General features: G+C 62.1%; 42 protein-coding genes (1 of these 42 cut by a window edge). 29 read left to right on the top strand and 13 right to left on the bottom strand.

The window, feature by feature from the left end; genetic code table 11:
• The coding region (locus BLT65_RS27180; protein ID WP_143036564.1) for an IS30 family transposase at positions 1 to 242 on the top strand (242 nt) is incomplete at its 5' end.
• Positions 243 to 621: 379 nt separating this feature from the next.
• Here BLT65_RS27180 and BLT65_RS27175 read toward each other — a convergent pair.
• A complete protein-coding gene (locus BLT65_RS27175) occupies positions 622 to 1,632 on the bottom strand; it encodes a TIGR03571 family LLM class oxidoreductase (RefSeq protein WP_091783181.1) in 1,011 nt (336 codons plus the stop codon).
• Between the two features lie 264 nt (positions 1,633 to 1,896).
• On the opposite strand from BLT65_RS27175, the gene BLT65_RS27170 reads away from it, so the two are divergent.
• The 9 genes from BLT65_RS27170 (at position 1,897) to BLT65_RS27130 (ending at position 12,927) form a co-directional block, all read left to right on the top strand.
• Positions 1,897 to 2,211, top strand: coding sequence for a DUF485 domain-containing protein (locus BLT65_RS27170; protein WP_007584137.1), 315 nt, complete (start codon positions 1,897 to 1,899; stop codon positions 2,209 to 2,211).
• The gene (locus tag BLT65_RS27165) at positions 2,208 to 3,881 is read left to right on the top strand and encodes a cation acetate symporter (protein ID WP_091783178.1); all 1,674 of its coding nucleotides are present in this window, start codon (positions 2,208 to 2,210) and stop codon (positions 3,879 to 3,881) included. Before BLT65_RS27170 ends, BLT65_RS27165 begins: the two co-directional genes overlap by 4 nt.
• Before the next feature lie 44 nt (positions 3,882 to 3,925).
• The gene (locus BLT65_RS27160; protein ID WP_091783175.1) at positions 3,926 to 4,513 is read left to right on the top strand and encodes a cytochrome b; all 588 of its coding nucleotides are present in this window, start codon (positions 3,926 to 3,928) and stop codon (positions 4,511 to 4,513) included.
• 3 nt (positions 4,514 to 4,516) lie between these two features.
• Positions 4,517 to 5,503 carry an NAD(P)H-dependent flavin oxidoreductase gene (locus BLT65_RS27155; protein ID WP_091783172.1) on the top strand — a complete coding sequence of 329 codons (987 nt, stop codon included), beginning with the start codon at positions 4,517 to 4,519 and terminating at the stop codon, positions 5,501 to 5,503.
• Between the two features lie 478 nt (positions 5,504 to 5,981).
• Positions 5,982 to 7,301 (top strand): MFS transporter, encoded by a 1,320-nt coding sequence (locus BLT65_RS27150; protein ID WP_091783225.1) that lies wholly within the window; start codon positions 5,982 to 5,984, stop codon positions 7,299 to 7,301.
• Between the two features lie 46 nt (positions 7,302 to 7,347).
• Positions 7,348 to 8,307, top strand: coding sequence for a dihydrodipicolinate synthase family protein (locus BLT65_RS27145; RefSeq protein WP_091783169.1), 960 nt, complete (start codon positions 7,348 to 7,350; stop codon positions 8,305 to 8,307).
• A 93-nt stretch (positions 8,308 to 8,400) separates the two neighbouring features.
• Positions 8,401 to 9,513, top strand: a complete 1,113-nt coding sequence (locus BLT65_RS27140; protein WP_208545807.1) for a LacI family DNA-binding transcriptional regulator — start codon at positions 8,401 to 8,403, stop codon at positions 9,511 to 9,513.
• A gap of 209 nt (positions 9,514 to 9,722) precedes the next feature.
• Positions 9,723 to 12,308 carry a bifunctional aconitate hydratase 2/2-methylisocitrate dehydratase gene (gene acnB, locus BLT65_RS27135; protein ID WP_091783166.1) on the top strand — a complete coding sequence of 862 codons (2,586 nt, stop codon included), beginning with the start codon at positions 9,723 to 9,725 and terminating at the stop codon, positions 12,306 to 12,308.
• Between the two features lie 190 nt (positions 12,309 to 12,498).
• Entirely contained in the window at positions 12,499 to 12,927 is a 429-nt protein-coding gene (locus tag BLT65_RS27130; RefSeq protein ID WP_244186633.1) for a LysR substrate-binding domain-containing protein, read from the top strand.
• Between the two features lie 92 nt (positions 12,928 to 13,019).
• Here the strand turns inward: BLT65_RS27130 and BLT65_RS27125 are convergent, their stop codons facing one another.
• Positions 13,020 to 13,340, bottom strand: a complete 321-nt coding sequence (locus BLT65_RS27125) for a hypothetical protein (RefSeq protein ID WP_091783163.1) — start codon at positions 13,338 to 13,340, stop codon at positions 13,020 to 13,022.
• Between the two features lie 194 nt (positions 13,341 to 13,534).
• Here BLT65_RS27125 and BLT65_RS48475 point away from each other — a divergent pair, with 194 nt between their 5' ends.
• Both BLT65_RS48475 and trxA read left to right on the top strand, forming a co-directional pair.
• Complete coding sequence (locus tag BLT65_RS48475) at positions 13,535 to 13,669, top strand: hypothetical protein (RefSeq protein WP_279634485.1); 135 nt, start codon at positions 13,535 to 13,537, stop codon at positions 13,667 to 13,669.
• Positions 13,670 to 13,771: 102 nt separating this feature from the next.
• Positions 13,772 to 14,143 (top strand): thioredoxin, encoded by a 372-nt coding sequence (gene trxA, locus BLT65_RS27120; RefSeq protein WP_091783160.1) that lies wholly within the window; start codon positions 13,772 to 13,774, stop codon positions 14,141 to 14,143.
• Positions 14,144 to 14,212: 69 nt separating this feature from the next.
• Here the strand turns inward: trxA and BLT65_RS27115 are convergent, their stop codons facing one another.
• Positions 14,213 to 15,214: a GlxA family transcriptional regulator gene (locus BLT65_RS27115; RefSeq protein ID WP_091783219.1), complete on the bottom strand. Its 1,002-nt coding sequence runs from the start codon at positions 15,212 to 15,214 to the stop codon at positions 14,213 to 14,215.
• A gap of 269 nt (positions 15,215 to 15,483) precedes the next feature.
• Here BLT65_RS27115 and BLT65_RS27110 point away from each other — a divergent pair, with 269 nt between their 5' ends.
• Together BLT65_RS27110 and BLT65_RS46600 are read left to right on the top strand one after the other, a co-directional pair.
• A complete protein-coding gene (locus BLT65_RS27110) occupies positions 15,484 to 15,807 on the top strand; it encodes a DMT family transporter (RefSeq protein ID WP_341865841.1) in 324 nt (107 codons plus the stop codon).
• Between the two features lie 68 nt (positions 15,808 to 15,875).
• A complete protein-coding gene (locus BLT65_RS46600; protein ID WP_143036563.1) occupies positions 15,876 to 16,139 on the top strand; it encodes a DUF7884 domain-containing protein in 264 nt (87 codons plus the stop codon).
• A 111-nt stretch (positions 16,140 to 16,250) separates the two neighbouring features.
• Here BLT65_RS46600 and BLT65_RS27105 read toward each other — a convergent pair whose 3' ends face one another.
• The 3 genes from BLT65_RS27105 to BLT65_RS27095 all read right to left on the bottom strand — a co-directional run bounded on the left by BLT65_RS27105 (position 16,251) and on the right by BLT65_RS27095 (position 18,599).
• Entirely contained in the window at positions 16,251 to 16,547 is a 297-nt protein-coding gene (locus BLT65_RS27105) for a hypothetical protein (protein WP_143036562.1), read from the bottom strand.
• 16 nt (positions 16,548 to 16,563) lie between these two features.
• Complete coding sequence (locus BLT65_RS27100) at positions 16,564 to 17,553, bottom strand: SLAC1 anion channel family protein (RefSeq protein ID WP_091783154.1); 990 nt, start codon at positions 17,551 to 17,553, stop codon at positions 16,564 to 16,566.
• Between the two features lie 179 nt (positions 17,554 to 17,732).
• Entirely contained in the window at positions 17,733 to 18,599 is an 867-nt protein-coding gene (locus tag BLT65_RS27095; protein WP_167306543.1) for a GlxA family transcriptional regulator, read from the bottom strand.
• 343 nt (positions 18,600 to 18,942) lie between these two features.
• On the opposite strand from BLT65_RS27095, the gene BLT65_RS27090 reads away from it, so the two are divergent.
• The 6 genes from BLT65_RS27090 to BLT65_RS27065 all read left to right on the top strand — a co-directional run bounded on the left by BLT65_RS27090 (position 18,943) and on the right by BLT65_RS27065 (position 24,291).
• Positions 18,943 to 19,215 carry a hypothetical protein gene (locus BLT65_RS27090; RefSeq protein WP_143036561.1) on the top strand — a complete coding sequence of 91 codons (273 nt, stop codon included), beginning with the start codon at positions 18,943 to 18,945 and terminating at the stop codon, positions 19,213 to 19,215.
• A 62-nt stretch (positions 19,216 to 19,277) separates the two neighbouring features.
• Positions 19,278 to 20,216, top strand: a complete 939-nt coding sequence (locus tag BLT65_RS27085; protein WP_143036560.1) for an alpha/beta hydrolase — start codon at positions 19,278 to 19,280, stop codon at positions 20,214 to 20,216.
• Between the two features lie 15 nt (positions 20,217 to 20,231).
• Positions 20,232 to 21,014, top strand: coding sequence for an alpha/beta fold hydrolase (locus BLT65_RS27080; RefSeq protein WP_091783142.1), 783 nt, complete (start codon positions 20,232 to 20,234; stop codon positions 21,012 to 21,014).
• A 48-nt stretch (positions 21,015 to 21,062) separates the two neighbouring features.
• Complete coding sequence (locus tag BLT65_RS27075; protein WP_091783138.1) at positions 21,063 to 21,749, top strand: M24 family metallopeptidase; 687 nt, start codon at positions 21,063 to 21,065, stop codon at positions 21,747 to 21,749.
• Between the two features lie 121 nt (positions 21,750 to 21,870).
• Complete coding sequence (locus tag BLT65_RS27070) at positions 21,871 to 22,683, top strand: gamma-glutamylcyclotransferase family protein (protein ID WP_091783216.1); 813 nt, start codon at positions 21,871 to 21,873, stop codon at positions 22,681 to 22,683.
• Between the two features lie 450 nt (positions 22,684 to 23,133).
• Entirely contained in the window at positions 23,134 to 24,291 is a 1,158-nt protein-coding gene (locus BLT65_RS27065) for an NHL repeat-containing protein (RefSeq protein WP_091783135.1), read from the top strand.
• 117 nt (positions 24,292 to 24,408) lie between these two features.
• Here the strand turns inward: BLT65_RS27065 and BLT65_RS27060 are convergent, their stop codons facing one another.
• The 6 genes from BLT65_RS27060 to BLT65_RS27035 all read right to left on the bottom strand — a co-directional run bounded on the left by BLT65_RS27060 (position 24,409) and on the right by BLT65_RS27035 (position 32,650).
• Positions 24,409 to 26,181 (bottom strand): FAD-dependent oxidoreductase, encoded by a 1,773-nt coding sequence (locus BLT65_RS27060; RefSeq protein WP_091783132.1) that lies wholly within the window; start codon positions 26,179 to 26,181, stop codon positions 24,409 to 24,411.
• Positions 26,182 to 26,245: 64 nt separating this feature from the next.
• A complete protein-coding gene (locus tag BLT65_RS27055) occupies positions 26,246 to 26,995 on the bottom strand; it encodes an SDR family oxidoreductase (protein WP_091783213.1) in 750 nt (249 codons plus the stop codon).
• Between the two features lie 5 nt (positions 26,996 to 27,000).
• Positions 27,001 to 27,843, bottom strand: a complete 843-nt coding sequence (locus tag BLT65_RS27050; RefSeq protein ID WP_091783128.1) for a shikimate dehydrogenase family protein — start codon at positions 27,841 to 27,843, stop codon at positions 27,001 to 27,003.
• Positions 27,840 to 30,392, bottom strand: coding sequence for a branched-chain amino acid ABC transporter ATP-binding protein/permease (locus BLT65_RS27045; RefSeq protein ID WP_091783125.1), 2,553 nt, complete (start codon positions 30,390 to 30,392; stop codon positions 27,840 to 27,842). The genes BLT65_RS27050 and BLT65_RS27045 overlap by 4 nt, the downstream gene beginning before the upstream one ends.
• Positions 30,389 to 31,258 carry a branched-chain amino acid ABC transporter permease gene (locus BLT65_RS27040; RefSeq protein ID WP_007584162.1) on the bottom strand — a complete coding sequence of 290 codons (870 nt, stop codon included), beginning with the start codon at positions 31,256 to 31,258 and terminating at the stop codon, positions 30,389 to 30,391. The genes BLT65_RS27045 and BLT65_RS27040 overlap by 4 nt, the downstream gene beginning before the upstream one ends.
• Positions 31,259 to 31,369: 111 nt before the next feature.
• Positions 31,370 to 32,650 (bottom strand): ABC transporter substrate-binding protein, encoded by a 1,281-nt coding sequence (locus BLT65_RS27035; protein ID WP_091783121.1) that lies wholly within the window; start codon positions 32,648 to 32,650, stop codon positions 31,370 to 31,372.
• A 172-nt stretch (positions 32,651 to 32,822) separates the two neighbouring features.
• On the opposite strand from BLT65_RS27035, the gene BLT65_RS27030 reads away from it, so the two are divergent.
• On the top strand, positions 32,823 to 33,860 hold the full coding sequence (locus tag BLT65_RS27030; RefSeq protein WP_091783118.1) for a Gfo/Idh/MocA family protein: 1,038 nt from the start codon (positions 32,823 to 32,825) through the stop codon (positions 33,858 to 33,860).
• 13 nt (positions 33,861 to 33,873) lie between these two features.
• On the opposite strand, the gene BLT65_RS27025 is transcribed toward BLT65_RS27030, so the two are convergent.
• Positions 33,874 to 34,782, bottom strand: coding sequence for an NAD-dependent epimerase/dehydratase family protein (locus tag BLT65_RS27025; RefSeq protein ID WP_091783115.1), 909 nt, complete (start codon positions 34,780 to 34,782; stop codon positions 33,874 to 33,876).
• Between the two features lie 105 nt (positions 34,783 to 34,887).
• Here BLT65_RS27025 and BLT65_RS27020 point away from each other — a divergent pair, with 105 nt between their 5' ends.
• The 8 genes from BLT65_RS27020 to BLT65_RS48470 all read left to right on the top strand — a co-directional run.
• Positions 34,888 to 36,633 (top strand): FAD-dependent oxidoreductase, encoded by a 1,746-nt coding sequence (locus tag BLT65_RS27020; protein ID WP_091783112.1) that lies wholly within the window; start codon positions 34,888 to 34,890, stop codon positions 36,631 to 36,633.
• Positions 36,630 to 37,241 (top strand): NIPSNAP family protein, encoded by a 612-nt coding sequence (locus tag BLT65_RS27015; protein ID WP_091783110.1) that lies wholly within the window; start codon positions 36,630 to 36,632, stop codon positions 37,239 to 37,241. Before BLT65_RS27020 ends, BLT65_RS27015 begins: the two co-directional genes overlap by 4 nt.
• Positions 37,242 to 37,284: 43 nt before the next feature.
• Positions 37,285 to 38,121 carry a sugar phosphate isomerase/epimerase family protein gene (locus BLT65_RS27010; protein ID WP_091783107.1) on the top strand — a complete coding sequence of 279 codons (837 nt, stop codon included), beginning with the start codon at positions 37,285 to 37,287 and terminating at the stop codon, positions 38,119 to 38,121.
• A gap of 111 nt (positions 38,122 to 38,232) precedes the next feature.
• Positions 38,233 to 39,087 carry an IclR family transcriptional regulator gene (locus BLT65_RS27005; RefSeq protein ID WP_091783104.1) on the top strand — a complete coding sequence of 285 codons (855 nt, stop codon included), beginning with the start codon at positions 38,233 to 38,235 and terminating at the stop codon, positions 39,085 to 39,087.
• A 128-nt stretch (positions 39,088 to 39,215) separates the two neighbouring features.
• Complete coding sequence (locus BLT65_RS27000) at positions 39,216 to 39,941, top strand: helix-turn-helix transcriptional regulator (RefSeq protein ID WP_244186631.1); 726 nt, start codon at positions 39,216 to 39,218, stop codon at positions 39,939 to 39,941.
• Between the two features lie 284 nt (positions 39,942 to 40,225).
• Positions 40,226 to 41,521 (top strand): acyl-CoA dehydrogenase family protein, encoded by a 1,296-nt coding sequence (locus BLT65_RS26995; protein ID WP_091783097.1) that lies wholly within the window; start codon positions 40,226 to 40,228, stop codon positions 41,519 to 41,521.
• A gap of 134 nt (positions 41,522 to 41,655) precedes the next feature.
• Entirely contained in the window at positions 41,656 to 42,996 is a 1,341-nt protein-coding gene (locus tag BLT65_RS26990; RefSeq protein ID WP_042309526.1) for an acyl-CoA dehydrogenase family protein, read from the top strand.
• Positions 42,997 to 43,386: 390 nt separating this feature from the next.
• Positions 43,387 to 43,749: the beginning of a methyl-accepting chemotaxis protein gene (locus BLT65_RS48470; protein ID WP_091783094.1), read on the top strand. Its footprint extends 1,194 nt past the window's final position; the window shows 363 of its 1,557 coding nt (coding positions 1-363); it begins with the start codon at positions 43,387 to 43,389; its stop codon lies beyond the right edge, outside the window.

Below are 43,749 nucleotides of genomic sequence, written 5' to 3'. Positions count from 1 at the left end.
AGGTCTACTTCTGTGACCCTCATAGCCCCTGGCAACGTGGCACGTGCGAGAACACCAATGGTCTGCTACGCCAGTATCTGCCCAAGGGCACCAATCTCTCGGTCTACAGTCAGGATGACCTTGACGCCATTGCCGATAGCCTCAACGCTCGCCCTCGTGCCACACACGCATTTCATTCGCCGTTCGAAGTCTTCTCCACCATGCTTGCACTTGCTTCCAGCCCCGATACTTCTGTCCACTAAGCCTTGTGTTGCACTTCACGTTTGAAACCGCCCCTACTTTTCTTTGCGGCGGCAAAGAAAAGTAGGTGCCGCCCCGCACAGGGGCGACGCCTGAAGCACGCTAACGAATCGCGGATGCCACCGCAAACACAAGCAAACCAAACCGTCCGCGCCGCGAAGCCTCCCCCCGCGGACCGCCAGCGAAGCAGGCGAAAGAAATCCACGCACGCTGCTTGTGGTACTGCACACCAGATGAAACAAACCATTTCACGCATGACCAAACATGCCGACGGCAGTCAAAAAAGCGCGACGCTCACGCCAAAAAAGCCGCGCCGGGGCAACCCGAACACGGCGTCACACGCGAACGATCAGCCCATCAAACCAGGGCCAGCAACCCGCACTACTCGTTAGGCGAAAACTCCTCAAGCACGTCCTCATGCAACTCATCAAGTATCTGCCGATAATCCCGCGGCGTCACACGAGGGTTCAACGCGACATGCGACACCCCCTGCTCCCGCGCCAGATCAAGATAATCACGCAACGCGCGACTACCAATCGCAAAACCGCCACCGATCCGCTTGAACGGATAGTCCCGCCGCGGATGCAAGTACAAAAACCCGCCAAACGCGAGCGGCTTCGCATCGCCATCGGGGTTCGTCTGACGATTCGTTTCTCTCCACTCATCGGCGAATGATTGCAACCGCGCAGGTTCCGGCACGAACCCAAGATACCCGTCCATATTGCCCGCGATCCAACCAAGCGTCTGCTGCGAGCGCCCGACCGCGATAGTCGGCACTCTCCCGAACACAGGCTTCGGCAGCATCGTCAGCGAGCCATCTCCTCGACCAAAACGCTCCGATTCGAAGCGCGGAAAGTTCTGCTCGCTCACGCTGCGATAAACCCCATACGCATCGCGGAAACGCTCCCCGCGACTCTCGAAGTCGATACCAAACACGGGATATTCAGAAGGCCGATCACCCGACGACATCCCTATCACGATGCGTCCGCCCGTCAACCTGTCGAGCGAATTGACCTGCTTGGCGAGCATGAGCGGCTCGCGCATCGGCAGCACGATGCCTGTCGTGCCGAGCGTGATCCGCTCAGTCGCGGTGGCGAGATGCCCAATGTAGATCAGCGGCTCGAAGATCTGCCCAGAATCGCCGTATTGCGGATCGTAGAACGGGATATCGCGCGCCCATAACGCGGCGACGCCGGCCTGTTCGGCACGTTGCGCCATCTGCAGATGGTCGGCCATCGACGGATGAGGCGACGCGGCGTGCGTTTCGAGCGGCAGGATCAGCCCGACAGTGAGCGCGTCGCGCCGGAAGACGCGGTCGTAACCGCGATGACCTTGCAAAGGGAACGGAGTGCGCTCGACTTGCGGTTCGGGAAAAGCGATTGGCATGTCCATGATGTTTTCCTCCAGTGACGTCAGCTTACGGACATGCGTCGACGGGAAAAACACAGCGCCGCTAACAACACTTGATACACGGCGTCAATAGAGATGGACAGCAGGGAAGCGCGTGAAAAACTTCGTTTCACTCACGATGATGGTATGCATCATCAATCATCATTTTACTTGATCGATCGTCGCTCCTATCGTTGAGGAAAACAGAAGAGCGTGTCGGGTAGCCCCCGAAATACGCCTACTTCGAAACGAAATACAGGAGACATCGTGGTCCAAACGACTGCACTTCACAACGTCCGGTTGTCGCCGGCGTTCGTACGACTCGTTGCGCGTAGGCGCAGGCTCGTCATATTGCTCACGCTCGGCACCTTGCTGCCTTACTACGCTTTCGTGCTAATAGCAGGCTTCGCGCCGAAAGTGCTTGCGTTGAAGCTGTTTCCCGGCAGTGTCATGACGATCAGTTGGCCGTTGGGCGTCGCGCTGATCGTCGGTACGTGGATACTGACGGGCATCTATATTCGCCGCGCAAACGGCGAGTTCGACGAGTTGACCGCTCAGGTCCTGGCGGGAGACGCGCAATGAAACGATGCGTCAAACTCATCGGCGGCGTGCTGGCCGCTTTCATCGCCTGTGACGCAATGGCAGCAGCGGAGGTGCTCGAAAAAGTACAGAGGCAACCGCTCAACACGACGGCCATCGTCATGTTCCTCGCGTTCGTCGTTGCGACGCTCGGCATCACGTTTTGGGCCGCGTCGAAGACGAAATCCATGAAGGACTTCTACAACGCGGGCGGCGGTATTTCCGGTTTTCAGAACGGGCTCGCGCTGGCGGGCGACTATATGTCGGCGGCCGCGCTGCTCGGCGTGACGAGCATGATCTTCTTCAACGGCTACGACGGCATGCTCTACGCGGTGAGCTTCTTCGTCGCGTGGCCGTTACTGATGTTCCTGTTTGCAGAGCGCATCAGGAATCTCGGGCAGGTCACGATCGCCGACATCGCATCGTTCAGACTCGACCAGCAGAGAATACGCACGCTGATGGCATTCGGCTCGCTGACGGTGGTGTGCTTCTATCTCGTCGTGCAGATGGTGGGCGCGGGTCAGCTGATCCAGTTGCTATTCGGGCTTCAATACAACTATGCCGTCGTCGTGGTCGGCGCGCTGATGGCGGTGTATGTGACCTTCGGCGGCATGGTCGCGACAACGTGGGTGCAGATCATCAAGGCCGTGCTCATGCTGTTCGGCGCGACGCTGCTTGCGGTTCTCGCGTTGAGCAAGTTCGGCTTTTCGATCGACGACATGTTCGCGCAAGCAATCGCCACACATAAGAGCGGCGCTGGCATCATGCTGCCGAGCAAACTCGTCGCCGATCCGTTTGCGATGCTGTCCCTTTCGGTGGGACTGGTGTTCGGCACGTCGGGCTTGCCGCATATCCTGATGCGCTTCTTCACGGTGCCCGATGCAAAGGCGGCGCGCAAGTCCGTGTTCGTCGCGACGGGCTTTATCGGGTACTTCTTTCTGATCGTCATGGTGCTCGGCACAGCCGCGATCGTGATCGTGGGCCGCAATCCGTCGTTCTACGAGGGCGGTGTGATCGGCGGCAAGCTGATCGGCGGCGGCAACATGCCCGTCATGCATCTGGCGAAGGCGATGGGCGGAGATCTCGTGCTGGGCTTTCTGTCCGCCGTCGCCTTTGCAACGATCCTCGCCGTCGTGGCGGGACTCACGATGGCCGGCACATCGGCTATCTCGCACGACCTGTACGCGATGGTGATCAAGCGCAATCGCGCCGATCACGCGAAGGAAAAGCGTGTGTCGAGAATCGCATCGATTGCGATCGCGTGCGTGGCAATCTTGCTCGGCATCGTGTTCAAGGATCAGAACGTTGCGTTCCTCGTGGCGCTGACATTCAGCGTGGCCGCGTCGGTCAATTTTCCGATTCTCACGCTCGCGATCTACTGGAAAGGCCTGACGACGCGCGGTGCGCTGATGGGCGGCATTGCGGGGCTCGTGAGTGCAGTGGGTCTGGTCGTGCTGTCTCCCGCCGTGTGGGTCAAGGTGCTCGGACACGCGACGCCGATCTTCCCGTACGACTACCCCGCGATCATTTCGATGACGATCGCTTTCTTCTTCACATGGATCGGATCGGTCACCGATCAGGGCGCGCGAGCGGCGAACGAACGTGAGCAATTCGACGAACAATTCGTTCGCGCACAGACGGGCATCGGTTCGTCGCGCGCCGCCAGTCACTAGAGAACTGCTGCAATCGATAGGGAACAAAAATGTCGAACTCGCCTATGTCATCCACTCACGATGCTCAAATGCACGGCACGCATGCACACTTTCAATGGCGCGATACCGGTCTGGGATTTTCGCCTGTCACGATCGCGCTGCACTGGATCGTCGCGGCGCTGGTGCTCGCGATCATTGGAATCGAGATTGCGCTCGTTGCGTCGCCCAATGTCGAGTTAGCGAAGGTTCTGAACCTGCTCGGCACGATCCTGTTTCCGATCTCGGTCTATCGGTTCTGGGCGCGCGTGACGTCGTGGCATCCGCTGCCGCTCGGCACGCCGAATCCTGTCGAGGTGATCGTGAGCCGGTCGGTTGCGACTGCGCTGGCGCTGGCGATGGTGCTGCTGCCTGTCGCCGCGTGGCTCGCGAAATCAGCGGCTGGCCAGCTTGTCGAATTGCCCGGCGGATGGATCATTCCGTCGCCGATGCATCCAAGCGCCCAGGCCGCGCAGGTCTTCGATGTTCTCTTCAAGATCGGCGCAACGCCGTTCGTGCTTGGCCTGGCGCTACATGTCTTCGGTGCCTGCAAGAATCATTTCGTGTTGAAGAACGATGCGTTGAAACGCATGCTTGGCAAACGCGTGGAGCTTTGAATCATGAGCACAACAGGTTTTGAGTTTGGTGGAAACGCCGTCACGAAGCTTTGCGGCGTCAGGTATCCGATCTTCCTCGCCGGCATGGCCGCGATCTCCGGTCCAAAGCTCGTTGCGGCCGTCGCCAATGCGGGCGGGATGGGAACGGTGGGCGGATTGCGTTTGCCGCCGCTCGCGTTGCGGCGATGGATTCGCGAAACGAAAGAACTGACTAACAAGCCGTTCGGCGTGAATCTCGTTCCTTCGTTTGGCGGGCCGGATGTATTCGAGGCGCAGTTTCAGGTCGTGTTGCAGGAAAAGCCCAGGATGTTGTCGCTGTTCTATGCGGAGAACTATCCGCATATGATCGCGCGCGCCAAAGACGCGGGGATGGTGGTCATGGTCCAGGTCGGTTCCGTCGAGCTCGCGCGCAAGGCTATCGCGCAGGGCGCCGACATCATCACTGCGCAAGGCAGCGAGAGTGGCGGGCATCTGAACCGCGGCACGATTGGACTGCTTTCGCTACTGCCTTCGCTTATCTCTGTGGCGGACGGGCGTCCTGTGCTCGCGGCAGGCGGGATCACGAATCGCGACGATGTCCGCACTGTGATGAACATGGGCGCGGGCGGCGTGCTCTGCGGCACGGTGTTCGTTGCGTGTGACGAGTCGAACGCGCATCCGCTTTACAAGCAAAAGATCGTGGATGCGACGGTCGATGACACCGAATACCGTACCGGCTATTCGTTTGGCTGGAAATATGGCACGCCGCACCGGGTCATTCCGAATCGCGACAAGTGGAATTTGTTGCGGCATATCGGCGGCGGTGCGCGGGTGATCGACAAACCGAGAATGGCGCAGAAGCTGTCGTTGTATGCGGGGCAGGGTGTTGGGAAGATCGATCGCGTGGTATCGGCGGCGGCGCGCGTGGAGGAGCTTGTGATGGGGCTTGCTGACGAGGGCGAGGGGGATGCGGTTGAACAGTTCGAGGGGGTTCGGTTGCGCTATGCGTAGGGTGGGGTGATTCGACGGGCGGCCCTTGAGGTCGGCTCGTCGTATGCGGGGCGGGAGGCGCTGATTTCGACCAATGGTTGCCGCTCGCCCATCGCACAGGACTGTTACTCGAACGTGCGGACACGAACCGCACAGCCCCGAATGTGGGCGCGTGGCCGATTGTGTGGTCGGTGTTAACCCGCTAAAGCCGTTCCGGCGCTTGCAATGCAGGTTGGAACGCCCCAAAATGTAAGCGCTAACACGATATTTACAGCGTATCACTAGCGAATGAATGGGCTCAAGCTCTAAACGGCCCATCAAAATGTAAGCGCTAACATAAGGTGGGAAACCGGATCGAGCGCTCAGCGCAATGCGCCGTGGCGCGCAGACCTCTCTCCCAACGCGCACCGAAGTGGACGCGCAATTCCAAGGCTGCCCGACAGCGTATCGGCGCGGCTCGACGCAACTCAATCGGACACATGAAGCGGAGACAACGATCATGAGCGCAACCCCTGGCCACGAGCAGGCCCCACCGAAAATCCGTCGGGCCCAGATCGTGGCGCTTACGCTGTTGCTGGTCAGCGGCATCGTCAACTATCTGGACCGTGGCACGCTCGCCGTCGCCAATCCGCTGATCCGACATGACCTCGGCTTGTCGCTGGGTGAGATGGGGCTGCTGCTCTCCGCGTTCTCCTGGAGCTATGCGCTATTTCAGTTGCCGGTGGGCGGTCTCGTCGATCGCGTCGGGCCGCGCAAGCTGCTCGGCATCGGCCTGATCGTCTGGTCGCTCGCGCAGGCCGCCGGCGGCTTCGTCTCGACCTTCGGCTGGTTCATCCTTGCGCGGATCGTGCTCGGCATTGGCGAGGCGCCGCAGTTTCCGTCGGCGGCGCGCGTCGTCAGCAACTGGTTTCCACTGCGCGCCCGTGGCAAGCCGACGGGCATCTTTAACTCGGCGTCCCCGCTCGGCACAGCGCTCGCGCCGCTCTGCCTGTCAATCCTCGTGGTGAATTTCCACTGGCGCTGGGCGTTCATCGTGACGGGTATCGTCGGCCTGATAGTGGCCGTCGTATGGCTTGCCGTGTATCGCGATCCCGCGAAGACCACGATGACGGAAGAGGAGCGCGGTTATCTCGAAGGTGACGAAGCAGATCACAAGCCCGCGCCGTCGGTCACCTTCGCGGAGTGGCGTTCGCTGTTTTCGCATGGCACCACGTGGGGCATGCTGATCGGCTTTTTCGGCTCGGTCTACCTCAACTGGGTGTACCTGACGTGGCTGCCGGGCTACCTGACGATGGAACGCCACATGAGCCTGATGCATACGGGCGTTGCGGCATCGATTCCATTCTTCTGCGGCTTTCTTGGCTCGCTCACGGCCGGGTGGTTCTCGGATCTTATGACGAGCCGCAGCACGAATCCCGTCGGGAGCCGCCGCAACGCGGTGGTGATCGCGATGCTCGGCATGGTCGCGTTCACGATTCCGGCGGCGCTCGTCGAAAGCAATACGATTGCGATTGCTTGCATCTCGGTGGTGATCTTCCTGGCCAACGCCGCTTCAGCCAGTTCCTGGGCGCTCGCGACGGCCGCCGCGCCACCCAACCGCGTCGGCTCGCTCGGCGCGATCCAGAATTTCGGCGGCTTCCTGGGCGGGGCGCTTGCCCCGATCCTGACGGGCTATATCGCGCAGAACTGGTCCTTCGTGCCCGCGCTGCTGACAGCGGCAGGCATCGCGTTCGTCGGCGCGATGAGCTACGTGCTGTTCGTACGCAAGCCGATCGAGGATAAGCCCGCCCACGTCGAAGCCATTCGAGCGCAGGCGTGACCAGATCGCACGCCGGGCTCCATTCATCCCATTCAGAGAGATAACCATGACGAGCGCCACGCATTCCGCCACTTCAATCGAAGGCATCGTTCCCGTGATGCTGACACCGTTCGACGCTTCCGGCGCGATCGACTATGCCGGCCTCGAACGTCTGATCGAGTGGTACATCGCGCACGGCTCGGACGCGCTCTTTGCCGTCGCGCAGTCGAGCGAGATGCAGTTCCTTAGCCTCGCCGAGCGCGGTGAACTCGGCCGGTTCGTCGTAGAGAAGGTAGCGGGCCGCATTCCCGTCGTGGTCTCCGGTCACATCAGCGACGACCCCGATGCGCAGGCGGAAGAACTCAGCGTCGCGGCATCGACGGGCGCGCAAGGCATCGTGCTCGTGACGAACCGGCTCGATCCGAAGCACGAGGGAACGGAGGTCTTCACGGCCAATCTCAAGCGGCTTCTCAAACGCCTGCCGTCCGACATTCCGCTCGGCCTCTACGAGTGCCCGGCGCCGTATCGGCGGCTTCTCTCCGACGATGAACTGAAGATGTGCATCGACACGGGCCGCTTCATCATGCTGAAGGACGTGAGTTGCGATCTCCAGACCGTCAAGCGGCGCGTCGCGATGGCGCAGGGTTCGCCGCTGAAGGTTCTGAACGCCAACGCGGCGATCGCGTGGGACGCGATGAAGGCCGGCTCGGCAGGCTTCAACGGTGTGTTCACGAACTTTCACCCGGACCTCTATAAGTGGCTGCGCAACGATGCAGCACAGGACCCGGCGCTCGCGCAGGAACTGTCGACGTTTCTCGTTCTCGCTGCTGTTTCGGAAGCGCTTGGCTATCCGGCGCTCGCGAAGATTTACCATCAGCGCATCGGCACGTTCGAGTCGATTCGCTGCCGCGTGATCGACTACGACGTTCGCGAGCGCTTCTGGGCGCTCGATGCGGTACTCGACAAGATCGTCGCCGGCACGGAGGATTTTCGCTCGCGCATCGCCGCGCTCGGCGCGCCCGCATGAGCACAAGCGTGTACGCGCCCGGCGAGACGCCGCGACGGTATGATGACGGCGCTTGCTGCGTCCGCCTTCGTCCAACCGTCACTGCCTGATCCGATGCCTCGCTCCCCTGATTCTCCCGCGCCCGCTGCCGACACGGCCCAGGCCCGCACGCCAACAAGCCGCGCCCGCCGCAATACGGGCCGCACGGTGCTTTCGGATGTCGCGAAACTCGCGGGGGTATCGACGGCGACCGTGTCGCGCGTTTATAACGAGCCGGACAAAGTCTCGGCCAACGTACGTGAGCGCGTCGAGCACGCTGCGCTCACGCTCAACTGGTTTCCGAATGCGGCGGGACGCGCGCTCGCGTCAACCCGCAGCCATATCGCCGGCATCATCATTCCGACCCTCGACGATCAGGTGTTCGCCTCGCAGGTGAGCGGCATGCAGGCGGCATTCGCGGCGCGCGGCATCACGCTCGTGCTCGGCTGCTCGAACTACGACCCCGCGCAGGCCATCGTGCAGGTGCGCGCGATGCTCGCGCGCGGCGTCGAGGCGATGGCTATCGTTGGCGAGGCGCATCCTGCCGAACTGTTCGATGCATTGCGGCTCTATCGGGTGCCTTATGCCGTCACATATGCGTATCGCGAGGGCAGCCCGCACGACTGCGTCGGCTTCGACAATCACGCGGCCTACGTTGAAATAACAGAACATCTGATTGGCCTCGGCCACCGCTCGTTCGCGGTCTGCACCCAGCCGACTCGCGACAACGACCGGGTCCAGGCGCGCGTCGCCGGCATTCGCTCGGCGCTCGAACGACACGGCCTCGCCGTCAGGCCGGAGCACATGTTCGAAGGCGAATCGACGATCGGATTCGGGCGGCGCAGCTTGCGCTCGATCTGGCAATCGGCAGGCGAGCACCCGACCGCGATCATCTGCGGCAACGACCATATTGCGTTGGGCGTGCTACGCGAGGCGGAAGATCTGGGGATCGCCATTCCGGGCGAATTGTCGGTCACGGGTTTCGACGATCTCGCGATCGCGAAAGAGATGCGTCCCGCGCTCACGACCATGCGAGTTGACACCGCCGAGATCGGAAGGCTTGCGGCGCAACACCTGCTCGACGCACTCGATGGCAAGCGCGTTCAGCATGGGCATGAGGTGCGTGCGCAATTACAGGTTCGCCAGTCGACGGGGGCATGCCCGAGCCCGGTTTCGCGGCGATCCTGATAGCGCGTGTGCATCCGGGCGCCGCCTCCAGGAGCGGCCGGTTGAATGTCCGCGATCCTGGATGTTTCTGTTTCCCAACTCTTATATAAGACATAAGACATTTGACCTCGTAGGGTATTGCAATTAAAATCGCGATCAAAGCAGTGCCCGGAGCAGCTTCGACGTGCCTGACAAGTCCTCCCCTGAAACGCAATACCAGCAGGTCTCCCATGCTTGAAAACTTTCGTGCTCATGTAGCCGCGCGCGCCGCGCTCGGCATTCCTCCCCTGCCGCTGACGGCTCAGCAGACCGCCGAGCTGGTGGAACTGCTGACAAACCCGCCCGCCGGCGAAGAGCAGACCCTGCTCGACCTGATCACCAACCGCGTGCCCGCAGGCGTGGACGAAGCCGCGCGCGTGAAGGCGGGCTTCCTGGCCGCCGTGGCCAAAGGCGAGATCGCCTGCGCGCTGATCTCGCGCGCCCGCGCCACCGAACTGCTCGGCACGATGCTGGGCGGCTACAACATCCAGCCGTTGATCGAGCTGCTGTCGGACGCCGAAGTCGGCACCGTGGCCGCCGAAGCGCTGAAGAAAACCCTGCTGATGTTCGATCAGTTCCACGACGTCAAGGAACTGGCCGACAAGGGCAACGCCAACGCTCGCGCCGTGCTGCAAAGCTGGGCCGACGCCGAATGGTTCACCAGCCGTCCGGAAGTGCCGCAAAGCCTGACCATCACCGTGTTCAAGGTGACGGGCGAAACCAACACCGACGACCTGTCGCCGGCCCCGGACGCCACCACCCGCCCGGACATCCCGCTGCACGCGCTGGCAATGCTGAAGAACGCCCGTCCCGGCATCACGCCGGAAGAGGACGGCAAGCGTGGTCCCGTCAAGTTCATCGAGTCGCTGAAGGAAAAGGGTCACCTGGTCGCGTACGTGGGCGACGTGGTCGGCACGGGCTCCTCGCGCAAGTCGGCAACCAACTCGGTGCTGTGGTTCACGGGTGAAGACATCCCCTTCATCCCGAACAAGCGTTTTGGCGGCGTGTGCCTGGGCAGCAAGATCGCCCCGATCTTCTACAACACGATGGAAGATGCCGGCGCGCTGCCGATCGAACTCGACGTGTCGAAGATGGAAATGGGCGACGTGGTCGAACTGCGCCCGTACGAAGGCAAGGCGCTGAAGAACGGCGAAGTGATCGCCGAGTTTCAGGTCAAGTCCGACGTGCTGTTCGACGAAGTGCGCGCCGGCGGCCGCATTCCGCTGATCATCGGCCGTGGCCTGACGGCGAAGGCACGTGAAGCGCTGGGTCTGGCTCCGTCCACGCTGTTCCGCCTGCCGCTGCAACCGGCCGACAGCGGCAAGGGCTTCTCGCTGGCGCAGAAGATGGTCGGCCGCGCCTGCGGTCTGCCGGAAGGCAAGGGCGTCCGCCCGGGCACGTACTGCGAACCGCGCATGACTTCGGTCGGCTCGCAGGACACCACCGGCCCGATGACACGCGACGAACTGAAAGACCTGGCATGCCTGGGCTTCTCGGCTGACCTCGTCATGCAGTCGTTCTGCCACACGGCCGCTTATCCGAAGCCGGTCGACGTGAAGACGCACCAGACGCTGCCGAACTTCATCAGCAACCGTGGGGGCATCGCGCTGCGCCCGGGCGACGGCGTGATCCACTCGTGGCTGAACCGCATGCTGCTGCCCGACACCGTGGGCACGGGCGGCGACTCGCACACCCGCTTCCCGATCGGCATCAGCTTCCCGGCCGGTTCGGGCCTGGTCGCCTTCGCGGCCGCTACGGGGACGATGCCGCTGGACATGCCGGAATCGGTGTTGGTCCGCTTCAAGGGCAAGATGCAGCCGGGCGTGACCCTGCGTGACCTCGTCAACGCGATTCCGCTGTACGCCATCAAGCAAGGCATGCTGACGGTTGCCAAGCAAGGCAAGAAGAACATCTTCTCGGGCCGCATTCTCGAAATCGAAGGCCTGCCCGATCTGAAGGTCGAGCAAGCGTTCGAACTGTCGGATGCGTCCGCCGAGCGCTCGGCCGCCGGTTGCTCGGTCCACCTGAACAAGGAACCGATCATTGAATACCTCAACAGCAACATCACGCTGCTGAAGTGGATGATCGCCGAAGGCTACCAGGACCCGCGCAGTCTGCAGCGCCGCATCAAGGCGATGGAGCAGTGGCTGGCCGACCCGCAACTGCTGTCGCCGGATGCAGACGCCGAGTACGCAGCCGTCATCGAGATCGACCTGGCCGACATCCACGAGCCGATCGTGGCATGCCCGAATGATCCGGACGACGTGAAGACGCTGTCGGACGTGGCCGGTGCGAAGATCGACGAAGTGTTCATCGGCTCGTGCATGACCAACATCGGCCACTTCCGTGCCGCGTCGAAGCTGCTGGAAGGCAAGCGCGACATTCCCGTCAAGCTGTGGGTGGCGCCGCCGACCAAGATGGACCAGAAGCAGTTGACCGAGGAAGGCCACTACGGCGTCTTCGGCACGGCCGGTGCGCGTACCGAAATGCCGGGCTGCTCGCTGTGCATGGGCAACCAGGCGCAAGTGCGCGAAGGCGCGACGGTCATGTCGACCTCGACTCGTAACTTCCCGAACCGTCTGGGCAAGAACACGAATGTGTATCTCGGCTCGGCGGAACTGGCGGCGATCTGCTCGCGCCTGGGCAAGATCCCGAGCAAAGAGGAGTACATGGCCGACATGGGCGTGCTCAACGCCAATGGCGACAAGATCTATCAATACATGAACTTCGACCAGATTGAGGACTTCAAGCAAGTGGCCGACACCGTAGAGATGTAAGCGTGCTGTCGGGCTACGGCGTGTTGTTCTCGTCGTAGCGCCACGCAATGGCGCCGCAGGCTGAATGCCTGCGGCGCCATTTTTTTTGGGTGGCGAGTGACAGCCCTTGCAGCAAGCGGGGACACGCGCTCACCCGCGTCAGGCCCGCCGCTGATCATGCATGTGAGGCTGAAGGTGACCTACGCCGTGAATGCTCTTCAGCAGCCCAGATTTCTTCGATGGCGCGAAGCTGCCCGAAGCGCCGGAGGACGTCGCGGAGCGGCGCTCGCTGTTCATGGTGCGGGAAGGCGTGCCGTACGAATGGATGTTGCGCCGTGGCGATACGCGGCGAACCGTTCGCGTGTCGCCGGTGCTGATGACGAGCTGCATGCTCACGCTAAAGGATGCGGCCGTCGCAGGCCTTGGCATCGTCGCGTTGCCCGGTTATGTCTGCAAGGAAGAACTCGCCGATGGCCGCCTGATGCGTGTACTGCCCGAGTGGACGTGCGGCGATGCGCAACTCACGGCGCTCGTGCCGTATGGGCAGAATCAGTTGCCGTCGGTGCGGGCGCTGCTGGATTTCCTGGTGCAAGAGGTGCCGCCTGTGCTTGCGATGGATGGTGTCTCTACGGTCGGGTGAGTCATGGGTTGCGGTGATGAAGTGACAAACATTGCGTTCAAAAACCAGGTCGTTTTCTGGTCGTTTCAAGTCGAACGGATCGCGCATTCTCGCTATCGGTATCGGACGATAGCAATCTCGGCACGCTCGATGGTCGACACGTAGATGTGTCGATGCGTATTGGTCGACTCCCGATACGTGTGCGTGTTGTAGACGATAGCGGCATTGCCCCCCGCCTGCCGAACGGCATCTACGATGCGCGACGTCGTGCCGTGCATGCCGGGTAGCGGCAGCCAGTTGGTGACCGTGGTCTGCTTGACGATGTCATACGGACGGGTGGGCGCGGCATGCAACCAGACATCAATACCGTCGACAACTTCTGGTCCCTGATCGGATGTGGAGCCCGCAGAGGGCCCGGTGAGCAAGCTGTCCATAGGTTGCGGCAATGAGCAACCGGCGATGCAGAGCACGAAGGAGCACGAGACAGCCCAGCGTGAAGATAAGCGAAAGCGCATGTGAGAGTTTCATATCGGGACACACACAAACAGGTGCCAAAGTGACCCATCACGTTTCGGTGGCGGCAGCAGAGCAGCCTCAGACTCGCGATGGCGGGCAACGCGGAATTGCGATGCCCAAGCTCATTCTGGACGCCCGAGACCGCGACGGAAAGCGTGACGTGGCCGCAATAGCGGCCACGTTGATGTGCTTGACGGCCACGCATCGGCAGCGCGCCTCGCAGTGGCCGGAACTGGTGCCGTTCTGACCGTCAGACTCAATTCGAACGCCTCATAATTTCTCTGACCGCTAGCGCTTCGTACGCAGCGAGCGGTCGTTTGGAAATGGTTGAAATTGAGAGGAGTTATGAATGGCATTGCTTGAACTGCATCCGGATACGCTTGAATCGATCATCGCGTCGGACGGGATCGTGGTCGTCGATTTCTGGGCGCCGTGGTGCGGACCATGCCGGCATTTTGCACCCGTGTTCGAGGCCGCCGCCTCAGCGTTTCCGGACATCGACTTCGTGAAGGTCAACACGGAAGAACGCTGGGATCTCGCAGCGGCGGCCGGCATACGCTCAGTACCGACGTTGATGATCTTTCGCGAGGGCATTCTCGTTTATCGGCAGATGGGCGCGCATTCCGAGTCGCAGTTGACATCTATCATCTCGACGACGAGGACATTGAACATGAACGAAGTTCGCGCGCATGTCGAGCATTCTCTTAGCCAATACGAATAGCGATCGGGAGACGGCATGTGCCGTCTCCCGTGTGACGTCTCGCGCTGCCGGTAGCCGGAGTGCAATGTTTCAAGTGGCGGCAATTGCCTGCCGCACGGTTTCCAGCAGCGCCGGACCCTCGCCGCGAAAGCGCTGGCGATATTCGATCGGCGTCACGCCGAGACGCCGGATGAACGCGCGGCGCAAGCTGTTCTGGTCACTGAACCCGCACACGTACGCCACTTTCTTGAGGGGCGTGTCGCTTTCCTCGAGCATCCGTCTGGCAGCCTGCACGCGCGCGATTTCGACGAAATCGCCGGGCGTCGTGCCCGTCTCACGCTTGAACATCCGCGAAAAGTTTCTGACGCTCATTCCCGCCCGACCGGCTAGCACTTCGACGGAAAGATCCGCCGACAGATCGTTGAGGATCGATTCCTGAATGTCCCGCAACGGGCTGCGTTCGGTGACCTGCGCCGCCAGATGCAGACTGTATTGCGATTGACCGCCAGGGCGTTTGACGAACATCACGAGTTCACGGGCAACGCGCAATGCCACGCCACGGCCGTGATCTTCTTCGACCAGGGCGAGTGCGAGATCCATTCCAGCCGTTACGCCCGCAGACGTGTACACAGGACCATCCTTGACGAAGATATGGTCAGGTTCGACACGCACGTTCGGATAGTTCTTTGCGAGCCGTGCCGCGGAATTCCAGTGCGTGGTCGCGCGCCTGCCTGTGAGCAAGCCCGCACGGGCGAGCAGGAACGCGCCCGAACAGACGGAGCCTAGCCTGCGCACGTAGCGGGACTGTCCGACGAGCCACGCAATCAACTCCCCATTCTCTTCATACTCGTAAATGCGCGGGCTTCCGGCTACGAGCAGGGTGTCGATGTCGCAGGGCGTGTCGGCGATTGACGCATCGGGAAGAAACCGCATGCCATTCGACGCGAAGATGGTTTCCAGGGTAGGGGCGACGGTCAGCAGTGCGTAGGCGTTTGGATCGCCGAGCTGACAGTTCGCTTCGGTAAACACGTCCATTGGCCCGGCAAGGTCGAGCATCTGGACGCCGGGAAACACCAAGAGAGCGATTCGCATCATGACTCCGGACGCTGATCGATTGAAGCTATCTGCATTGTATGCGCCAGGACGCCGTCATCAGAACCGATGGCAGGAAATGGGCCGAGTGTGGCCGTTATTCGCATCACGCCTCATTCGTAACCCGATGCGGCTTTCCGTCCGTGCGTGTCCTGACCTTATCGCAACTTGACCGTTTCTGACGGCTTCCCACGACTCACCTCGGTGCTATTCGTTGGCAGAATGGGACGGCCACGATCTGGCAATTGTGTGTTCTTTTTTATGGGGAGGTGCATCAGGTGGCTTGGTTTTGTGTGTTCCTGGCAGGCGTTTTCGAAATTCTCTTCGCCACTGGTCTGAAGTATTGCGCAGGATTCACACGCTTTTGGCCAACGCTCGGCACCGCGCTGTCGTTGCTGGCCAGCATGACGCTTCTGGCAGCTTCTGTGCGGACTTTGCCCATCGGCAGCGCTTATGCCGTGTGGACGGGCATTGGCGCAGCGGGTACGGCCATTCTTGGCGTCTATCTGTTCGGCGATTCCGCGTCGCCGGCCCGGATGGCCTTTCTCGGCTGCATCGTCGTCGGCGTCATCGGTCTGAAAATGGCTTCGTAGTCCGGCCTGGCGTTCTGGCGTCGTCATCCGCCACGGCGGTTCAGTCTTATTTTTTTGCAGGTTCTTACATGCTAGACAAAGTTCTGGGCGCAAAGCGCCAGGTCTGGATGGAGCGCGTTCGAAACGAACTCGATCTTCCTGTTCGTTTGCCTCTATGGAGCGGCACCCGTCACGACCTTGGGTCGTTCGATACACCTCTCGTATCGCTGCGCATCAATGGCATCGGCACTATCGGTGCGTTTCTCGACCCGAGCCGCGGTACGCTTGGCGAGGCCTACGTGCGGGAGTCAATCTCACAACGCGTGGCGTCCGCACGTGCGTCACGCGGTTAGTGAGTTGCCGTAGCATCCATCGTTCATTCAGGGAGATGCGAGTTGTCATCCGCTTTCATCCCGCTCCTGATGCATTCGAAAAGGTCGACTGAATGCATCATCCATTTCCGCTTACCCGTGTCGTCCGGTGACGGGCGATTCATCATCGCCGCGGTGGAACTGGTTGTTGATTGTTTCGATGTCGAACTGGTGTGGACGCGCAATGAAGGACGCCACGCGACGTGCGTCGTGCCGTATGAAGTCGTTGAATCGTTCCTGAATGCGTTGCTCGATGCTCTGCTCTTCGCTTCCCGGCAAGGGCAGCAGCCAGTTCACTTTTGCACAGACGAAACAAAACCTCCACGCCCGCGACGATAACGGTGCGTGGAGGCTGGTGTGACGCAAGACCTGCTGCGGCATGAAATTCACGCCGCAGCATCCATGCTTATGCGCCGAGAAGCTTGCCGTTGAACAGGAAGTGCAGCGTCCGGATGAACAGCACGGCGATCGCAATGGTGAGAAGCGTGAGAAGAGCGATCGCAATGAGCGTCACGGGCCAGGCTTGCACGAACATCGAGTACTTCAGCGACGCGCTCGTCAGCGCGGCCATCGGAAAGCTGATCGCCCACCAGCCAGCCGCAAACGGGATGCCCTTACGGAACACCTTGAACGCCAGCGTCACGAACACGAACAGACCGAAGTAGAAAAGCAGTCCCGCAAAGGTATCGACGTGCTGCGTGAAATTCGTGTACGCGAGGAAGCCGACTTCGAACGGCGCGATCAGAATCACCATCGAGGGCACCATCCCGACGGGCAGCGGCTCGTGATGGATCAGGCGCGACATGATCATCGTGAAGAACAGCAGCGCGATCATCGCGCCAACGGCGAGCCCGAACAGGTTGACTTCATGCGCCCAAGGCATCGGCATCGTGCCGCCGGCCACGGCAATGTCGAGCGTCGCCACGCCCGGGATCAGCCACGCCGGAACCGCGTGGCCCGCATCGATTTTGCCCTGCAGCAAACGGCTCGCGATCACGAACGAGAGCGCCACCGTGCTGATGGTGCCAATCGTCCAGACCACTTCGGAAAACAAGAGACTGACGGGCGCGATGACGGACGACAGCAGCAGGATCGCAATCGTGATCGTGCCGAAGAAGTTGCCGGCAATCGGGTGACGGAATTCGCCGGCCACTGCGCCGGGATGCTTGAACCACTTAACGAGGTATCCGCCGCTGAGCAGCAGGAAAACCACGACGGCGAGCGTGCCGATGGCGCCTGAAATATAGGGGCTCACGCCGAACTCGTGGCTCGTGAGCCGCCACGCGAGGGAGAGGCCGGCAATACCCATGACAGAGCCAAACAGGTTCACTGGCAGATTCTTGATGGAAGCGCTATTTCGGACAACTTGTGAGCCGGGGGAAGAAAGCGTGGACATGATGAACCTCCTGAATATTTTGAATTCCGATCGGGCAAGCGCCCGGTGTCTTGGAACAAATTCTGGTTCATGAATCGCCTGGCCGAAAGTCGCTCAACGATCAAATTTCGGCCATCGAAGGACAGAGAACGGCCAGCCGGCCAAGAGGCGTTCTGAAGTTCGCTCGCGATGGGTAACGCTCAGCGTTCAAGCGCCGTCGTGCCGAGAACGGCCGCCACGTTGCGCCTGAGCGTCTGCGCTCCGCTGAAGCCGCATAACTGGGCGATCTGCGCAATGGAGTGAGTGGATTGGACGAGCAATCGCATCGCTCGCGTGACGCGCTGCGTGCGCACGAATTCGAGCGGCGTGGTGCCCGTTTCGCGGACGAACACGCGTGCGAAATGACGCTCGCTCATCCCGGCGCGGGCAGCGAGGCGGGACACGCAAAGATCCGCCGACAGGTGCGACAGGATGTAATGCTGAAGTTCGCGGATGCAGGCGCGTTTGCCCATGCGAAGACAGGGTCGCGTGGCCCGTTTCATTGACGTTCGACAGCAGGTGTCGAGACGTTGAGCCAGTTGCGACGCGGCGAACTGTCCGAAGTCATCCCGGACGAGTTCAAGCGCAAGATCGACGCTGGATTCCGGGCCGAACGCCGTCAAAACCTTGCCGTCACGTATGAGGGATTGATCGGACCTCGCAATGACGGTCGGCCATCGTTGCGAGAACCGCCGAAGCGCGGCAGGGTGAAGCGCGACCGTGCATCCGTCGAGCAGGCCCGCGCTCGCAAGCAACGGTACCGCCTCCCCGACCGCGCCGATGCGGCGCGCCTTTTGCCCCGCTGCGGCGATCCATTCGACGAGCGCTGCGGCGGTTGGCGACCGGTCCGATTCGCCGCCCGCTATCAGCAGCGTGTCGAAATCGGGCGTGGTGGTCGCAATGGTCGAATCGGCCATCACGGCGAGGCCGCCTTTCCCCGTCACATACAGGAAGTCCTGCCCGATCAGCTGAAACCGGTAATGTTCGCCGTTGTTAGACCCTTCATCGAGCAGGCTGAGGGTGTCCATTGCCGCAACAAGGTCCGACGCCCTGTGACGTGGCAGGACAAGGATTCCGATATGCATCGTTGCCCCCGATTCGTTGAACGCAATCGAGTGTAGGGCTGCGGTTTGATCCGGATCGCGGCATGGCGCTTTGTTGACGCGTTGTGTCCGGAAATGAAGCCGCGTGCGCAGCGCATCGGATACAGCATCGGCATGGGTGTGCGGAGATGGCCGTTCGATGCCCTTCTTTGGCTTGAGTTCGAATCTCGCGGCCATGGACCCCTTAGCGCGGCCGGCCGACAATGCTCGTCAGTTTGCAGTGCATCGTAAGCATGCAGATATCCGAACTATATTGATGGAGAAGCAAGTGACTCCCATAACGCTGTATCACGATGGCTGCTCGATCTGCGTCGCAGTGGTCGAGAGTATGGACACGTTGATCGACAAGACCCGCTTTGCGCTGCGTGTCGTTAATCTGTCGGAACGGCGAGAGGCGGTAGCGGAAGCTGAAGCGCTACATGTATCGCGTTTGCCGTCGCTCGTGTTCGGCGGGCAAGTGATCGAGATCGACCCGCATGCACCGATTTCGGATTTCAGGGCGCCTGAGTGGCATGTCGGTCCTTCGCCGGAAAGCCTTTGAACCGGACGGTCAAACGTTCGCGGCGTCGCTATTCAATCTCTGTCACCGTCTGGGGCAAGAGCATGTCGAACACACAGTTGATCAACGTCATTTCGAATATCGAGCGCGTCAGCAAGGACGCGCATGCGCAGATGTCCGCGCCGCAACTGCGCGAAGGACTGAAGGCGCTCTACGGACCTCTGCCCGTCAATCCTAGAGCGACTTTCAGAACCGTCGACTCCCCTGGGTTCAAGGGACTCCATTGCAGCGCGCCACAGGGGTTAGCCGGTAAGGCGATCCTCTTTCTGCACGGCGGAGGATTCGTGATGGGTGAGCCCGAGACGTTCCGAACACTGATCGCTGAGATCGCCGTGCGCACGACGGCGAACGTGTATGCGCTCGATTATCGGCGGGCGCCGGAGCATCCTTACCCCGCTGCCTTCGATGACACCGTTGCCGCGTGGTGCTGGCTGCTGCAGCAGGGATACGCGCCGGAGTCGATCGCGCTCGTCGGCGATTCGGCGGGAGGAGGACTGTGCGCGTCGCTGATGCTGGATCTGAAGCGTCGCTGTCTCGCTCTGCCGTCTGCTGCGTTTCTGATTTCTCCGTGGCTCGATTTGAGCATGTCGGGGCCATCCGTCTTGACAAAGGCGAGCGTCGATCCCGTCGTTTCACCGGAAGGTCTTGCATTCTTTGCACAAAACTATTTGCGTGCGCAGTCGCACACCACGCCGTTCGCGTCGCCGCTGTTCGGCGACCTGGCTGGCTTGCCACCGTTGCTGATTCACGTCGGCGGCAACGAGACCTTACTTGACGATTCGGTGCGCTTCGCGGGCAAGGCAGGTTCTGCGCAGGCGAGAGTGCGCCTCGATATCTGGCCACAAATGATTCATGAATGGCACATATGGCATTCCGTTCTCGACGAAGCGGATGCTGCGCTGGAAGAAGGCGCCATGTTCCTGCGCGCGCATCTCGGCATCGACACGCACCCGGCGTCCGCCGACGTTTCCACAACTGCATGAAAGAGTGCTCAAACCATGCCGATATTGCACGTCAACGGTGTCGACCTCAGTGTCGCGATAGAAGGGACGGGACCGCCGCTGCTGTTTCTTCACGGACTCGGCGCGAGCGGGCGTGTGTGGTCGAAGGAGGTCGAGTCGTTCAAGCCGTACTTCACGACAGTCGCAATCGACGCGCGAGGTCATGGCGAATCCGCGCGTCCCGCGCACTATACGCTCGACGACCATATCGACGATGCCGCAGGCGTCCTCGATGTGCTCGGAATGACGGACGCTCGTGTCGTTGGCTCGTCGATGGGCAGTTACGTCGCGCAAGGTCTCGCTGCGAGAGATCCCGCGCGCATTCACAGCCTGGTGCTCGTCGTGCCGAAGTGTCATGGCGAGACATCGTCATCGGCGCGGCTGATTGCGGAACATGCCGACGAGTTCAAGGGCATGACGCATGACGAGCAGCAGGAATATCTGCTGAAGCTGTCCTTCGGCCCTTACGCGAGCGAGCCAACGAAGGCGGCGTGGATCAGCGAAGAGCGCCGCTTTCCATTGACGCCCCCGGAATGGGCCTCGGCCGCAGCGGCGTTGACGGGCTTTGATTTGAGGCCAGCGCTGCCGCACATCAAGGCCAATACGCTGGTCATGTCCGGACGCTACGACCCGCTCAACAGCGTGCAGGACGGTCAGGAGTGCGCGAGTCTGATTTCCAACGTGGAATTCGTCGAGATGGAGCGTTCAGGTCATTTTCCCAACGTCGAAGAGCCGACGCTCTACATCACGTTGCTGCACGAGTTTCTCGCAGGCTGGTGATGAGGCGTCTATCGAAACGAGAGATGTTGAAGTTCAAAAGAGGTTCATGTGCAAGATTCGCAAGTTCAAGATCCCGAAGAGGTCGGGGGTGGGTTTTCAATTCTCGGGATGCTCGACACGCGTGCGAAGACACTCGCGGTGATTCGCGAAGCCGCGAGTCATATCGAGCCGGGGATGACGGAAGACGACGCCGTTCAGCTGACCAAGAGCTTGCTCGCGGATGCCGGGATGGCGCGCACGTGGCATCCCGTCATCGTGCGTTTTGGCGCGAACACGGCGAGGCCGTTGACGGAGCAGCCAGCGTCGCGCGTCGTGCTCGCGGAGAACGACATTTTCTTCATCGACATCGGTCCGCGTTACGGTGCATGGGAAGGCGATGCGGGCGACACCTTCGTGGTCGGCGATCATGCGGAGCATGCGCGTTGCGCGCGCGATGTCAAAGCGTTGTTCCATGACGTCCGTGCGTTGTGGATCAACGAGGGGCTCACGGGCGCCGAACTGTACCGGCACGCGGCCGAGGCCGCGTCGAAGGCGGGTTGGCTTCTCGATCCCGTCGTCGCGGGCCACCGGCTTTCGGATTATCCGCATGCCGCGATTCATGCCGGTCCCCTGGCGCGACTCGAGCGGCGTCCCGCCGCGATGCGATGGGTCGTCGAATGCCATATCCGCGACCCACAGGGCAGATTCGGCGCGTTCTTCGAAGACATGCTGCTGCCCGACGAGTACTACGCGTAGCGCAAGGCAGCGTCGTCAGATTCAGGAACCACGACTGTGCGCGTAAACCCGGCGCGCGCAGTTGCCGGGCGGCCTGGCATGAGCGATCATCTGCGTCAACGCAGTTGACGGAGATATGACGATGTCAGCGATGGCCAAGATTCGAGGATTCGTTGTCGCACTGGCGCTCGTTAGCTCTGCGGCGCACGCACAGACCACCGACTTCTGGGGAGCGCGTCTTCCCGATCAGCCGACGCAGTTCATCTTCGGCTACGGCTCGCTCATCAACACGCCATCGCGTAACGACACGGCCGGCAAACCGGTCGCGGCGATTCCCGTGCGCGTTTCGGCGGCGTTCGGCTATGTGCGCAGCTGGAGCGACCGCGCGCGCACTGGCTTCACGGCGCTCGGACTGCGGCGTCCATTCGAGGGTGAAGCGCCGATGACCATCAACGGCGTGATCTATCCCGTTGCCGGCAACGACATGTCCGCGTTCGACGAGCGCGAGAAGGGATACGTGCGCGTCGAGGTGCCGCGCGCGCTCATCGAGTCCGTATCGTGGCAGCCGCTACCGGCGCAGGGAACCGTATGGGTCTACGTGCCGAAAGCCGAGGGCAAGGCGCCGGGGGAAGGGCTTCCGGTTCCGGACGCCAGGTTTCCGCTCGTCGAGTCGTATATCGATGTCGTGATCGAGGGAGGGCTCGAGTACGGGCCGGAATTCGCGCGCGAGATCATCGAAACAACCCGGGACTGGAGCCCCTACTGGCTCAACGACCGCACGCTCGCACGCCGGCCCTGGGTGTTCGACAAGCAGTTCGCAAAGATCGATGCGCTGCTCGCGAAGTCGGCGCCGTGCTTCGCGCAGCGAGCGTTTTCCGAGGACTATGCCGCCGCGAGCGCCGCCATCGCCAAACGCAAAGGCGATGTGTGCCTTCGTGAGGCTCACGCGCGCTAGGCAGCGCGCTTTCACTTCACTGCCCAAGAGACGAGTGAGTCGAACACTACCCTATCGCGAATAATATCGCCCCAACTTCACTGACCTTTCGTGTTTCCGAAAAAAGCCACAGACAGTGAAGAAAACCTCTTGTTTCCTAAGCTATCTGCACTATCAATAGAGTTACGGCGCGATTACGGCAACCCATGCAAACCATGACAATAACCTGCTGATGCAGTCATGAAGGTTGCGTCCAAGCGTGAAGTCAATATAACGGCGCCGCACACCCGTTGAATATTCTCTCGCATTGCACCGTCGTCAATACGCCGGGTGAGGGCGATTTTTGCCCGAATTATTCGTGCGATATTCGTGCGACTCAATCACCGCTCACGGCCGGTTAGCCATCGATCCGTCTTTTCAATACCTTGATGTATTGACTCCATAATTAGTTAGTCATACCGAGGAATAGTCATGAACAATATTTTCGCATCCGGTCTTGGGCTATTGCTGGCGGCGCAGGTCGCCATAGCACCGCAAGCATTGGCCGACGACACGCGCACAGGCCGCTCGTCCGACGTGCTTGCCGTAACCGATCCTGCTCCCTCTGCCAACGACGTACGGTTCTATGACGCACGATCCGGCCAGTATCTGCCCGACCGGTCCATCAAGCCGGGCAGCGGAGGGTTGCGCGGACCGACGGGCATCATCTTCGACCAGCGCTGGAATGAAGTGCTCGTGTCGAATCAGAATATCGGCCAGCCCTTCAACGGCGAGATCTTTCGCTATGACGCCAGCGACGGCCATTTCATCGCGCCGCTCATCTCGCGTGATGATAAGCACGGCCCCTATGCGCCGCGCGGAATCGTGCTGGTCGACATGGGCAGAGCAGGGCGCATTCTGTTCATCGCCGATCTCGGCGACACACCCGGACCGACGGGCGCGCTCCTCGCGTTCAGGATCGACGGGCACAAGGCGGAGTTCGTGAAGAATCTCGACCCGAATATCGATCATCCGGGCACGACCGGGCCGCAGTTTCATCCGCGTGGCATCGTGCTCGGACCGGATGGCCTGCTATACGTGACGCTCCGCAACCTGCCGGATCCGTGTGGCGGCGGCGTCGTGCGATTCGATCCGCGGCGCCTGGTTTTCGTTGACGTGCTGATATCCAATTCCATCGAATGCAGCAAGAACACGAACGATCTGCAACGGCCAGAGGGGCTCGCATTCGGGCGCGATGGCGATCTCTACGTGACTAGCCTTCGCCAGGATCCTGTGAAATACGAGGGATGGGATTCAGACAAGATCCTGATTATCCCGCATGCAACGCACAGGGACGGACATCGCTGGAACGCATTCGACCGTGAGCATTTCGAGCGTATCGATCTGGATCGGCACCACCCGCGCGCCATTGCGCTATCGCTCGTATTCGGGCCGGACGGGGCGCTTTACGTGCCGGTGACGAACGACCCCGATCCCGGCAACGCGCCGCAGTACGGCGAGGTGAGACGCTACAACCTGTTTACGCTGGGCTATTCGACCTTCGTTGACCCGCGAACGGGGCTCGTGAATCCCTTCTATCTCAGCTTCGGCAGGACCGATCCGGCGACGCTTGACTACGGCCAGCATTGATTGCGCTGACACCAGGGTGATGCTTGCTTGTGGCGTCACCCGCTGCCGGCGACCGTATCACGCTATATCCAGCAATAGTCGGACAACCTGTTTCATGAAGACGCGTGACCCGCGCGTTTATCGGTGTGCCGCTTCCACGCAGGCATCCAAATGCGTCCGGCTATTTGAAGCGGCGTCATCCAGCTTACCCGCGATGTACTTCGCAACGCGCCATCCGAACACGATTGCCGGGCCCAACGTCGTGCCGGGTCCGGGATACGTGCCGCGAAAGATCGAAGCCAGATCGTTGCCGCACGCGAAGAGTCCAGGTATCACGTTGCCGTTCGCATCGAGCAGTTGGCCGTTCGCAGTGCCGCTCAGTCCTGCGCTGCACGCGAGGTCGGCTGGCCATACCGTCACGGCGTAATACGGACCTTTGCCCAACGGACGGATGCACGGATTGGGCTTCTGCGCCGCGTCGCCGTTGAACCGGCTCATCGGGCTGGAACCGCGGCCGAAGGCAGGGTCGTTGCCCGATGCGGCATCGCGATTGTAGGTATTGACAGTGCGCGCAAGCCCCACCGCATCCACGTTCAACTTCGCCGCCAGTGCGGCCAGCGAGTTGCCTTTGACCAGATACCCGGCGCGCTCGAACTCCGCAATACGCGCGCGGCTTCGCCCCGGCATCAGCAGGCCAAGACCGTAGTCGCGGATAAAGTCTGCATCGACGATCAGATGCGCCGGCACGCTCGGGCCATGGCCGTCGTCGCGCAACATGCCCATCACGAAGTCGTGATAGGAATTGGATTCGTTGACGAACCGCTCGCCCCGGCTGTTCACAGCGATGAGGCCCGGCTTCGCGCGATCGAGGATGATATGCGGCCACACGCTATCGTCGCCGCCGGGCGCACGGCGAATCGAGCAGGGCATCCAGAGCCCGGGGCTGTCGCCGCCGTTTTCGAGTCGCGCATCGACGGCGAGCGCGCTGCTGACGCCGTCGCCCGTGTGGGTGTCGGGCGACAGCGACAGCGGTTGTGCGGCAGCCGGAAACAACTGTTTGCGCAGCGCAGGGTGCCGCGTGACGCCACCCGTGGCGAGCACGACGCCGCGACGCGCGCCAATGCGCCATTGCTTACCGTCACGCGAACCGACCACGGCGCCCGTCACGCGACCTTGCTCGCGAACCAGTTCGACGAGCGGCGTTTCGAAGCGCACGGCCACGCCGCGCTTGCGCAGGCTATAGAAGAGCCGGGCGGCGAGCGCGTTGCCCATCACGAGCTGCGTGCCGCGCGGAAAACGCATGCGGTCGATTACATAACGGCCGACCACTTCGACGGTGCGCCTGAAATTGCTCAACGATCCGAACGGATTGAGCAGCGCGCCAAGGTCACTGCGATTGACCATCATCCCGCCCAGGCCCATGAATTCCTTACGCGGCGGACGTACGCGCGCGAAATCCTTGTCCAGCACGCGAGCGTCGAAAGGTAAGGGCGCGAGCGCGCGGCCGCCGAATGCCGCGCCCGGCCCCGTCACATAGTCCGGATGCGCGGCCGCTGCGACGAACTTCACGTCGCTGATGCGCTGCAATTCGTCGACGGCGAGCGGACCGCTTTGCAGGAAGGCTTCGCGGGCTTCGTCGCCGCCGCGTTCGCCGACCACCGATTGCAGAAACCGGCGCGCGTCGTCGACGCTGTCGGGCACGCCCGCATCGACGCTCAGTTGCGTGCCCGGCACCCAGGTCGTGCCGCCCGACGTCGACGTGATGCCGCCGACTGCCTCGGTCTTTTCGCACAGGAGAACGTCCAGGCCCTCATGATGCGCGATCAACGCGGTTGTCATGCCCGCCGCGCCCGCGCCGAACACGAGCACATCGACTTCTTCGTCCCAATGGATGCTGCTGCCTGAATTCATGTGTACTGTCTCCTCTGATGCCTTGTCGCGTTTCGTACTTGCTGGGTTGTGTCCGGACTGACGTTCAATAAGTCGCGCGTCCGCCGGACAGATCGAAGGCCGCGCCCGTCGAAAACGAGCATTCACCCGATGCCAGCCACGCGGCCAGGCTCGCGACTTCGTCGGCCGTTCCGGCGCGTTGCATCGGGATCTTCGCGAGACTTGCGGCGAGCGCATCAGGGGTCATCTGGTGCAGCAAGGGCGTCTCGATCACCGCAGGCGCGATGCAGTTCACGCGCACCGGCGTCAGCGCCAGTTCCTTGCCCATCGACTTCGTGAACGCGATCACGCCGGCTTTGGCCGCCGAATACGCGGACATCGACGGGTTGCCTTCCTTGCCCGCAATCGACGCGAGATTGACGATGCGGCCGAAGCCCGCGTCGAGCATGGGTTTGACGGCGGCGCGCGAGCATAGGAACACGCTGCGAAGATTGACGTCGATGCAGCGCTGCCATGCGTCGAGCGCGCTGTCGGCGACGGTCGAGATCGGGCCTGTCGTGCCCGCGCTGTTGACCAGCACATGCAGCGCGCCGAAGCGTTCGAGCGTCGTCTTGAGCGCGGCTGCGACGGAGGCTTCGTCCGTCACGTCCGCGTGTATGCCGATGGCCGCGCCGTCTTTGCCGTTAGACAGCGCGTCGGCGGCTTCACGCGCCGCATGCGCATCGAGGTCCCACAGCGCGATGCGCATGCCGTCGCGTTGCAGCCGTGCCGCGATCGCGCGGCCGATCCCGCCCGCGCCGCCCGTGACGATGGCGACTCGCTGCGCCGTGCTCATGCCGCTCATGCTTTTGTGTCGAGCAGAAACTCGACCATGCGGTCGCACACGCGCGCGAACATCTGCGTGCCCGTCACGGTCTTGCAGCCGCGCGCGCGTGCCGTTTCGATGAACGGCGTGAGCGGCGGCTTCGTGACGACGTCGCCGACGAACGTGGAAGCGGGCAGGTGCGACACGTCGATGGGCAACGGATCGTCGGCGCGCATGCCCATTGGCGATGCATTGACGACGACGTCGAACGTTTCGGCTTCGACATTGGCCGCCGCGACCTGCACGGCGCCGCGTTGCATCGCGGCAAGCCGGGTCACGAGCGATTGGGTGCGCGCCGTATCGTTGTCGCGCACGTCGAGGGCAGCGACGCCCGCACTGACGAGTGCATGGCCGATGGCCGAGCCCGCGCCACCTGCGCCGATCAGCAACGCGCGCTTGCCTTGCAGATCGCAGCCCGCATCCTCGAGCGCGGCCACGAACCCGGTGCCGTCAAACATACCGCCGTGCCAGCCGCCATCGGCCGTGCGCCGCAGCGTGTTCACCGCGCCGAGAAACGCGGCCTCATCGGACAGACTGGAGCAGAAGCCGGCGGCGCTGAACTTGTGCGGCACCGTGATGATCACGCCGTCGACGTTGCGCATCGGCACGACGCCAGCGAAGAATGCCGCGAGGTCGTCCGGCGAGACATGCGCGGGGACCACGAGCGCGTCGCGTCCCGCTTCGCGAATTGCCGCCGTCACGCCTTTGGGCGAACGCACCTGCGCAATGGGATCGCCGACAATGAAGTACACGCGCGTCGCGCCGCTGAGTCCCTCGTCGAGCGATACGGCGACGTTCGTTGCAGTCGTTTGGGTCATGCTGTTTTCACCTCCAGAGTAGAACGGGCATCGTCATGCACGATGCCGAGCAGTTTGGCCTGCGTCGCGCTGTCCTGAGCGAGCGCGTCAGCCGTGTTTTCATAAGCGACGCGGCCGTTGACGAGCACATACACGCGGTCGGCGATAGGCAACACCATATCGGCCTGATGTTCAACGATAACGACGCTTGCCCGCTCGCGCAGCTTGACGACAGCGTCGAGCACTTCCTGCACGACAGCGGGCGCGAGGCCTTCGAACGGTTCGTCGAGCAGGATCGCTTTGGCGGGCGCCATCAACGCACGCGCGATAGCCACCATCTGCCGCTCGCCGCCCGACAGATGTTCGGCGCGTACGTCCTTGCGGTTCGCGAGCCGAGGAAAGAGCGCGTAAATCTCGTCGACGCTCGCGCCGCCCTTGCGCGCGGCGAGCCGCAAGTTTTCGTAGACGGTCAGATTCGGAAACAGGCGGCGGCCTTCGGGCACCATCGCGAGGCCGAGCCGGTTGATCTCGTGCATCGGTCTGGACGTGATGTCGTGTCCGTCGAACGTGATGGTGCCCGCGCTGATCTGTGCGACGCCAGTTGCCGCACGCAGCGCAGTCGTCTTGCCCACGCCGTTGCGTCCGAGAATCGCGATCACTTCGCCTTCATGCAGCGTGAGGTCGATGCCGTCGAGGATCGTGTTGCCCGCGTAGCCCGCCTTCACGTTTTGCAGTTGCAGAAGCGCACGCCGGCTCGCCGGTGTGTCGCGCTTGTGCGCGACGCGTTCGGCGAGACGCGCATCGACGGGGCGCTGGCCCTTTGCGTGACCCATGTACGCTTCGATCACTTCAGGATGCGCAGCGACGTCGGCAGGCGAGCCGTCTGCTATGAGATGCCCGCGATGCAGCACACTGACGCGATCGGAGATCGTCAGCACGCGGTCGATGTCGTGCTCGATCAACAGCACCGCGTGATGATTCGCGAGTTCACGCACAATGCGCGCGACGTTTGCGCGATCCGCTTCGGCAAGGCCCGCGAGCGGTTCGTCGAGAAGCAGCAGACGGGCCTGCGTCGCGAGCGACAACGCGATTTCGAGCAGACGCTGCTCGCCATGCGAGAGGCTCTCGCAAGATGCCGCCGCGCGCTCGACGAGACCGACGGCTGCGAGCAGTGACCAGGCGCGTGCATTCTGCATGTCGAGCGTATGGGCGTCGCGCCACAAGCCGAGCCGTTCGCGCTGCGCGGCCTGCACGGCGACGCGCACGTTCTCGAACACGGTGAGGTTGCGAAACACGCTGAGAATCTGGAACGAGCGGCTCATGCCGAGCCGCACGCGGCGGAACATCGCGAGCCGCGTCACGTCCCTGCCGTCGAACGTGATCGTGCCCGACGATGGCGGCAGCACGCCCGTCAGCATGTTGAAGAAGGTCGTCTTGCCCGCGCCATTCGGTCCGATGAAGCTGTGCAGCTGGTACGGATAGACGTCGAGGTCGACCTTGTCGGCCGTCACGAGCGAGCCGAATTGCTTCGACAGTCCGCGCACGCTGAGAATCGGCGCATCCGGATTCATGTCGATGCGGCTCGCGCGGTACGGCGCGATCACTTCGGGGCGCGCGGGAATGGTGTCGCGCACGAGCGTCCAGCGCGGCCGGCGCAGCAGCCGTTGCGCAAGACCCTGAATGCCTTCGGGCGAGAAGAACGCGAACGCAATGATGATCGGCGCGAACATCAGCCACCAGTGTTCGGTGAGGCTGCTCAACTTGTCTTCGAGCAGGATGAACGCAATCGCGCCCCACAGCGGCCCGAGAAACTGGTGTACGCCGCCCAGCACCGTCATCAGCAGACTGTCGCCGGCGTGCTCCCAGCTGAGGTTGTTCGCATACGCGCCTTGCAGCATCAGGCACAGCAACCCGCCCGCGTAACCGATCACGGCGGCGGAGATCACAAACGCGTACAGCGTCAGGCGGTACGTGTCATAGCCGAGGCTCGCGGCACGCTGCTCGTTGTCGCGCAGCGCCTGCAACGCGCGCCCGAATGGGGCATGGACGAGACGCCACAGGCCATACGCAACGGCGATCACCGTGACGCACGCGAACACATGAAAGCCCGTGGTCGTCGCGAAGGTCGGGCGCGGCACGTTTTGCAGGCCGTTCTCGCCGCCCGTGACATCGGTCCACTTGAACGCGATTTCGAACGCGATCTGCGAGCAGGCGAGCGTCAGCAGCGAGAAATACAGCCCGCGCCGCTTGAGCACGATCGCGCCGATCAATGCGGCCATCACGGCTGTGACGACCACGCTCGCGGCCAGCGCAACGATTTCGTTGCCGATCAGACGTTGCAGCGAGATCGCGACCAGATACGTCGACGTGCCGAAGAACACCGATGCGCCGAACGGTACGAGGCCCGTATACGCGACCAGAAGATTCACGCCCATTCCGTAGAGCGTGTAGATGGCGATCTGCGTCGCGCGTTCCAGCGGCGTGCCGGTCGCGGTCAACGCGATCGAGACGACAATGAGGCACGTGGTCAGCAGCGCGACGGGGTGCCGGGTCAACAGTTTGACATTCATTCGAAGCGCTCCCAGCGTTCGCCGAACAGCCCGCGCGGACGCACGAGCAGAACGAGTGCCATCAGGACATACATCGCCACCGACGACCCCTCCGGAAAGAACTGCACGGCGAGGGCCGTCACCACGCCGACCAGCAGACCCGCGACGACGGCACCCGCAAACGAGCCCAGACCGCCGATCGTCACGATCACGAAGGCAGGCATCACGGCTGCCGTCGCCATGCTGGGCGTGACGGTCAGCAGCGGCGCGGCGAGCACGCCCGCTGCACCCGCGAGCAATGCGCCGAGACCAAACGCGCCCGTCAGCACGCGCGGCAGATTGATGCCGAGCAGGCCAACCATCTCGGGGTCGCGGCTGCCCGCGCGCAAGATGCGCCCGTAGGGCGTGAACTTCATGAACCACCACAGCGCGAGCAGAATCGCGACCGTCGCGGCGAGCACGAACAGACGATACTTCGTGATAAGCAGCGGCCCGTAGACGAGAAAGCCGCTGAGCGCCGCAGGCGGACTGAACGGCAGGCCGCCCGCGCCCCACACCAGGCGGATCAGCGCCGTCAGCAGTAGCGACAGGGCGAACGTCACGATCAGTCCGAGCAAGGGCTCCTTGCCGTAAAGCCGCCGGATGAAAATCACTTCGATCAGCATGCCCGCGAGCGCGACGAGGACGGGCGCGACGATCACGGCAGCCCAGCCGAACTGCGTCGACAGCGCGATCGCGAAGTACGCGCCAAGCGCGAACAGCGCGCCGTGCGCGAAGTTGACGATGCCAAGCAGCCCGCAGATGATCGACAGACCGATCGCGAGCAACACGTAGAGAAAGCCCAGCACCAACCCATTGGCGATCTGGGACAACACCATTTCTGCCATGCCTGTACTCCAGCTGAATGCAGATAACCGCAGGAAATTGCGGAACCGAAGTGGCCGCTGCATGAGATTCACGCAACGGCCCGCCGACGCCGCAGCAGAGTTCGCCGCGCGTTACCGCGCGGCCATCGTGCAACCGATTTCCTGTTTCGTGCCGTAAAGGCTGTCGAGTTCGGCGGGGTTCTGCGGGACGGCCGATACCTGGTTGAGCCAGTCCCACTTGTCGGTGATGTGGTCCTTCACCTTGAAGACGGTCCAGCGACGCAACATCTGGTGATCCCACGGGCGGAAATAGGCAGGTCCGCTGCTGTCGCCGAACTGCACGGTCTCCAGGCTCTGAACGATGTCCGGCCCGGATGTGCTCTTCGCCTGGTTGACGCCCGCGAGCAGCGCGCGCGTCGTGAACCAGCCGATCCACGCCTTGTCGGCGGGCGGCTTGCCGTACTTCGCCGTGTACTTTTTGATGAACGTGAGTTCTTCGGGCGAATGGCCCGGCGAACTGTAGTGCCACGGCTTGCCGTAGTAGCCGGTTGCCGCATCCACGTTGATCGACCACAGATCCGAATCGCCGATGATGGGACACGCAACGGGAATCTTGTCCTTCATGCCCATTTCCGCGTACTGCTTGAGGAAGGTCGAGAGATCGCCGCCCGGCAGGCCGAGCAGCACGACATCGGGCTTCGACTGGCGGATCTTCAGGATGAACGAGCTGAAGTCGGTGGTGTTGAGCGGCGTCACATCCGCGCCCGCGATCGTGCCGCCCGACTGCTTCAGCAACTCGGACATCGAGCGCTGGATATCCTGCCCATACGCGTAGTTCGCGACGAGGAAGTGCCACTTCTTGCCGATCGCGAGCAACGACGGCGCGAGCGCGCGGCACGTGACGGGCGTCGGGCTGAGCACGCGGAACGTGTACGGGTTGCAGCTGCTGCCCGTCAGCTCGCGCGCGGCGGCGTTGGGCGCGATATAGGGTGTCTTCGTGCGGGCCGCGACGGAAGACATCGCCAGCGACGTGCCGCTATTCGTCCCGCCGATCACAGCGATGACCTTGTCCTGCTCGATCAGCTTCTGCATGTTCTGCTGCGCCGACTGAGGATTCGGCTCGTCGTACCAGACCAGATCCACGCGGCGGCCACGCGCCTGGTTGTTCGCATCGTCGAGCGCCATTTTCACGCCGTTCGCGATCACTTCTCCCTGCTCGGTCCACACGCCCTGCTTGGCCATCAGCAGGCCCAGCTTGAGCGGTTGCTCGCCTTGCGCGCGCACGATCGCGGGTGCCGCCAGCACGGCCGCGCCGCTCGCCAGCGTCTTGCCCGCGGTGGCGAGCCACGCGCGCCGCGTCATGCCAGTGCTTTGCGTTTCATGGTTGATGGGTTGATTGGTTTCGTCCTTCATGTCTCTCCGCTCCTGTCCGTATCCGTTCGCAAACTTTCGATGATTGAAACTTTTGATGAACTGTAGTTTTAATTGGAATAGTATTCAACAATCAAAGTGTATTTCATAAAATCCGGGTATTCACCTGGAAGCCCTTGAATGACCCTGTGTTCAACCTGAGGAGAGGAAGGAAATGGCAAGGAGACGTTTGGCGGTGATCGGCGCGGGCGCAATCGGACGGATGCACATGGAACGGGCGCGGCTGCACCCACAGGCCGAAGTGGTTGCGATTGCGGACCCGTCGCCTGCCGCGCGCGAATTCGCGCGTCAGGAAGGGCTGCGCTGGTTTGCCGACTACACGCCGATGCTCGACGAAGTCCGCCCCGAAGGCGCGATCGTCGCGACACCGAATGCGACGCATGTCGACGTGGGGCTCGCGTGCATAACGCGCGGCATTCCCGCGCTGATCGAAAAGCCCGTTGCCGACGATGTGGAAGCGGCGCAACAACTGAGCCGCGCAGCCAGCGACGCGAATGTGCCGCTGCTAGTGGGGCATCATCGACGGCACAATCCGATCCTGCGGCGCGCGAAGGAAATCGTCGTGTCCGGGCGGCTGGGCACGCCCGTCACCGCGAACGCGCTCGCGACGTTCTACAAGCCCGACGCCTATTTCGACGTCGAATGGCGGCGACGCGCGGGCGGCGGGCCCGTGCTGATCAATCTGATCCACGACATCGACATCATGCGATTTCTGCTTGGCGACATCGTCGAGGTGCAGGCGCTGACGTCGAATGCCGTGCGGGGTTTCGAGGTCGAAGATACGGCTGCCGTGTTGCTGCGCTTCGCTAGCGGCGCGCTGGGCACACTCGCCGTTTCGGACTGCGCGGCGGCACCCTGGAACTGGGACCTTGCGGCGGGCGAAGCGGCACACTATCCGCGCCAGCAGGTGAACACGCATTTTCTGATTGGCACCGATGCTTCGCTTACGCTGCCGCAACTCGACGTGTGGGAATACCGCTCGCGCAAAGGCTGGCACGAACCGTTGACCGTCGAGCGCAGCACGCCGCACAGCGCCGATCCTTATCACGAGCAGTTGCGCCACTTCGCCGCCGTGATCGCGCGTGAGGAAGCGCCACTGTGTTCGGTCGAGGACGCCGCGCGCACGCTGGCCGCGACGCTTGCGGTGCATCGGGCCGTGGCGGCGCGCGCGCCCGTCGCGCCGGCGCTTTGAGGTCGGGTTATCGTTATTGATGCGAGGCGTGCGGCAGACGGTAGAACGCTACCGTCTGCCGCAGACCTGCTTCGAGCGAGGTCTGCGGCAGGCCAGGCAGCAGGCGCTCCAGAGCGGGATCGTGCGGAAACGCAGTCGCGATGGGCAGCGAAGCACCAGCGGCATCGATGCGCGCACCCGGCACGATCGAGGCAATTCCGTCGATCACCGTCTGCACGGAAGCGATCTCGCCCGCGAGCGTGAACGCATGGGCGCCTTCCACATCGCGCAGCAAGGCCGCCTCGTAAGCGGCAGCTACGTCGTCGGCGTACACGAAACCCGTCGAACCCGTGAACGGCATCGTGTAGCGCTCGCCGCGCGCGGCCGCCCGGCACGCGAGGCTCGGACCGGCGCTCGATCCCGTCTCGCGTCCCGCGCCATACACGACCAGCGGGCGAAAACCGACGCTCGCGATCCCGTGGTCATTCCAGTACGCGCGCGCCGAGCCTTCGCAGGCGAGCTTGAATGCGCCGTAGTGCGTTTGCGGATATGGCGTCGCGCCGTCGTCGGGGCCGAACACGCCGGCGCTGCTTGCATAGAGCACGCGCTGCAGACCCGCCGCGCGCGCTGCGTCGAATACGTTCAGCGTGCCGATCAGATTGATCTGCGCGCCGCGCACGGGGTTGGCCGCGCAATCGGGCGTGAGGATGCCCGCGAGATGAATCACGGCATCGCAGCCGTCCAGCGCGCGCGCAACGTCGGCGGCTTGCGCGATATCGCCCGTGCGCCATTGGACCGTGTCCGCCTGTTCCGGCGACAGCGCATGCAGCAATCGCGGCTTCGCCTGCAGATCGAACGCAACGCATTCGATGCCGTGCGCAAGCAGCCGCCGCATGATCCACGCGCCCAGAAAGCCGCTACCACCCGTTACCAGTACTCGCATGTCCCTTCTCCTCGTCGCCATAAAAACTTTGCAAGATCGCAATTTGTGGAATAGTATTCCACAAAGAAAGTAAGTTCCATAGTTTCTGGAAGAGCAGAGCCGAAGATGAAGCGTGAAGCGATACTGGAATGCGATGTGCTGGTGCTGGGCTCCGGTGCGGGTGGGCTGTCGGCTGCCGTGACGGCGGCGGCGCAGGGTTTGCGCGTGATGGTTGCGGAGAAGGAAGACGTATTCGGCGGCACGACCGCGTGGTCGGGCGGCTGGATGTGGATTCCGCGCAATCCGCTGGCGACGCGCGCGGGCATCTGCGAAGACATCGACGCGCCGCGCACTTACCTGAAAAGCGAACTCGGCGCGCAGTTCGATGCGGACAAGGCGGACGCATTGCTGGAGCGCGGACCCGAAATGATCGAGTTCTTCGAGCAGCACACGGCGATGCGCTTCGTCGACGGCAATCGCGTTCCCGATTTCCACACGACACCCGGTGCGGCGACGGGCGGCCGCTCAGTGTGCGCGATGCCGTTCGACGGCAGGGAACTCGGTCCGCTGATCCACAAGCTGCGCGAACCGCTGTCGGTGATGACGATCAAGGGCATGGCGCTGGCGTCGGGGCAGGACCTCGCGCACTTCTATCGCGCGACGCGCTCCGTGAAGTCCGCGATTTACGTCACGCGGCGGCTGGCTGCGTTCGCGTGGCAGAAGCTGCGTCATGGACGCTCGATGCATTTCGTCAACGGTAATGCACTGGTGGCGCGCCTGTTGAAGTCGGCGGCAGATCGCAACGTGGATCTGCGCACGCGTGCGAAGGCAATTGGGCTGTTGCGCGACGACGCGCGCGTCACGGGCGCGCGTGTTGAAATCGACGGCGTGGTGCATGAAGTGCGTGCGTCGCGCGGCGTGGTGCTCGCATGCGGCGGCTTTCCACACGATGTCGCGCGGCGCGCGCGCACGTTTGCCTATACCCCTTCGGGCAACGAACATTGGTCGGCGGCGCCGCGCGCGAATACGGGCGACGGCATCCGCCTGGGGGAATCGATTGGCGGGCGCTTCAACGATGCGCTCGATGCGCCCGCGGCCTGGGCGCCCGTTTCGCTCGTGCCGCAACGCGGCGGCGATGTGGCGTTTGCGCATCTGATCGAACGCGCGAAGCCGGGTGTGATTGCCGTCACGCGCGCAGGACAGCGTTTCGTCAACGAGGCGTCGTCGTATCACGACTTCATGTCCGCGTTGCTGGGCACGACGCCGCGTGGCGCAGAGGTTTGCGCGTGGCTGATCTGCGATCACCGTTTTCAGCGCCGCTATGGGCTCGGCTTTTCGAAGCCGTTTCCGTTTCCGGTTTCGAGCTATGTGCGCTCGGGTTATCTGAAGCGAGGCGCGACGCTCGCTGAACTTGCCGCCGCGTGCGGCATCGATGCTCAGGGCCTCGCGAACACGGTCGCCGCCTACAACACGTATGCGAAAGACGGCTTCGATCCGCAGTTTCACAAAGGCTCCACGCCGTACAACCGCGTGCAGGGCGACCCGACGCACGAGCCGAATCCCTGTCTCGCACCGATCGAAAACGGACCGTTCTACGCCGTCAAGCTGCTGCCGGGTAGCCTCGGCACGTTCGCGGGCCTCGCCACCGATGCGAACGCCCGCGTGCTCGATCGCCACGACCACGCGATTCCCGGCCTCTACGCGGTCGGCAACGACAGCGCGAGCATGATGGGCGGCTGCTACCCGAGCGGCGGCATCACACTCGGCCCGGCGATGACATTCGGCTATCTCGCGGGACTTTCTCTTGCTGGTGCAGCGCAGCTTTCGACGCGCACCGGCTCTTCCAGCTCACATCAAGGAACCACGCAATGACACTCTATGACACAGTCACGCTCACGGTAAAAATCGGCACGAACGCGCAGGTGTTCGAAAGCATCAAGGCGAGCGGCAATCAGCCCGGCTCGACGTTGCTCGGCTGCTGGTATTCGGACATCGGCGCGCTCGGCAAGGTGATGGTGCTGCGCGGCTTCGAGTCGGAAGCGGCACTCGTCAACGAGCGCAAGCGTCTGCTGCTCGAAGGTAATCCGTTCGGCTGCGGCGAGTTCGTCGAAGACGTCAAGGTGGAGAGCTACGCGCTTTTTCCGTTCCTGCCGCCCATCGAACCGGCCATGCATGGCGGCATCTACGAGATGCGCGTCTATGGCACGAAGCTCGCGAGCCTTCAGCATACGATCGACGCATGGGAAAAGGCCGTGCCCGAGCGCACAAAGCGTTCCCCGCTGATCGGCGCGATGTATTCGCTCGACGGCACCGTGCCGCGCTTTCTGAACATCTGGCCGTATGCGGGCGTCGACAAACGCTCGCGCATTCGCGCGGAAGCGGTGAAGGACGGCATCTGGCCGCCGAAGGGCGGACCCGCGCATCTGACGACGATGGAATCGACGATCTACGTGCCCGCGCCGTTTTCTCCGCTGCGCTGAACGGTTACGCAACTCAGGACACGAACTGGATAAAGGAGACATGATGACTCAGGCTCATGCGCGCGCGCTGTCGCTTTCGGCGCTCACCGTGCTGGAACTGACGCCGCCGCAAATGGTGCAATGTGCGGTTGATGCAGGCTACGATTTCGTCGGCCTGCGTTTGCTGCCTGCGACCGATCACGAAGTGCGGCATGAAATCGTCGGCGATACGGCGCTCAAACGCGAGACGCTCGCGGTGTTGAAGGACACGGGCATGCGCGTGCTCGATGTCGAGATTGTGCGGCTGAAGCCCGATACCGACGTGGCGTCGTACAAGCCGATGCTCGAAACAGCCGCCGAACTCGGCGCGCGCTACGTGCTCGTGGCAGGCAACGATCCCGACGAAGCGCGCATGGCCGACCGGCTCGGCAAGCTGTGCGACATCGCGGCGCCGCTCGGCCTCACGCCTTCGCTCGAGCCGATGCCTTGGACCGACGTGAAGAACATCGCGCAGGGCGCGCGTATCGTCGAAGCGAGCGGCAAGCGCAACACAGGCCTCATCATCGATCCGATTCACTTCGACCGTGCGGCAGATTCGCTCGATGCATTGCGCGCACTGCCGCGTGAGTACTTTGGTTACGTGCAATTCTGCGATGCACCCGCTGAGCGTCCTACCGATCTCGATACCTTGCTGTTCCAGGCGCGTTGCGAACGGATGATTCCGGGTGAAGGCGGTCTCGATCTCGCTGGAATCTTGCGCGCGTTGCCTGAGCACTTGCCCGTCAGTGTCGAAGTACCGACGCAGCATTGGGCGAAGACGACCCGTGCCGTCGATCGCGCGCGCCGCCTGCATGAGGCGACGCGGGCGGTGATCGAACAGGCCTACGCGACAGCGACGTGAGCGCGGGCAATGATTGTTAGCCGCCCGCAGCGAAGGACATGCGAAACTGCTTGAATTCCACTATGGAATCATGTTCTCATTTGCGCGATACAGTTTAAATGAGAGTCCACTATGGCAGGCAATCTGGAGCGGGCGCTGGCAGTGCTCGAACTGCTGGCGAAGAACGGCGGGCGCATGCCGCTCGCAGCCATCGCCGACACGCTGAACATTCCGCGCTCCGGCACGCACCGTCTGCTGTCGATGCTGATCGACGAAGGTTTCGTGCGTCAGGACGAAGACCACGGCGAGTACATGCTCGCGCTGAAGCTGGTGTCGCTGGGGCTGATCTATCTGTCGACGAGCGGCGTGTCCGATATTTCGCAGCCGGTGCTCGACCGGCTTGCGGAAAGCTCGGGTGAGCTGGCGCGCCTGGGCGTGGTCGAGGACGACCACATAACGTTTGTCGGCAAGGCGCAGGGCGCGAAGTCGGGCTTGCGCTACGACCCGGACATGGGCAGCCAGCCTCCGCTGCATTGCACCGCGAGCGGACAGGCGTGGCTATCGACGCTGTCCGATGAACGTGCCATCGAGCTGGTGTCGAAACAGGGCGGCCTTGGGTCGAAATCGCTGAATGCGCCGCGTGCGCCGAAGACCATTCAGCAATTCCTCAAGGATTTGAACGGTGCGCGGCAACGCGGCTATGGCGTTGCGATCGAGACGTACGAGGCGGGCATGACATCGATTGCCGCACCCGTGCGCAATCCCGTCACCGACGAGGTGGTGGGCATCGTGAGTCTTGCGGGGCCGACGAGCCGGTTGCCGGAGTCGCGTCTGAAGGAACTTGCGCCGTCGCTGTTGAGCGCGGCGGCGGACATGGGCGCGGCGACGCTTAGTTCACCGCTTTTCAAGCGTACACCTGCCGAGGCGGTGCCAGCGGTGTCGGCGTCCGCGGCGAAGAAGCGCGCTCGGGCCGGGGCCAAGGTGTAGGCGGCCGGGGCACACGCGATAGCACGCCGATGCGTTCCCGATACATTCGCGATCCTTCGGAAGACTCATACATCGGCTATCCGGGGGCGACATGGCTGTTGACGCGACGTGTTCGAGTACCTTTTGACATGAATCCCGATTGGTATCGTCGTGATGAGGGGTGTATTCTTGTTCGAGGCTATGCGCCGCCCTTCATTCCGACGTCCAACGTTATGGCTACCGATCCGATGTCCGGCACCCGGCAAGGGATTCTGGACCAGCTCCTCGAACACAAGAACGGCATGACGGTCGATGAAATCATCGCGGCGGTCGGCATCAGCAGAACTGCGGTCAATCAGCATCTAATCGCTTTGGAACGCCGCAATTTCATTCAGAAGGGTTCACCGCGAAAAACCGGCGGGCGGCCGGTTCAGACCTACATCCTGACTCAGGAGGGGACGAATCAATTCCCCAAACAGTATTCATGGTTTTCGGCCTTGCTGGTATCCACGCTTCGCAGCGAGCTGGGTCCCGAACGACTCGATCGCTATATGTTCGACCTGGGCATGAAAACCTCGGCAAGCCTGATTCCGCGTCTGGTGGGGAAGACGCGTTCCGAGCGGATTACGGAGACCGTCGCGATCATGAACGAAGCGGGCTTTCGCGCCTCGGAAATCGATCCTGAAGGCGCGTCGAAGCTGTCCCGGGTGGAATGCACGAATTGCGTCTATCACGACCTCACGAAGGATTACCCTGAAGTTTGCCGCTTCGATATCGGGTTCCTGTCGGGTCTCATGGGAACGGAGGTCGAGCACCAGACCTGCATGCAACGCGGCAGCGATACCTGCCAGTTTCGCTTCAAGCCGTTCGCCTAGTATCTCTTCCGGTCGCAATCAGTCGTCACGCCTTAGCAGTTGATCACCACGTCTGCGTGATGCCCGCGCTCGCACCAAATCATGCGTTCGCATGCCTGCTTTTTGTTCCGTAGAAGCCCCTCCAGATGCGCTACGCCCTGACCGAAAACTAATTTGTAACAGTCCAGGCTTTCGACACTTTTGACAATTGATGGCGTCAAAAGCCCTGCCTATGCTGATGTCACCGACCCACTCCGAGTCGCGCAGCAACCATTGTTGCCTGCGGTCCCTCAAGGAGGCGCCAGATGACAATTGATTTCACGATGTCGGCCCATCAGAAAGCGGTGCAGATGAAGGCACGCAGATTTTCTGAATCCGTTCTAGCGTCAATGATTCCCGACGCCGACCGGGAACTCGATCTGATCAGCGCATTTGTCAGGCGCAAGCCTGCGTACATCGAGGCTTATCGTCAGGGTATTGCCACCGCGATGCTGCCTGCGGCATACGGCGGCGCGGGCCTGTCCTGTCTGGACTTCACGATCGCTACCGAAGAGATCTCCGCAATCGATCCGGGATTTGCCTGCACGGTGCTGTGCAATGGACTCGGATTGATGCCGATCGTCTGGTACGGGGATGAAGCGCAAAAGCGTCGCTTTGTAGGTGCCGCCACCTCGGACTCCGATGAACAATATCTCGCCGCGTGGACAGCGGCCGAACCGCCCGCGGCGACGCGGCCTGCAACGAGCTTCGATAATCCGCTGACGGCCGCCGGCATCGGACTGACGGCGACGCTTCGCGGCGATCACTATGTCCTGAATGGCCGGAAAAAGTGGTCATCGGCGGCGGGATGGGATGGCCGGGGGTCGAACTCGCAGATCGTCATCGCCCGCACGGGAGGGGAGATTGGCTGCATGAGAGGGCTGTCGGCAATCGTCGTGGAGCGCGGCACGCCCGGCGTGAGCTGCGGTTTCCCGGCGCACAAGGCTTATCGAAGCTCAACGGACGCGCTGATTGAATTCGACAACGCAGCTGTACCCGCTGAAAACCTGCTTCGCGGGACTGAAAGCAGGGGCGATCTGGTCATCAACCGGAATTTCGCGTGGTTCGGTCCTGTGGCAGCGATCGCGGCGGCCGGCGTTGCACGCGCAGCCTATGAAGTGGCCCTGCGATTCTCGAAGCGATATTCGGGCCGCTCGCTTCCGCCCATCAGGCAATTCGAGCATGTGGGCTATGTGCTCGGTGAGGTCGCCGCGAAGATCGAATCCGCGCGCTATTTCGCGTGGCGTGCCGCGGACTATCTGGACAAGCACGATCATCACGCGGAAATCTTCGGTGCGATGTGCAAGATCAATGTCACGGAAACCATGTTCGATTGCGTATTCAAATGCATGCAGATTGTCGGCGTGCATAACGTCGACAACCGATACAGCTTTAATCGAAATCTCCACGATGCCGCGTTGTTGCCGATCTTCGATGGCGGCAACATGGCGATGCAGCGCAGCCGGGTGAAAGGAGTCCTCGCGGACGAGAGCTTCAACCCGCGTGCGGCCATGGACGACGAGTCCATCTATTTTCAGAAGCCCATGGCAGCAACCGGCTAGGTCGCACTTGCAGTTGTTGCGCACACACGGAAATGATGCAGTTTGCTGTCTACCAAACCCAGCGCACTATGCTTCGATGAAATGTGGCGGCGCGACGCGCCGATTGGCAACCTGAAAAATTTCGAGTTCCTGCCATGTCGATCGATTTCACTTTGACTGCCGCGCAACAAAAGTTGCAGCGAAACGCCCGCGAATTCTCGGTGGAGATTCTCCAGCCTTTGGTCAAGAAAGCGGACGAAGAGCGGGACACGCAAAAGGCCTTCGTGTTGATGAAGGGCGCTTACCTCGAGTGTTACAAGCTTGGCTTTGCTACCGGTTTCCTGCCGCGTGAATATGGTGGCGGGGGCATCAGCAATCTGGATCTGCAGATCGTCGCCGAGGAGATAACGGCAGTCGATCCCGGCTTCGCAACCGTGCTGCTCGTGAACGGTCTCGCTCTCATGCCGCTCGTCTGGTTCGGCTCGGAAGCTCAAAAGAAAAAGTGGTTGGTGCAGGCAACGAGCGATCCGCGCGGCGAATACATCGCCGGATGGACCGTGAGCGAGCCGGTCGACGAAACCGGGGGGACGGCGAACTTCGATCATCCCGGCGCGCGTCCGGCGGGTATCGGACTCGTCGCGACGCATGACAAGGCGCGGGGCGAGTATGTCCTGAACGGCAAGAAGTATTGGCCTTGCAACGCAGGAGGATGGGACTTGATGGGCGCGGACGTGAACGTGTGCATCGTCCGCACCGACCCTGCAAAGGGCGGGCAAAAAGGACTCAGTGCGATCGTCGTTCCGAGAGGAACGGCGGGTGTCAGTTATGGTGAACCGATCTCCAAGCTGGGTCATCGCTTGTGTCAGAACAATGCAATCACCTTCACGGACTGCCGCGTTCCCGAAGAAAATCTCTTCGCCGTTGGCGATGGGGATCTCGTCATCAGCAAGGCATTCACATGGTCAGGACCGGTTGCCGCCATCGCGGCCGTCGGGGTCGCTCGATCGGCTTATGAGTTCGCGTTGCAATGGTCGAAGACGCGCAGCGCCGGTGGCGGCATGCCGATGATCCACCACCAGGCTGTCGGCTACATGCTTGCCGATATCGCGATGAAAATCGAAGCGTGTCGCGCGTTCTCGTGGAAGTCCGCGCATTACCTGGATCTGTTCGATTCGGACGGACATGCCGTCGGCGCGATGGCGAAGGTCTTTTGCGGAGAGACGCTGTTCACCACGGTCTTTCGCGCCCTTCAGGTGATGGGTGTCAATGCGCTCGACAAGCAGCATCCGATGGAAAAATTCCTGCGCGAAGCCGCTGTCTTTCCCTTGTATGACGCGGGGAATATCGGCATGCAGATGCGCAAGATCTGGGGCGTCATGCTCGATGAGAAGTTTGATCCGCGAGCGATTGCTGATTCGCGTCGCATGCCGTTTGAGAAATCGATGGAAGGCGCGGGCGCTTTGGTGCAACAGCAGAGCGACGCGAAGGCCCGATAGGATTCGTGCCCAATCGGGGCATTCCCGGCATCGAAAGGATATCGATACGGATTTACTAGTTAGCTCCCGCAAGCGCGCTGAAATATCGAATTGAAATGTTTAAATCGCCGGGCAAGTGTTGTGTGGTGAATTGTTAAATGCGTCAAATGAAAGCGAATGACAATTGGAAGAATATTCTGATTCACTCGTGTTAAATCACGATTCGGCATAATTTCCCCGTGCCGCGACCGGGTCAGGTCACGCAGATCAGGAGAGGAACGGTAATTCGCCGTGACAAAGACCGGCTCAAGTTCCAGATCGATGCGCCGTCATTCGTATCAGGGCCTCACGGTTTTTCGCGAGAGCCTTGGCTAATTCCTTTCTGCACGCTTAACGTGACTGCCTGGCAATATGTTCGAAAAAATTACGATCCGTGCCCGCCTTGCGCTGGCGATGAGTTTTCTCGGCGTTCTCCTGATCGCGGGAGGCGCAATGGGTATCGTCGGTGTCAATATGACAAACGGCGACCTCAAGAACCTGTATTCCGATCAACTTTCTTCATCTCGCAAGCTCAGTGAAGCGAGTGTCGCGCTGGCAAGATCGCGGCTCTGGCTGTTCCGCATCGCGCTCAATCCCGATGTCCCCGACGTAGAGAAGTTCGCGCAGAACGCGCGAGACCAGTTGGAGAACTCGCGCAAGGCGTGGGACGCCTATCGCAAGCTGCCTTTCGCCGACGACGCCGAAGCGAGCCAGGCCAACGAACTGAACGGCAAG

This window comes from Paraburkholderia steynii, from assembly GCF_900100565.1.
In the GTDB taxonomy this organism is placed as follows: domain Bacteria; phylum Pseudomonadota; class Gammaproteobacteria; order Burkholderiales; family Burkholderiaceae; genus Paraburkholderia; species Paraburkholderia terrae.
Note: the sequence above shows the minus strand (reverse complement) of the source record. Positions and strands in the feature narration are given on the sequence as shown.

Excerpts from the sequence above, each read along its gene's own strand:
- BLT65_RS27025 (WP_091783115.1), bottom strand. The coding sequence starts at position 34,782 with ATGCGAGTACTGGTAACGGGTGGTAGCGGCTTTCTGGGCGCGTGGATC.
- BLT65_RS27130 (WP_244186633.1), top strand. The coding sequence starts at position 12,499 with ATGCTCTTCAGCAGCCCAGATTTCTTCGATGGCGCGAAGCTGCCCGAA.
- BLT65_RS27045 (WP_091783125.1), bottom strand. The coding sequence starts at position 30,392 with ATGAATGTCAAACTGTTGACCCGGCACCCCGTCGCGCTGCTGACCACG.
- BLT65_RS27100 (WP_091783154.1), bottom strand. The coding sequence starts at position 17,553 with ATGTCCACGCTTTCTTCCCCCGGCTCACAAGTTGTCCGAAATAGCGCT.
- BLT65_RS27085 (WP_143036560.1), top strand. The coding sequence starts at position 19,278 with ATGTCGAACACACAGTTGATCAACGTCATTTCGAATATCGAGCGCGTC.
- BLT65_RS26995 (WP_091783097.1), top strand. The coding sequence starts at position 40,226 with ATGACAATTGATTTCACGATGTCGGCCCATCAGAAAGCGGTGCAGATG.
- BLT65_RS27070 (WP_091783216.1), top strand. The coding sequence starts at position 21,871 with ATGTCAGCGATGGCCAAGATTCGAGGATTCGTTGTCGCACTGGCGCTC.
- BLT65_RS26990 (WP_042309526.1), top strand. The coding sequence starts at position 41,656 with ATGTCGATCGATTTCACTTTGACTGCCGCGCAACAAAAGTTGCAGCGA.
- BLT65_RS27005 (WP_091783104.1), top strand. The coding sequence starts at position 38,233 with ATGGCAGGCAATCTGGAGCGGGCGCTGGCAGTGCTCGAACTGCTGGCG.
- BLT65_RS48475 (WP_279634485.1), top strand. The coding sequence starts at position 13,535 with ATGCCCAAGCTCATTCTGGACGCCCGAGACCGCGACGGAAAGCGTGAC.
- BLT65_RS27165 (WP_091783178.1), top strand. The coding sequence starts at position 2,208 with ATGAAACGATGCGTCAAACTCATCGGCGGCGTGCTGGCCGCTTTCATC.
- BLT65_RS27175 (WP_091783181.1), bottom strand. The coding sequence starts at position 1,632 with ATGGACATGCCAATCGCTTTTCCCGAACCGCAAGTCGAGCGCACTCCG.
- BLT65_RS27035 (WP_091783121.1), bottom strand. The coding sequence starts at position 32,650 with ATGAAGGACGAAACCAATCAACCCATCAACCATGAAACGCAAAGCACT.
- BLT65_RS27065 (WP_091783135.1), top strand. The coding sequence starts at position 23,134 with ATGAACAATATTTTCGCATCCGGTCTTGGGCTATTGCTGGCGGCGCAG.
- BLT65_RS27000 (WP_244186631.1), top strand. The coding sequence starts at position 39,216 with ATGAATCCCGATTGGTATCGTCGTGATGAGGGGTGTATTCTTGTTCGA.
- BLT65_RS27030 (WP_091783118.1), top strand. The coding sequence starts at position 32,823 with ATGGCAAGGAGACGTTTGGCGGTGATCGGCGCGGGCGCAATCGGACGG.
- BLT65_RS27150 (WP_091783225.1), top strand. The coding sequence starts at position 5,982 with ATGAGCGCAACCCCTGGCCACGAGCAGGCCCCACCGAAAATCCGTCGG.
- BLT65_RS27060 (WP_091783132.1), bottom strand. The coding sequence starts at position 26,181 with ATGAATTCAGGCAGCAGCATCCATTGGGACGAAGAAGTCGATGTGCTC.
- acnB (WP_091783166.1), top strand. The coding sequence starts at position 9,723 with ATGCTTGAAAACTTTCGTGCTCATGTAGCCGCGCGCGCCGCGCTCGGC.
- BLT65_RS27010 (WP_091783107.1), top strand. The coding sequence starts at position 37,285 with ATGACTCAGGCTCATGCGCGCGCGCTGTCGCTTTCGGCGCTCACCGTG.
- BLT65_RS27020 (WP_091783112.1), top strand. The coding sequence starts at position 34,888 with ATGAAGCGTGAAGCGATACTGGAATGCGATGTGCTGGTGCTGGGCTCC.
- BLT65_RS46600 (WP_143036563.1), top strand. The coding sequence starts at position 15,876 with ATGCTAGACAAAGTTCTGGGCGCAAAGCGCCAGGTCTGGATGGAGCGC.
- BLT65_RS27015 (WP_091783110.1), top strand. The coding sequence starts at position 36,630 with ATGACACTCTATGACACAGTCACGCTCACGGTAAAAATCGGCACGAAC.
- trxA (WP_091783160.1), top strand. The coding sequence starts at position 13,772 with ATGGCATTGCTTGAACTGCATCCGGATACGCTTGAATCGATCATCGCG.
- BLT65_RS27050 (WP_091783128.1), bottom strand. The coding sequence starts at position 27,843 with ATGACCCAAACGACTGCAACGAACGTCGCCGTATCGCTCGACGAGGGA.
- BLT65_RS27040 (WP_007584162.1), bottom strand. The coding sequence starts at position 31,258 with ATGGCAGAAATGGTGTTGTCCCAGATCGCCAATGGGTTGGTGCTGGGC.
- BLT65_RS27160 (WP_091783175.1), top strand. The coding sequence starts at position 3,926 with ATGTCATCCACTCACGATGCTCAAATGCACGGCACGCATGCACACTTT.
- BLT65_RS27080 (WP_091783142.1), top strand. The coding sequence starts at position 20,232 with ATGCCGATATTGCACGTCAACGGTGTCGACCTCAGTGTCGCGATAGAA.
- BLT65_RS27145 (WP_091783169.1), top strand. The coding sequence starts at position 7,348 with ATGACGAGCGCCACGCATTCCGCCACTTCAATCGAAGGCATCGTTCCC.
- BLT65_RS27140 (WP_208545807.1), top strand. The coding sequence starts at position 8,401 with ATGCCTCGCTCCCCTGATTCTCCCGCGCCCGCTGCCGACACGGCCCAG.
- BLT65_RS27125 (WP_091783163.1), bottom strand. The coding sequence starts at position 13,340 with ATGGACAGCTTGCTCACCGGGCCCTCTGCGGGCTCCACATCCGATCAG.
- BLT65_RS27055 (WP_091783213.1), bottom strand. The coding sequence starts at position 26,995 with ATGAGCACGGCGCAGCGAGTCGCCATCGTCACGGGCGGCGCGGGCGGG.
- BLT65_RS27155 (WP_091783172.1), top strand. The coding sequence starts at position 4,517 with ATGAGCACAACAGGTTTTGAGTTTGGTGGAAACGCCGTCACGAAGCTT.
- BLT65_RS27095 (WP_167306543.1), bottom strand. The coding sequence starts at position 18,599 with ATGGACACCCTCAGCCTGCTCGATGAAGGGTCTAACAACGGCGAACAT.
- BLT65_RS27115 (WP_091783219.1), bottom strand. The coding sequence starts at position 15,214 with ATGCGAATCGCTCTCTTGGTGTTTCCCGGCGTCCAGATGCTCGACCTT.